The organism is Antarctobacter sp., from assembly GCF_048262615.1.
In the GTDB taxonomy this organism is placed as follows: domain Bacteria; phylum Pseudomonadota; class Alphaproteobacteria; order Rhodobacterales; family Rhodobacteraceae; genus Antarctobacter.
On the sequence record NZ_JBLXFB010000021.1, the window covers coordinates 1 to 57,671 of the forward strand.

Sequence of the window (57,671 nt, forward strand, 5' to 3'; positions counted from 1 at the left end):
ATCTCCTTCTCGTCGAAGATCAGCAGACTGCAAATCATAGCTTATGTCAGTGTCCGAATTTCGGGAGGTAGCTCAGAAAGCTGATTTCATGAACGGGTTGCACCATATTCGAATTGTTTCGCCGGTATACCCCAAGCCACGCATGCCGGAGTCGGGGCGTTTTATCGCCAACCTTGCCGAAGCCTGGAGCGCGAGAGGTCTCTCGATTGACGTCGTGGCCCCGACGTCACTGTCCGAACGCCTGAAGACGCGGCGGCGGGCACCGGAAAACATCGACATTCCCGGAGTAGCCGTTCGCTATGTTCCAACGCTGGGGACACCATTCGCGCGCCGCCTGCCGAAGAGGCTGAAGGCTTGGCTTGCCGCACGGGATGCCGCGAAAATTGCGAAAACCTTGCGCACAGGGGTCAGGCCGGAAGTCATCTACGCGCAATTCGCCGCCGCAGGTGCGATTGCACGAAACGCGGGCAAGGCGCTTGATCTTCCGTATGTCGTGGATCTGGGAGAGTCCCATCCGCTGATCGGCGACAAGGACCGCGCCCAGAGAAGCAATCTGCGTGAGATTGACGATGCCGAGGTTGCCCGAAATCGCGAAGTTGTCCGCGACGCGGCCGGGATTGTCTGCGTTTCCCCACGCCTGCGTGACGAGGCAATAGAACTCGGAGCAGATCCGGCGCGCGTATCGCTCATTCCCAACTTTCCGAACTGGGATCGTTTCCGACCGCTCGACAAGGCCGAATGCCGGCGCCAGCTGGGGCTGGACCCCGATGCGTTCATCGTCATCTACGTGGGGCATTTCATGGGGCGCAAAGGCGCGCCGCGCCTGAACCAAGCGCTGCACAAGATGACGAACCCGGTGCAGGCGGCCTTTATGGGGTCGGGGGCGCTTGTTCCCGATTTTCCGGGCATCATTCACATGGGCAGTGTCACACACGACCTGATGCCGGTCTGGATGAACGCGGCGGACGTGATGGCGCTGCCGACCCTTGCCGAGGGCTGTTGCAACGTGATCGCCGAAGCTCTGGCCTGCGCCCTGCCGATTGTGACGTCCGACATCGAGGACATTCGGTGGCAAGTGCCTGACCGGGGCGTCGTTCTGGTCGATCCGATGAACACCGACGCCATCGCGGCCGCGCTGGACGCATTGGCGGCGGACCCGGACCGTGTGTCCGCCATGCGCGCCGACTTGATGCCATTGGCTGAACAGGACCGCGAAAAGAACCGGGCCACTGAAATCCTGAACTGGATGCAAGGCCTGCTGGGCAACGCCGAACAAGCGGCGGAATGATGTCCTTTGATATTGATTGGCAAACAAGTGAAGAGCGGTCCCAAATGAGTTCCAGCGAGAGCCATCGAAAGGACGCGAAGCGGGAAACCGGCGTCATTCATGTCCAGCCGCGCCTTCCGGTCTACAGGATCGACTTCTTTGACCGTCTTGCCCAGCGGTTCGGCGACGGTCTGAAAGTCTATTTCAGTCCCGGAACACAATGGACACTGACCAAGCCGGTCGAACGGGACTGGGCGCATCCCATCGGGGACATGAAAGCCTTGCCGGGAAATCTGCTCTGGCAGGAAGGCGGCGCTTTTGTACCGCTTCGGCGTGGCGATGTGGTCGTCCTTTCGGGCAACCCCCGCCAATTGAGTGTGCTCACATTGTTGATCCGGGCAAAACTGCGCGGGGCCAAGACGATTTGGTGGGGCCATTACTGGAGTTCGACCAGCCGCCGCTGGCGTCAGGCGTTGCGCAGCGGCCCGATGGCGTTGGTGGACGCGATCCTGTTCTACACAGAGGACGAAGTGGCCCGCTACCGGGCCAGTGCCTCGGGCAGGCGGGACCGCCGCCCGGTGGCCGGACTCAACAACGGGTTGGATCTGTCCACCATCACATCGCTGCGGGAGCCATATGTGGCGGCGCGGCGCGGACGGACGCTGCTTTTCATTGGGCGGCTGATGGTGAAATCTCATCTGGCGCAGGGACTGGAGGCGTTGGCGACGCTCGGCGACGACGCGCCGGTTCTGCACGTTATTGGCGACGGACAGGATGGCGAGGGTCTGCGGCAACGCGCGAAAGAGCTGAACCTTGGGCACAAGGTCATCTGGCACGGCAAGATGACGGATGAGGCCGAGATTGCCCGGATCGCCAACCAATGCGCCGCGTTCCTCTATCCCGGAGAGGTGGGGTTGAGCTTGATTCACGGCATGGCCTACGGGCTTCCGGCCATCCTGCATGACGACAACCGGTATCACATGCCCGAAATCGCGGCCTTCCGCGACGGAGAAACGGGCGTCAGCTTTGCCAGAGGCGACACGGCCTCGCTGGCGGGCGCAATCACCAGCGCCATGGCCGATCCGGACCAGTTGGACCGATGGTCCGAAAATGCGACGAACACCGTTGGGCCGACATTTTCGCCGAAGACATGGCGCGCCGCTTCATCGAGCTGGTCGAGGTGTTGGAGGGCAAGAAATGACCGCTCCGGCGATTACGCGGGCGGATGCCCTGCAACCTGTTCTGGTCGCGTCACATCCCCGGTCCGGAACCCATTTGGCGATGGATTTCCTGCGCCGCCAATTTCCCAGTCTGGCGAATTGGCGGTACTGGGGCCTGCCGCTGGACCACCTCTATCTGAATCTCGAACGCCTCGGCGCGCAGGATCGGCGGTTTTCAGAAGACCTTGCGCGGCGGATTGTAAATCGCCCCCGGCGCGCGCTGCTGAAAACGCATTTTCAGGCGGATTTCGGATCCAGCTGGCAACCCGAGGAATCGGCCCCGCCAAACGGACCGTGGCGGGATTTGGCGGACCATGCGCAAACCATCTATATCGTCCGCCACCCGATGAATGTGATGACTTCTTACCACCAGTTCCTGTCGGGGATCGATCCGTCGCGCTACGCGACGGGGTTCATGCAGTTTCTCGAAAGCGATCACTGGGACGCCAGCACCGACCGGCTGGGCTGGTGGGAGCGGCACGTTGTGGACTGGACCGCGCGTCCCGGTACTCTGGTCATCCGGTACGAGGACGTCGTCAAGCGCCCCGAGGCAACGATGCGCAACCTCGCAGAGGTTCTTGGCGAGCGCCCGGCAAACCGCATGCCGCCGATGCCGCCAAAGGTGTCTTCGATCACCCGAACCCGCTTTTCGAGACTGCTCAACCTGTCGCCCCAAAGCACCGCAATTGTCGCTGAGCGAAGCCGCTTTCCGGCGCTGGACTGGCGCAAAGAACTTGGCGCCGAGGAGCGCGCCAAACTCGCCGAACGGCTGCGACCGCTCCTGACCCGTTTTGATTATTCGCTGGAACCACCGGCGTGAGCATCTCAGGCGCGCGCATGACCAGATCGGGTCTTTGCATTCTTGCCCCGGACATGTCGCCACGGTCCGGTGGCGTTTACGAGGCGATTTCCGGACAGGCCCGAGCGCTGCGGTCCGCGGGGCGCAGCCCTCAGGTTCTCAGCCTGATCGCCCCCGGCCAGGAACCGGGCGAAGAGACGTCGGAACTATCCATCCGGACGATCCGGGGCAACGGTCCGCTTGCCTACTCCCGTGTGCCGGGGTTGGCTGCCGCGCTGGATGAATCCGGCGCTGGCATCCTGCACGTTCATGGTTTGTGGCTGCCCGCGATCTCGACCGGTGCCCGCCATTGGCAGCGTCGGACGGGGGGCGCTCTGGTGATTTCGCCTCATGGCATGCTGGACCCTTGGGCGCTGCGCAACAGCCGGTGGAAAAAACGTCTGGCGTTGACCCTGTACGAAGGCAAAACCCTTGCCGGGGCCAATTGTCTTCACGCGCTGAATCTGTCCGAGGTTCAGTCGATGCGTGCGCTCGGTCTTCGGAATCCGATCGCCGTTGTCCCGAACGGCGTTGACCTGCCGCCTGCGTCTCCGGCCGGTCCGCCGCGTGATGCCGATGGTCGCCGGATCATGCTCTTTCTGGGTCGCCTGCATCCCAAGAAAGGTCTTGCCGAGACGATCCGGGGCTGGGCCGCGCTCTGTGCGCAGCGGCCGGACCTGCGCGACGATTGGCGTCTGGTGATCGCGGGATGGGACGACGGGGGGCACGGAGCAGACCTCAAAACCCTCGTGCAGGAGCTTGGCCTTGGCGGCGACGTGGCGTTTCCGGGGGCGGTCTACGGCGCGGCAAAGCAGACGCTCTTGGCACGGGCCAGCGCGTTTATCCTTGCCTCGCGGTCCGAAGGCTTGCCGATGGCCGTTCTGGAGGCATGGTCTCATGCGCAACCTGTTTTCATGACATCGGAATGCAATTTGCCGGAAGGATTCGATGCGGGGGCCGCGATCCGGATCACCACGGACCCGGCTGCGATTGCCGCCACCCTTGTCGCGCATCTGTCACGTGCGGATCTGGATCAGGTCGGGCGTGCCGGTCGGGAACTGGTCGAAGAGCGGTTCACATGGGATAGCATTGGTCGGCAACTCGATGCGGTTTATGCGTGGTTGGCGGGTGACAGCGGCGCGCGTCCTGATTGGGTCACTGTCGCGTGACCGCCCGCCCGCCGCATAGATCCGCGAATTGAAAGGTCTGCCTGTGACCCTGACTGTCGTTATCCTGACCAAGGACGAAGAGATCCACATCGGCCGGGCCATCGGATCGGTGGCGTCGGTGGCGGACCGGATTGTGGTGGTGGACAGCGGGTCGTCGGATGAAACCACATCCATTGCGCGTGAACTGGGCGCACGGGTGTTGGTCCATCCCTTTGTCACTCAGGCGAAACAGTTCAACTGGGCGCTGGAACAACTTCCGTCCGATACCGACTGGGTGTTTCGACTTGATGCCGATGAGATCGTGTCCCCGGAACTGGCATCCTCGTTGGCGACAGTGCTGCCTCAGCTTGGCGAAGAGGTGGCCGGTGTCGAGGTGCTCCGGCGGATGGCCTTTCTCGGTCGACCGATCCGCTGGGGTGGGGTTTTTCCACTTCCGATCGTTCGCGTTCTGCGCCACGGCAGGGGGCGATCTGAAGATCGGTGGATGGATGAACATATCGTTGTTGACGGCACGCTAAGCCGCATCGAAGGAGAGCTTCTGGACGACAACCTGAAGCCTCTGGGCTGGTGGATCGAAAAGCACAACGCCTATGCCAGCCGCGAAGTCGTAGAGATACTGGATGCGGAATTCGGGTTTCTTGAACGCGATTTACGCGGCGGCCAGCACGGCCACAACACGGGGGTCAAACGGTGGCTCAAGGAAGGTCTGTACGGACGTCTGCCATCCGGGATCAGATCCTTTGCGTATTTCCTTTACCGATACCTGTTCCGCTTCGGGTTTCTCGACGGGCGTGAAGGCACGGCCTTCCATGTCCTACAGGGCTTTTGGTATCGCTTTCTGGTGGACGCCAAACTGCTCGAAGTGCGAAAACGGATGCAACGGGATGGTCTGGACCCATTGACCGCTGTTGACCAGGTGCTGGACATCCGGCTGGTGAAAGACGGGCCGGACCGGACATGATGCGGCAGCCCCGGTCAGGGACCGGGGCTGCCTTGCCGCGCTCAGATTTCCGCGCGCCATGAAACGTCGATTGCCGTATTGGCCAACGGTTGCCCGGACAGCTCCTGAACTTCGAGAGCAATCTGTGTGGCCGTGATGCTCGTTACCCTTGCAACGCTTGTTGTATTGCCGACGATCTGAGCGAAGGCAGAATTTGGCGTGTCCAGCAGGCCATGCGGTATCGCAAGCACGCCCGAGGCATCGGTTGTGCCACTGAACGTGCCACGGCGAGCGATGCCCTGCCGTGGGTCTCGACCGATTGCGCCGACTGCATTGGTCCGAAGCTCAAAAATGGCCATGACCTCATCGGCGGTCAGCACGCGGTCATACAACATGATCTCGTCAACCGTATTCTGAACCGAAAGCGCGCCGCCGTTGACAGCCCATTGATCGTAGCCGCCGCTTGTCAGACCAGACGGCATCGGCTGAACGACGCTGTGGACGATCTTGCCGCTGGGCGCGCGCAACTGGAACTCGGTGTTGGCCGAGTCGTAGCTCAGGATGAACCAGAACGGGCTACGGATGGGATTGTCACCGGTCGGACCAAGGTCGTCAGACGTGGCCGCGCCCCCGCTGTCGCGCGTGCGGACCCGCAGAAAGCCGGGGCGCGCGCTCAGTTCAAGGAAGGATGGCCCAGAGTTCTTGACGATATAATGGTAGACTGAATCCGCGGTGGATGGCGTCTGAATCATGACCGCCAGTGTCCAGTCTCCGGTCCAGTCGAATGACGTGTCGTAGACGCGCAGACCGCCGCCCGCCCCATTGCCGGTAACGCCGTCGCCGAAACGTGTGTTGCCGGAAGCCTTGCTGCCGCCCCCGACAATCGACGCGCGCGCGCCCGAAATCGGGCAATGAAAACTGTTGTTGCCTTCGTCGACCAACGAAAAGGCGCGCACCAGCCCGTTGGACGTGAACCCGGTGAACGGGATCGAATAGTCATCGAATGAAGAGCGCCCAAGCGGTATGATCCGTCCGCCGTTCTGGATGATACCGCCGACCACGTTGTTATCGTTGTTGGTGATATCTCCGGAGACATAGATCGTGCCGCTGTCCAGAACGATGTTCCCGTTGGTGTTTTTCTCCAGCCAGCCCTGACCGTCCACTTGGTAGGTCAGACGTTTTCCCTCGTCATCGCCATCGACATGAATGCCAATGCCACAGGCGCCGATCTCGGCGGCCCGCAAATCAATCCGGCTGTGGATTTGCTGGCCACCTCCCAGACGAACCCCGGTGTCGCAGTTCGTGATATTGCGGATGCCGAACAGATTGGCCTGCATGAACGGAGAGACATCGCCAATCGGGGTCGGACACTCGGTCTCAAGCCCCATGTTGCAGTCGAATGCGTTCAGGTTGTGGGTTTCCACATAGGCAAAGGCCCCACCCTCACCGGTAAAGTAATAGGCCTTGTCGGCCCCTTCCACGTAGAGATTCCGCAATTGGCTGGACCGGAGATCATAGCCGTAAAACGCGGTGAAAGTGCGGAAATTCGCGTCTGTTGACTCGGCAATGATGGCGAACCCGTCCAGCGTGGTGTTGACGCAGTTGTCGCCGTCCTGTCCCATCTGGATTGCGCGATACGTGCCTTCATACTTGATCGTAACCGGATGGTTGGCGGTGCCCCCTCCGCGCTGGCCGCCGGCACCCGATCGCCCCTGAAGCGTGGTGCTGCGGGGAATGACAAGGGTGTCGGTGATCCGCCATGTGCCGACAGGAAGTACGACGATACCGCCGCCGCTTCGCGAAGCGGCGTTAAGGGCCGCCTGAATTGCGGCGTGGTCATCGGCAATTCCGTCCCCGATGGCACCAAAGGCCCGGACATCACAGGCACCCAGCGACGGGACCACACGCAAGTTTATTCCACCGGCGGTGACAATGTCCGGGTCGCTCACATTCGACCCGACGACGCTGTAGGTGTGCCCGCCTTCGGCCACCATGATCGTGTCGCCGGCCGCGACCGGGATACGGCCTGACTTCTTGGTGTAGCTCAGGCCAAAGTCAGCGCGCAGTTGCGAAATCGACCGGAACGTCGCGCCGTCGCCGAGTGCGAAGTAGGATTTCACAATGACATTGTCTTGCTGGAACAGCACCTGCCCCTGTTCAGCTTCGATGGTGATCCGGTAGTCTCCGTCGATCAGGAAACAGAGGCCGAATTCGCCGTTTTCATCGGCGGTCATGGGGTTGGTCTGCTGGACGGTCAGACCCCTGTCGGTAAAGACAGGGGCAAGCCGGTCTGTCCCCGCCGCGTAGATATAACGCTTGGCGCGCGGTACGGGCGTGTTGGTCGCGTCCATCGCCTGTCCGGCAATATCCAGTTTCAAGAGTCCCATTGCATTCCCTCGTTTCAGATTGCCATTGACGGCTGTCATCCTCGGGAGTGCTGGCCTCTGCTGCCGCCTCAGCATTGCGGCGGGTGCACCCGCTGGCGAAGGGCGAAAGGCCGGGTCTCCCGAATGCAATTGGTTATTCACTTGCAGCCCTAACAGTCCGTCTCCGGACCGCCCGCACGTTCGGCAACAGCCGACACAGGCGCGGGGGCTTTGGGCGTGGCCTCTGCCCTGTGTGGCGCTTTCTTGTGGTGGCAGAAACGCGGTGATGTCGGCCTGAACATCGGCGAAATCCGGTGATTTGCACGGTCCATTGGCAGATGATGGCGGACGGGCCAGAGGCGGGGTGCTTTCAAGTTGCGCGCCTCCGGCAAGTTGGGATATGCGACAGCCGATGCCTAACCCGGCCACCCCCTTGGCCGTTACAGCAAAGAATGGTTGTTTGATGAAGAAAGCTCTAATTACCGGCGTGACCGGCCAGGACGGCTCCTATCTGGCGGAACTGCTTCTCGAAAAAGGTTATGAAGTGCATGGCATCAAGCGCCGTGCCTCGCTTTTCAATACTGAACGGGTTGACCACATTTACCACGATCCGCACACCAGCGGGAAGAACTTCACGCTGCATTACGGCGACCTGACCGACACCTCGAACCTGACCCGCATCCTGTCCGAAGTGCGCCCCGATGAGGTCTATAACCTCGGTGCGCAAAGCCATGTCGCCGTGTCGTTTGAGGCCCCTGAATACACCGCCGATGTGGACGCCACCGGCACCCTGCGCCTGCTGGAATCGATCCGCTTTCTAGGTATGGAAAAGTCCACGCGTTTCTATCAGGCCTCGACGTCGGAACTCTACGGTCTGGTGCAGGAAATCCCGCAGACTGAAAAGACCCCGTTCCACCCGCGCAGCCCCTATGCCGTCGCCAAGATGTACGCCTACTGGATCACGGTAAACTACCGTGAGGCCTATGGGATGTACGCCTGCAACGGCATTCTGTTCAACCATGAGAGCCCGCGCCGGGGTGAGACCTTTGTCACCCGTAAGATCACCCGCGGCATGTCCAATATTGCGCTGGGCCTGCAAGGGTGCCTCTATATGGGCAACATCGACGCGCTGCGCGACTGGGGCCACGCCAAGGATTATGTCCGGATGCAATGGATGATGCTGCAACAGGACGTGGCCGAGGATTTCGTGATCGCCACTGGCGTTCAGTATTCCGTGCGCGAATTCATCCAGTGGACCGCCAAGGAACTGGGGATCGAACTGGAATTCTCGGGCGAGGGCGTGAACGAGATTGCCACCGTGGCCGCCGTCACCGGCGACAGCGCCCCGGCGGTCAAACCCGGCGACGTGATCCTGCGCATCGACCCGCGCTATTTCCGCCCGGCCGAGGTGGAAACCCTGCTCGGCGACCCGGCCAAGGCCAAGGAAGTGCTGGGCTGGGTGCCCGAGATCACCGCGCAGGAAATGTGCGCAGAGATGGTCGCATCCGATCTCAAGGCCGCCCGCCGCCATGCCCTGTTGAAAGAACACGGTTACGATATTCCCGTCGCGCTGGAAAACGGCTAAGGTCCGTTCCGCGCGGCCGCCATTCGAAGTCAGGAGGCACATTATGCCCAAGATCTACGTAGCAGGCCACCGCGGTATGGTGGGGGGCGCGATCACCCGCCAGCTTCAGCAGCGTCAGGCTGCGGGTGAGGACATTACCCTAGTCACCCGCACCCACGCCGAACTGGAACTGACCAATCAGGTGGCGGTCAAAGAGTTCATGATGTCCGAAAAGCCGGACATCGTGATCCTGGCGGCGGCCAAGGTTGGCGGTATTCTCGCCAACAACAGCTATCCGGCAGAGTTCATCTACGACAACCTGATGGTGCAATGTAACGTGATTCACTCTGCCTGGGAGGCGGGGGTGGAACGGCTGTTGCAGCTTGGGTCGTCCTGCATCTACCCCAAGGCGGTGCCGCAACCGATGCGCGAGGCGGCGCTGCTGACCGGCCCGCTGGAACCCACGAATGAGCCTTATGCGGTTGCCAAGATCGCCGGGATCAAGATCTGTGAAAGCTACAACCGCCAGTACGGGGTCGATTACCGTTCCGTCATGCCGACCAACCTGTATGGCCCCGGCGACAACTTTCACCCGGAAAACAGCCATGTGATGCCGGCCCTGATCCGCCGCTTTCACGAAGCGGCACAAGACGGCAAGGATGAGGTGGTGATCTGGGGCAGCGGCAAGCCGCGGCGTGAGTTCCTGCACGTCGATGACATGGCCGCCGCGTCGCTGTTCGTGATGGATCTGGACAAGGCGAAATATGACGCCAACACCCAGCCACAACTGAGCCATATCAACGTTGGTTCCGGTGTGGATGTGTCCATTCTGGAATTGGCGCAAATGGTGGCCGAGGTGACCGGCTACAAGGGCAAGATCGAACTCGACCGGACCAAGCCCGACGGCACCATGCGCAAGCTGATGGATGTCAGCCGTCTGGCCGACATGGGGTGGAAGGCGTCGATCGACCTCGAAAACGGCGTGCGTGAGACGTACCAGTGGTTCCTCGACAATCAGGACAGCTTTCGCCGCTGACCTTGACTCCGGCCCACAATTGACAGTGAAACGCGTCGCGCCATGGGCACGGCGCGTTTTTCTTTGTGAGGTTCTAAACTCAGTCGACCGGCAGGCCAGAGGGCACCCTGTCAGGCCGACCCAGAGGGCGTGCCGTTACACTTTGCCCGGTCAGCGCGTGCAGAAAGGCGACAAGGTCCGCGACCTCTGCGTCCGACAGGGGCAGGGGGCGCACGTCCAGCGCCCGCGCCTGTCGCGCCATTTCACGGCTGTCCTGTCGGATCAGGAAATCGCCCTCTGCCAGCCACGGCACATCCGGCAGCGCGGCCTCGGCCACTTTCCACAGGTCCGCGCTGGCTCCGGGATCAAGGTGATGCCGGATGATCCCTTCGAGCGAAGCAAAGGCCCCGTTGTGCCCGTAGGGGGCGGTCAAGGCGACGTTGCGCAGCGAGGGGGTGCGAAAGCGGTACGCGTCATCGATCAGGTCCGTCTCGCCCATCCGGCCCACGTCGCGCGGCATCGGGTCAAACGCCCGCGTCCGACCGGGGCCAAAGGCGGGCAGCCCCAGCGCGTGAAACCCTTGGTCCGTGAACAGGGGGCCGGCGTGACAGGTGCCGCACATCGCTTCGCCAAAGAACAAGTGCCGTCCGCGTTCGGCGTCGTCTGGCAGGGGGGCGCCGTCGCGTTGCCACGCGTCATAGGGGCTGTCGATGCTGATCCATTCCGCCGCCATGAAGGCCCCCAGAGCGTTGCCGATCTCGACAATCGTTACCTCTGCCGGGGTGTCGATATGCGCAAACGCCTCGACAAACAGCGCGCCGTATTCCGGAATGGTGCGCACGCGTTTGGCGAGGATCGGCCAGCCAAGGTCGATCCGGTCGTGGACCGCGCCGGTGACGTCGTTCTCACCCACGTTGCCAGCCATCTCGAACTGGGCGGTCAGCGGGAACAGTGCCTGCGCGGCGAGAATGCTGTTCAACCCCTGCGGCAGCCATTCCTCGGCGGGGCTGTCAAAGCCGTTGCCGAACTGGTCCGAAACCTCCAACCGACCGTCGTGAAAGAGGACGCGCACGGATTTGTGGCCAAGGTTCCACAGGGCGGGGGCGTTGCGGGGGATGCGCTTGCGGATCGCTTCGGGGCCGGTGCCGGGGGTGCGCTCCCGTCCAAGGCCGCGGCCGCCCTCGCCGATGCCAAGGCTGAGGCCGTCGCCGCTGGCGAGGCTGTGGTGGTGGCAGGTGCCGCAGGAAATGTTGCGATTGCCGCTGAGGATGGGGTCATAGAACAAAAGCTGGCCCAAGCGGGCTTGCGCCGGGTCGGTGGGCAGGAAATCATCCAGCGTGATGGGCTCGGCCTGTGCTGGGCCGGTGAGGAGGAGGCAGAGTAGATGCAAAAGACAAGCGGCGCGCATGGGATCATTCTGGCAGGGTTGCTGGCGCTCTCAAACCCTGTTTTTGCCGCCGATCTGGAGGAGGCGCGGGATTTGATGGAAGCGGGGGAGTTTCCCGCCGCAATGGATCAGTTCCGGGTGCTGGCGCGGTCGGGCAATGCGGACGCGGAGGAATTGATCGGGGTGATGTATGCCTTGGGGCTGGGCGTGGAAAAGGACCCGGAGCGGGCGTTCGAGTGGTATCTGAGGGCCTCGATGAAGGGCCATCCGGGGGCGCAATCGGGGCTGGGGTGGTATTATGAACTGGGCCTTGGCCTGCCCGCGCCGGACCTTGTTCGGGCCTATCTTTGGTATGCTCTCTCGGCCATCGGGGGGGATGTGGACGCCCCTGATTCCTTGGAGGAATTGACCCCGAGGATGGGCCGGGACGCGCGGAAAAGGGCGGAGGTTCTGGTCGAGGATTATCGGGTCTGGATGTATCCGTTTCGGTGAGGGAAAAATGGCGTGTCCACGCGTGGACAGGTATGCGGGTGTGAAAAATCAAGGGGTTACAGAGACGGTTTTAGGATTGGTTAAGCTTTGAGGTTTGCGGAGGAGGCGCGGTCGGGCCGGGAATTCAATGCCCGTCCTGCAAGGAAAGAGGGGTTGCGCGGCCCCTCTGGAACGTCCGCTCCGCAGACAGAACCACCGACCAGACCAGGTGCGCCAAGGTCTGCTTAGGTGACGGACGCGCAACTCAAAAGTCGTCTAAATTGCGGTTGCTACAGTCACGACTGCGGGAATTGGTACGTCCCAATCAGGTCCGGACCCGTGTTTTTCGAGTACCTTTGATACAACGGCTGCTCGTATCGCTGCCGCATTCTCTGGGGGTTGCGGGCGCAACAGGGCACCGCCCCTAGCCGTCCCCTCAAGAAAGAAATCATAGGGCGCGCCGGGGTCTTGTACGTGCCACCTCGATGCGACTGTGAATTGACGGCAATCTGAAAATCCAGCGTTCTCCAACACGGGAAAGGCGATCGTGGGATCAGCATAGTCATTTGCTCCGGGGCCCGGTGGCAAGGCAATGTCTGGAGACCCGTGTTGACCAATGGCGCCAAAAACATATCCAAGGGCAGTATCGACTTCCGGCCCGCACCAAACTGAAAACGCCAGGCGGCCACCAGTACGAAGAACTCGGCGGGCCTCTGCCACAACTTTCGGGGGGTCCGGAACATGCGGCATCCCGAACCCGATTGTCACAGCGTCAAAGGTCTGATCCTCAAAGTCGAGCGACATGGCGTCGCCTTCGACAAACCGGACCTCTGGCACGGCTGCTCGGGCGATCTTGAGCATGGCAGGTGAGAAATCCAGCCCCGTCACCCGAGCGCCAGCTTTGAGAAGACCAGCAGCCACGTTGCCCTGACCGCAGCACAGGTCGAGCACGGCGATATCAGGTCCGGCCCCGACCGCCGCCACCAAGGAGGGGACAACCATGTCTGAGGCTTTGGCAAACACTTCGGCATAGGATTGTGCCACATCGGATTTCGCCCACTCGCGTTTTTCGAGCGCGGCAAAAGTATCCGGTTCCTGAAACTCTGACATCCTCCGCCCCGCAATGTGCGCCCGTCCATGAACAAGCGTACGAGACACAATGTCAACGAAATCAAGCTGAGCAGACATTCGCGGACCTGTCGGAAATTGGTATCCTTGGCTTCAGACCCGCCCTTCTCAACCTGTGCCAAGCGATCTGCCATCCACACCGCCAAACGCAAAAGGCCGAGGGCGTCACGCCCCCGGCCTTTCATCTTGGCGTTGTCGCGCTCAGTTCAGGTCGGCGTCATAGGCGGCGTTCAGGTCGGCCTCTGCGGCCTCCACGGCCTCGATCAGCGCATCGAGGATCTTGTCCCCGCCGTCGACGTTTTCGCGGAACCAGTCCTGCACCGGCTTGGCGGCCTCGGCGAAGGCTGCTTTTTCCTCGGGGGAGGGGACGTAGATGTCTCCGCCGCCTTCGACGAAATCGGCATAGGCCTGAATCGCGCCCCGCTTGGGCGCGGCAAAGGTGGCCTGTTGCAGCGCGTAGAAGCCATCAACCACCACGCGTTTCATGGCGGGGTCGAGCCCCATGAACTTTTCGTTGCTCATCCACCACAGCGCGCCCATGTAGGCGTGGCCGTCCAGCGTGACGTATTGCAGGCCCGCATCGGGGAATTTCATGCCCATGATGTCGGTGATGCCGTTTTTCGACCCATCCACAACGCCGGTCTGGAACGAGGTGAACAGTTCCGGCCACGGGATCGGGGTGGGCGCGGCGCCCAGTGCCTTGACCAGTTCCTGCGGCAGATCGGCAACCACGGTGCGGATCTTCAGCCCTTCCATGTCGGCGGGCGAGGTGATGCGGCGCTTGGTATTGGCAAAGTTACGCCAGCCGCCGGTGTTGCCGATGGTCATCAGGCGCACGGTGTTGTCGCTGTCCTCCAGCGCCATGTCCCGCATGGTGCGGACGAAATCGCCGGTCAGCACCTTTTCCGCGATGCGGTCATTGGCCATCAGGTAAGGCAGGTCCAGCACCTGAACATAGGGAAAGATGCCCGCCGCCCCGCCGGAGGTGGAGATGTAGACGTCGATGGAGCCCTCTGCCACGCCCTCGATGCATTCCGCGCCGGTCGAGCAGAGCTGGGTGCCCATGTAGATCTCGACCTCGATGGCACCGTTTGAGGCGGCCTCGACGTAGTCCTTGAACACGATCAGGCCGGCGTAGTCCTCATCTGCCTCGTTCGAGTTGGCGGTGGCGACGATCTTGATCGGATCGCCATGGGCGGCGGCAAGGGCTGCGCCGCCGGTCAGGGTTGTGGCGGCGAAGGTCGCCGCGGTGAAGAGATGTTTCAGCATGAGTACCTCCCGTTGGGTGCTGTCGTTTCTGGTTACTTGGGTAGCGGTGCCGGACTGATGCAGGCCATGAAACCGGTGTCCGGCGGGCATTTGATGAAATCCGCCAGATAGGGGACGGTCATCGAGATCTGGGGGACGTAGGTGATCAGGAAGATCACGAAGATTTCGACCGCGAGGAAGGGCAGGATCGCCCGTGCGATGGTTTCGACCTTTTCGCGGCTGACCGTCGAGGCCACGAACAGCACCAGCCCCATGGGCGGCGTGGCCAGCCCGACGGTGAGGTTGACGCTCATGATGATGGCGAAGTGGACGGGGTGGACGCCCAGTTCGACGAAGATCGGGCCAAGGATCGGGCCGAGGATGATGATGGCGGGGCCCGCGTCCAGAAACATGCCGACGATGAACAGCAGGATGTTGATGAGGAACAGCAGCACCAGCGGGTTTTCCGACAGTCCAAGGATGATGTCGGTCAGGATCTGCGGTGCGTGCGAGAGGGAGACCACGGTTTTGAAGGCCACCGCCGCGCCGACCAGCAGCAGGACGGCGGAGGTGGACAGGGCCGAGCGGGCAAGGACCTGATAGAGGTCGCGCAGGGTCATGGAGCGCAGGACGAGAAAGCTGATGATCAGCGCATAGGCGACGGCGACGGCGCTGGCCTCTGTCGGGGTCATGACGCCGACAAGGATGCCGCCGAGGATGATGATGGGGGTTTGCAGCGGGGCGGCGGCCTTTTTGCAGATGATGCGGAAGTCGTGGTCGACCTGTTTGCGCCAGTACATCATCAGCGCGTGGGCGATCACCAGCATGAGTGCGAAGACGATCCAGAGGTTCAGGCTGTGGATCTTGTCGCCGTTCTCATCGAGGCGGGCGAGGCCGAGGGGGACGGCGAGGCCAGAGTAGACCGCCATCAGCAGGCCGCCGACGTTAATGCGGACAAGCACGAAGCTGACCCAGTATTCGGCGACGCTCATGGTTTGGTTGCGGTGGACGATGCGTTCCGCCTTGGGCAGGTCATAGCGGTCGGCCATCAGGCGGACCATGACCATCAGGCCGACCCCCACAAGGATGCCCGGCACGATGCCCGCAAGGAACAGGGCGGCGACGCTTTCGCCCATGACATAGGCGTAGATGATCATGATGCCCGAGGGCGGGATGATCGGGCCGATGACGGAACTGGCGGCGGTGATGGCGGCGGCGAAGCGGCGGGTATAGCCGTTTTTCTCCATCGCCGGGATCAGGGTGGACCCCAGCGCAGATGTGTCGGCCACGGCAGAGCCGGACAGGCCCGCGAAGAGGATCGAGGACAGGATGTTGACGTGGGCAAGGCCGCCGCGCAGGTGGCCCATGATGGCCTGTGAGAACTCGACAAGGCGGATGGTGATGCCGCCGCGGTTCATGACCTCACCGGCCAGCATGAAGAAGGGCAGCGCCATCAGCGGAAAACTGTCCATGCCGTTGTAGAGGTTGCGGTAGAGGACGGAGAGTTGGCGCGATTGGTCGTCCATGACCAGCAGGCCAAAGGGCGCGGCGAGCAGGGCAAAGACCACCGGCAGGCCGATCATGATGAGGACAAGGAAGACGGGCAGGAACCAGATCAGCATGTCAGTCCGCCCCCGCCATGTCGTCCGTGTTCAGGCGGGTCAGGCGATCACCGCCACCCATGAGGGTGATGAACTGGCGCAGGATGAGTTCCACGTTGACGAGGATCAGCAGGTTTATCCCGACCCAGAGCGCGGCGTATTGATACTGGTTGGCGAACTTGGCCTTGCACTTGCCGATCTCGATCCCGAAGGGCCAGCGCAGCGAGGAAGAGCAGCCGCGGCCAGAGAGGCTGTCGACGTGGTTGTTCAGGCCCTTGTCCCAGGCGATCAGCAGCACCCAGAGCGAAATCGCCAGCAGGACCAGCGTCAGCAGGCTGGCCAGCAGCCGGGGCAGGGCGCGTTCCAGCATGTCGATGGCGACAAAGCCGCCTTGCCGGTAGGCCAGCGGGGCCATCAGGCCAACCAGCCAGAGCATTCCGAAGCGCGCGCCTTCCTCTGTCCAGTTGGGGGCGTCGTTCAGCGCGTAGCGCCAGAAGATCTGGCCAAGGATGAGGCAGACCATGATCGCCAGCGCAAGCACCGCAATCACCCGGCCCACGGACAGGATGCCCGTGTTCAGCCGCTCCAGCGGCCAAAGCAGTATCAGCAGCACCGGCATGGCGCTCCTCCCATAAACGGGGCGTGAGGCGCCCCTTGTCGTTCGGGCCGGGATCTTGGCGCCCCGGTCCCCTGATGTGTCTAGCCCTTGAGGCTGACGAACCGGCCGCCCTGAAACAACAGCGGCAGGCCGGGCCGGAAGGCCGCGCCAAGCACGCGGCCCACGATGATCACATGGTCGCCCGCGTCATGCACCGCCTCTTGGCGGCAATCGAACCGGGCAAGGCAATCGGCCATCTGCGGCACGCCGTTGTCGTCCGCCGCCCAGTCGAACCCGTCAAAGGCATGGGCGTCGCGGGTGAACCCGTTGCAGATGTGTTTTTGGTGGCCATCAAGGACGTGGATGGCGTAGTGGCGCGCGTCCCGGAACGTGGGAAAGCGGCGCGAGGATTTCTGTGGCGACCACAGCACCAGCGGCGGGTCCAGCGACACGCTGGCAAAGCTGGAGGCGGTGATCCCGACCGGCCCGCGCGGGCCGGAGGCGGTGACGACGGTGACGCCGGTGGCAAAACTGCCAAGTGCTGCGCGAAAGGCGCGGGAATCCTCGCTGGGGTCAAAGGCCTGCATCGCGTGGCTCCAGTCGCCGTCCATCACGGAACCTCATGTCCCTGCGCGGCGGTATAAAGCTCGAACCACAGCGCGCGCGTCATGTCGACCTTGAAGGCGGTGGAAAAGCGTTTGATCCGCTCAATTGTGTTGGTGCCCATGACGGGCAGGATACCGGCGGGATGCGCCAGCAGCCAAGCGATGGCCACGGCGGCGCGGTCCACACCCTGATCGGCGGCGACGCGGTCCATGACCTTGGTCAGCGCGGTGTTGGAACTCATCAATGCGCCGCCGCCCAGCGGCGACCATGCCATCGGCGCGATGCCGCGTTCCTGAAGATAGGCCAGATCGCCGTTGGTGAACCCCTCAAGCGCGCTGAGGCTGAGTTCGATCTGGTTGGTGACCAGCGGCGTCTTGGTGGCCGATTGCAGCAGCGTCCAATCGTGCTGCTTGAAGTTCGACACGCCCACGGCGCGGACCTTGCCGGAGGCCACGACCGCGTCCAGCGCGGCCCCGGTTTCGCGGTGGTCCATCATCGGATCGGGGCGGTGGATCAGCAGCAGGTCGATCTGCTCGATCTTCATCAGGCGCAGCGAATGATCGACCGAGGCCATGATATGCGCGCGGCTGGTGTCATAGTATTTCACCGGCGCGTCGGCGTAGCGGCCCACCGGGGCGACGATGTCACATTTGGTGACGATCTCGACCTGTTGCCGCAGGTCCGGCGTCATCGCCGCGCCAAGGAGTTCCTCGGCCTCATAGCCGCCGTAGATGTCGGCCTGATCCAGCGTGGTGATGCCCTGTTCAAGGCAGGCGTCGATCTTGGCGCGGACATGGACGGGAGAAGTGTCGGAATCGTCGCCCAGACGCCACATTCCATAGACGATGCGGCTAAAGCTTAGCCCCTGTTGCAGGTCTACGCGTTGCATCATTTCCGCTCTCCCACGCCAAGCGGCGTTGCCGGTGTTTCGTTCGGGACGCGGCCATATTCATGCGGCAGCGAACACGTTTTCAGCTCTGGCATGACCAGTTTGCCGAAATATTTGCATTCATCAATGTGGGGGTAGCCCGAGAAGATAAAGGCTCGAATGCCCATCTTGCGGTACTCTTCGATCTTGGACAGCACCTGATCGGCAGAGCCGACCAGCGCCGCACCACAGCCCGACCGCGCCCGGCCCACGCCGGTCCAGAGGCCGGGTTCGACGTAGCCGAATTTATCCGCCAGTTCGCGGGCGCGGGACTGGTGCGAGACGCCCAAAGAGCCGCTGTCATGGGCGCGGTTGCGGATCAACTGGCCGTATTCGTCGTTCAGTTTGGATACGAGGCTGTCGGCGTAGTCGCGGGCCTCTGCCTCTGTGTCGCGGACGATCATATGGACGCGCAACCCGTAGTCCAGCGTGCGTCCATAGCGTTGTGCCACGGCGTTCACGTCCGTCATGCGCTGGGCAAGCTGTTCCTTGGGTTCCGGCCACATCAGGTAGACGTCGCAATGCTCACCGCAGAGGTCCAGCGCGGCGGGGGAATAGCCGCCGAAGTACAGCAGCGGGCCGCCGGTCTGATAGGGTTTCGCCGGGTCGGTGGTCAGGCCTTTGAAGGTGTAAATCTCACCGTCGAAGTTGATTTCGTCCTGCGTCCACGCCTGTTTGAGGATCTGCACCACCTCGCGCGAGCGTTGGTAGCGATAGCCGCTGTCGGCGGTTTCGCCGGGGAAGTCCGACGAGATGACGTTGAGCGTCAGCCGCCCCTTCATCATGTGATCCAGCGTCGCCACGGTGCGGGCCAGCATGATCGGATGCATCTCACCGCAGCGGATGGCGGCCAGCATGTTGATGGTGCTGGTCAGCGGCGCCATGCCCGCCACGAATGACAGTGTGTCCTGCCCGACCTGGTAGGAGGACGGCGCTAGGATGTTGCGAAAGCCCTGGCTTTCCGCCTCCAGCACGATGTCGCGGCAGTGCTCAAAGGAGGACCGCAGCGCGCCGTCGGGCACGCCAAGATACCGGTAGTCGTCGGAGCAGAGCGCCGAGAACCAGCTGACCTCGGAGGCGTCGAGATCGGATGAGGTGACGGGCACGACGGTCATGTCGGGGTCTCCCAAAGCTGCGCCGGATTCGGCGGCGATTTCTTCTTGCGTAGCATTCGAGAATTAATGCATCAATAGTGTATTAATTTGCGGTGCCCTAAAAATGGGCAGCCGGTGGAGGAGACAGGCTTGACGCGGGGACGGACCTCGGCGGCGCTGCCCAAGCACGCCCAGATCAGCGAAATGCTGATCCGAGACATCGCAGCCGGACGGCTGGCGGATGGCGCGCGGCTGCCGCCGGAACGTGAGATGGCGGAACAGTTGGGTATCGCGGTGGGGACGCTGCGCAAGGCCCTGGAAACGCTGTCGAATGAGGGGTTGTTGGATCGCGTTCAGGGGTCTGGAAACTACGTGCGCGCGCGGGGCGGCGTGGCCTCGATCTATTCGATGCTGCGGCTGGAGTTGAAGGCCGGGGGCGGGTTGCCGACGGCAGAGTTTCTGGCGGTGGATCGCCTGCCGAAACCGCCGGGGGTGCCTGCGTTCGGACCTTCGGATGAGGGCTGGCGCTTTCGCCGGTTGCGATTCCTTGGCGGGGTTCCGGCGGCGCTGGAAGAGATCTGGCTGGACGGGGCGCAGGCGGCGGAGATCGCGGCACAAGACGTGTCGGAGTCGCTGTACCTGTTCTATCGTGAGCGGCTGGGTCTGGTGATCCTCGCGGCAGAGGACCGGGTCAGTTTCGCCCCGGTGCCGGACTGGGGCGATGCCCGGTTCCCCCCTGTCGCGGGGGCGACCGCGGGCTATGTCGAGCGGATCGCGCGCGACAGCGCGGGCGCGCCGGTCGAATTTTCTCGGACGTGGTTTGACGCGGAGACCGTCATTTACATCAACAGGATCGGCAAGGCATGAACATGGTGCGTTACGGTGTGATCGGCTGCGGGATGATGGGCCGTGAGCATATCCAGAACATCAATCTGCTGCCGCATGGCCGGGTGACGGCGGTGTTTGACCCGATGCGCGATCTGGCTGTCAGCGCGGCGGATCTGGCGGGCGGGGCGCAGGTTTGTGACACGCTGGAGGATCTGCTGGCGGTGCCGGATCTGGATGCGCTGGTGATTGTCAGTCCGAACGATTGCCATGTGCCGCAATTGCGCCAGATCGCGGCGACGCGCCCGCTGCCGATCCTGTGCGAAAAGCCGCTGTTCACCGCACCCGAGGATGAGGCGTTTCTGCGCGACTTTGCGGCCAGCTATGGCGCGCCGGTCTGGGTGGCGATGGAATACCGCTATATGCCGCCCATCGCGCTTTTGCGCGATGAGGCGCAGGAGGCGACGGGCGGGATTTCCATGCTGACGATCCGTGAGCATCGCTTTCCCTTCCTGCCCAAGGTCGGCGCGTGGAACCGGTTCAATGCCCGCAGCGGCGGCACGCTGGTCGAGAAATGCTGTCACTTCTTTGACCTGATGCGGCTGATCCTGCGGGATGAGCCGGTGCGCGTCATGGCCAGCGCCGGGCAGGCGGTGAACCACAAGGACGAAACCTATGACGGGCACGCGCCGGACATCTGGGACAACGGCTATGTGATCCTCAATTTCGCGGGGGGCGCGCGGGCGATGCTGGAACTGTGCATGTTCGCCGAAGGATCGCGCTATCAGGAAGAGATCAGCGCCATGGGCCCGGCGGGCAAGATCGAGGCGCGGGTGCCGGGGCCGGGGCGGTTCTGGCCCGCGCATCTGGGCGCGGCCCCGGTGCCGCAGGTGATCGTGTCGCCGCGCGTGCCCAAGGGACCGCGTGTCATCGACGTGCCGGTGGACGCGGCGCTGCTGGCGGCGGGCGATCACAACGGATCGACCTATTACCAGCACGAACGGTTCAACGCGGTGGTGCGCGGCGAGGGCCGCCCCGAGGTCTCGCTGGCGGACGGCATCGCGGCGGTGCGGATCGGGCTGGCGGCACAAGAAAGCGCCGCAACCGGGCAGGCGGTCACGCTGTGACCCTGTTGCGGGCGGCGGAATCGCCGCCGTCTTGATCAGGGACGTTTCGCTGGCCTGACGGACCTGCATAGTGCACGCGAAACGCAGAGCAGGTCATGGTGGACGCCGAGGGCGCGGCCCGAGAACGGGCGTTTCGCACCGAGGTGCTGGCCGGACTGCACGCGAGCGACCGGGGAATCCCGCACCCGCCGGATTCGATTGCCGAGGCGGTCGCCTTTGTCGAACGCCAAAGGCCAAGGGTGGCGGCGGCCCCGACTTATTATGGCATTGCGACATCCGACCGGGGTGATACACAAGTAACCCATGTGAGTTGACGCGCGAGAAGGATTTTCTTGACGGAAGACCGGGTTTCCCACAGGTCAAAACATTACGCGCGTTAAAAATACCGGAAAACTCCGGACTGTGCTGCCGGGAAGTGCCTCCGTGGTGTGCAAGATGGCTGACGGAGAGGAACAATGGACGATCGCAAGATCCGGAACATGGAGGAATTCGCAGAGGTCAGCGGGATTTCACGCCCGACCCTGTCGAAGTACTTCAACGACCCCGACAGTGTGCGCAAATCCACGCGCTCACGGATCGAGGGGGCGCTGGAGCAGTACGACTACCGGCCCAACATCTTTGCCATCAACCAGAACCGCAAGCTGACAAAGAACATCGGCATTGTCGTGCCGTATCTGGCCGACCCTTTCTTTGCCGAAATTGCCCGCAATCTGGAGATGCTGGTCATCGGTTCCGGCTTTCGTCCCATCCTGCTCAGTTCGCACGGGACGACCGATCAGGAGAATGACAACCTTGAAAGCCTGCGCGCGATCAAGCCAGCCGGGGCGCTGTTGGCGCCGTTGGGGCGAAGTTCGGACAAAAGCGCGGTCGAAAGCTTTTGCAAGGCGGTGCCTTCTGTTCTTTTTGACAGCAATCTCAGTGGTTTGGGTGAGGCGTTTGTCGGTCATGACAACGATCAGGCCACGGGTCTGATCTGCGATTACCTGTGCCGGACGGGCCAGCCGCCGGCGTTTTTCGAAATGCGCACGCCCACCAACCCGAACGCCTATCGCCGCCGCAGGGCCTATTGCAACGCGATGGAGCAAATGGGCCATCCGGTGCATCTGTTGCAGGTTGACGGCGACGGCTGGGATTTCGAGAAAATCGGGCTGGAGGGCGGCATGCGGTTGATCGACGGCGGAGATCTGCCGTCAGATACGATCCTGTGCAGCAATGACCGTCTGGCAATCGGGTTTCTGGCGGCGGCCTATCAAAAGGGGCTGCGAGTCGGCCTTGGTCCGGGGTCGGCCCTGCGCATCGCCGGACACGACGATCACCCGTTTTCGCGCTATACATGCCCGCCTCTGACCACGGTTTCGCAAAGTTACGATGCAATCGCAGAACGCAGCGTCGAGCGCCTGTTCAGCCTGATCGAAAGCGGTGAGCGTGCTGAAAAGCGTGATGAAATTTTCCTGGAGGGCCGTTTGATCATGCGTCAATCCGCCTGATTTTGCTGCGTCGCGGCAATTTAAAATTTTACTCCCGTAAAGATTTTGTTGACTCGTTGCTCTCCCTCGGTCACGATGAGTGCGTGAATACTGAGATCCAAGGGAGGAAATTGGATGACTTTGAAAGGCGCATTTTTTGCGGCTTCCGCGCTCGTGTCGGTGTCTGCCACCGCGCTGACTGCCGAGGTGCTGACCATCGCAACCGTGAACAACGGCGACATGATCCGCATGCAGGGCCTCACGGCTGACTTCACCGCGAAAACCGGTCACGAAGTAAACTGGGTCACGCTGGAAGAAAACGTTCTTCGCCAGCGCGTCACCACCGACGTCACCACCAAGGGTGGGTCCTTCGACATCATGACGATCGGCATGTATGAGACCCCGATCTGGGGCGCAAACGGCTGGCTGGTTCCGCTGGACGATCTGTCGGAAGAGTACGACGTCGACGACCTGCTGCCCGCCATGCGCAACGGTCTGAGCCATGACGGCACGCTGTACGCGGCCCCGTTCTACGGCGAAAGCTCGATGATCATGTACCGCACCGACCTGATGGAAGCCGCCGGTCTGGAAATGCCCGACGCGCCGACATGGGAATTCATCCGCGAAGCGGCCGTCGCCATGACCGACCGTGACGCCGAGATCAACGGCATCTGCCTGCGTGGCAAGGCTGGCTGGGGTGAAGGCGGCGCGCTGATCACCGTGACGGCAAACTCGTTCGGCGCTCGCTGGTTCGACGAAAACTGGACCCCCCAGTTCGATCAGCCCGAGTGGGAAGAGGCGCTTACCTTCTACGTGAACCTGATGAACGATGCGGGCCCTCCGGGATACGCGACCAACGGGTTCAACGAAAACCTGTCGCTGTTCCAGCAGGGCAAATGCGGCATGTGGATCGACGCCACCGTTGCGGCGTCCTTCGTGACCAACCCAAACGACTCGACCGTGGCTGACAAGGTCGGCTTTGCTCTGGCACCAAACCACGAAGGCGTCGAAAAGCGCGCCAACTGGCTCTGGGCATGGGCGCTGGCGATCCCGGCGGGCACACAAAAGGCTGACGCGGCCAAAGAGTTCATCGAATGGGCCACCTCGAAGGACTATATCGAGCTGGTTGCCGCCAACGAAGGCTGGGCCAACGTTCCTCCGGGCGCGCGGACCTCGCTGTATGAGAACCCCGAGTACCAGAAGGTTCCCTTCGCTCAGAAGACGCTGGACTCGATCCTCGCCGCTGACCCGAACAACCCGACGGTTGACCCGGTTCCCTATGTCGGTGTCCAGTTCGTCGCCATCCCCGAATTCGCCGGTATCGCGACCGACGTGAGCCAGGAATTCTCGGCGGTCTATGCCGGTCAGCAGACCGTGGCAGAAGCGCTGGAAAAGGCGCAGGCCCTGACGGTCGACGCAATGGAAGCCGCAGGTTACTGAGGCATCCTCCCTGTCCGGAGGGCGGGGGCAACCGCCCTCCGGATTCAGCACCACACCCACTCACCCAATGACATGAATAGAAATGGCGACCCCGCGTCGCCAAGGGAGGAGGCGCGCCATGGCGACCCTGCATTCGCGATCCGCAGCCCGTCTGATGATGGCCCCCGCGGTTTTTCTGCTTCTGGTCTGGATGCTCGTCCCGCTGAGCATGACCCTGTGGTTCTCATTCCGTAAGTATCTGCCGCTGCGCGGCGGGGATCTGGGATGGGCCGGTTTTGACAACTACGTCCGTTTCGTAACCTCGAGCGCGTTTTGGCCCAGCGTTATGACCACCCTGATTATCGTGGGTGGGGTTCTGATCATCACTGTCGTTTTCGGTGTGCTTCTGGCCATGCTGCTGGATCAGCCGATGTGGGGACAGGGGATCGTCCGTATCCTTGTGATTGCACCGTTCTTCGTGATGCCGACCGTGTCGGCGCTGGTCTGGAAGAACATGTTCATGGACCCGGTGAACGGATTGTTCGCCCACCTGTGGAAGTTTTTCGGGGCAGAGCCGGTTTCGTGGCTTAGTCAGGCGTCGCTGGAATCGATCATCATGATCGTCAGCTGGCAATGGCTGCCCTTTGCGACGCTGATCCTGCTGACCGCGATCCAGTCGCTGGACAGCGAACAGTTGGAAGCCGCAGAGATGGACGGCGCGCCGCCGCTCTCTCGCTTCTTCTCCATCATCCTGCCGCACCTTGGCCGCGCCATCACCATTGTGGTCCTGATCCAGACGATTTTCCTGCTGTCCATCTTTGCAGAGATCTTTGTCACCACAGGCGGTGCATTCGGAACCAAGACGCTGACCTACCTGATCTTCCAGCGTGTGCTGGAAAGCCAGAACATCGGTCTGGGGTCTGCTGGTGGTGTTTACGCAATCATTCTCGCCAATATCGTTGCGCTCTTCCTGATGCGCATCGTCGGCAAGAACCTGGACGCCTGAGGAGGGAACATCATGGCACGCGCTGTTACGTCACAACGCAAAGCACTCAATACCGCCTTCGCGTGGGGTGTTGGTCTGCTGATCTTCTTCCCGATCCTCTGGACGATCCTGACCAGCTTCAAGACAGAGGCGCAGGCAATCGCAGATCCACCGGTCTTCCTGTTTTTCGACTGGACGTTGGAAAACTATACGGTGGTGCAGGAACGCTCTGACTATATGCGGTTCCTGTGGAACTCGGTCATCATCGCGGGCGGGTCGACCATACTGGGGGTGATCATCGCGGTCCCCGCCGCCTGGTCGATGGCCTTTGTGCCCTCCGCCCGGACCAAGGACATCCTGCTGTGGATGCTCTCGACCAAGATGCTGCCCGCGGTTGGCGTTCTGTATCCAATCTACCTGATGTTCATCAAACTGGGTTGGCTGGATACGCGGATCGGTCTGGTCATCGTCCTGATGCTGATCAACCTGCCGATCATTGTCTGGATGCTCTACACCTACTTCAAGGAAATCCCCGGTGAGATCCTCGAAGCGGCACGGATGGACGGCGCATCGCTCAAAGAGGAAATCCTCTACGTTCTGACGCCGATGGCAGTGCCGGGCATCGCCTCGACCCTGTTGCTCAATGTCATCCTTGCCTGGAACGAAGCGTTCTGGACGCTCAACCTGACCGCAGCCAAGGCGGCACCGCTGACGGCCTTTATCGCCAGCTATTCCAGCCCCGAGGGCCTGTTCTACGCAAAACTCTCGGCGGCCTCTGTCATGGCCATCGCGCCGATCCTGATCATGGGCTGGTTCAGCCAGAAACAACTTGTCCGGGGCTTGACCTTCGGCGCAGTGAAATAAGGGGGGGACCCATGGGACGTATTCAACTCAAGCAGGTCAAGAAATCCTTTGGCGACGTGACGGTCATCCCGCCGCTGGATCTTGAAATCAACGATGGCGAGTTCGTGGTGTTTGTCGGCCCGTCGGGCTGCGGCAAGTCCACACTGTTGCGGCTGATCGCCGGGCTGGAGGACATGACCGCCGGCACGATCGAGATCGACGGTCAGGACGCCACATCGCTGCCCCCGGCCAAGCGCAAGCTGGCGATGGTGTTCCAGTCCTATGCGCTGTACCCGCATATGACGGTGCGCAAGAACATCGCCTTCCCGATGCGGATGGCGGGGATGGATCAGGCCGAGCAGGACAAGCGGATCGCCTCGGCGGCGAAGGCGCTGAACCTGACCGACTATCTTGACCGTCGTCCGGGGCAACTGTCCGGCGGTCAGCGTCAGCGGGTCGCCATCGGTCGCGCCATCGTGCGGGAGCCAGAGGCCTTCCTGTTCGACGAACCGCTGTCCAACCTTGATGCCGCGCTGCGTGTGGGCATGCGGATGGAAATCAGCGAGTTGCACAAGAAGCTGGCGACCACGATGATCTATGTGACCCACGATCAGGTCGAGGCCATGACCATGGCCGACAAGATCGTGGTGCTGCATGCCGGCGTGATCGAACAGGTGGGTAGCCCGCTGGAGCTGTACCGTGCGCCGCGCAACAAGTTTGTGGCCGGCTTCATCGGTTCGCCCAAGATGAACCTCGTCGAGGGTGTCGAAGCGGCCAAACACAATGCCGATACCATCGGCATCCGCCCCGAGCATATCGAGGTGTCGTCCACCGACGGCCTGTGGAAGGGGCAGGTCGGCGTGGCCGAGCATCTGGGATCGGACACCTTTATCCACGTGCACGGCGTTCCGGGTTGCGATCCGATGACGGTGCGGGTTGGCGGTGAAATCCCGGTGGGTCACGGTGACACGGTCTATCTGACGCCGAACCTGGATCATCTGCATCGCTTCGATGCAGAGGGGTTGCGCATCGCATGATGCGGCTTGACGGAAAATCCGCCCTGATCACCGGGGCCGCCCGTGGCATCGGCAAGGGCTTTGCCGAAGCCTATGCGCGCGAAGGTGCCACGGTGGCGATCGGCGACATCAACATGGAGGCGGCGGAGGCCGCCGCCTCTGACATCGGCGCGGGCGCCTATGCGGTGCATCTGGACGTAACCCGGCAGGACAGCATCGACGCAGCTATTGCATCGGTGGTGGACCGGGCGGGCAAGCTGGACATCCTGATCAACAACGCGGCGGTCTTTGACGCCGCGCATACGGTGGACATCACCCGCGACAGCTATGACCGGCTGTATGCGATCAATGTCGCGGGGACATTGTTCACCATGCAGGCGGCGGCAAAGCAGATGATTGCGCAGGGCCACGGCGGCAAGATCATCAACATGGCGTCACAGGCCGGGCGGCGCGGCGAGTCGCTGGTGCTTGTTTACTGCTCGACCAAGGCAGCGGTGATCTCGATGACGCAATCCGCCGGGCTGAACCTGATCCAGCACGGCATCAACGTGAACGCCATCGCGCCCGGCGTGGTGGATGGTGAACACTGGGTTCATGTGGATGCGATGTTCGCCAAGCTTGAAGGCAAGGCACCGGGCCAGAAAAAGCGCGAGGTCGAGGCCAGCGTGCCCGCAGGCCGTTACGCGACGCCCGCGGATCTGGCGGGCATGGCCGTGTTCCTCGCCTCGTCCGAGGCCGATTACATCGTGTCGCAGACCTACAACGTCGATGGCGGGCAATGGATGAGCTGACAGCCTCCGCTGCGCGCCAAGAAACGAGACCGGGGGCAATCCCCCGACAACCACGTGAGGTTCCCATGGCGATCAAGCTTTGCTCCGCCAATCTGTCCGACCTGCCGGAAGGCGTGGCCGTTCCCACCTATGACCGCAGCGCGCTGACGCCGGGGATCGTGCATATCGGTCTTGGGAATTTTCATCGCGGGCATCAGGCATGGTATCTGCACCGGCTGATGCAGCAGGGGCTGGCGCAGGACTGGGCCATCGTCGGCGCGGGTGTGCGTCCCTACGATGAGGCGCAGCGCCTGAAGATGGCCGAACAGGACTATCTGACCACGCTGATCGAGCTGGACCCGGCGGGCAGTTCCGCCGAGGTTGTCGGCTCGATGATCGACTATGTGCCGATCGTCGAGGGCAATGGCCCGTTGATCCAGCGCATGACCGATCCGGCGATCCGCATCGTTGCGCTGACCGTGACAGAGGGGGGATACTACATCGACCCCGTCACCAAAGGGTTCGACGCCAAGCACCCCGATATCCAGCACGACGCCGCCAACCCGTCGATGCCACGCACCGCCTTTGGGGCGATGATTGCCGCGCTGCGGCTGCGCCGCGACGCGGGCACCGGGCCGTTCACCGGCCAAAGCTGCGACAATCTGCAAGGCAATGGCGCGGTGCTGCGGCAGACCGTTGTGTCGCTGGCGCGGCTGTCCGATCCGGCGCTGGCGGACTGGATCGACGCCAATTGTACCTTTCCCGATGCCATGGTCGACTGCATCGTGCCCGCCACCGGGCCGAACGAACTGGCGCTGGTGCGCCAGCTTGGCCTCGACGATGCGGTGCCGGTCACACATGAGAACTTTCGTCAATGGGTGATCGAGGACAATTTTTGCGCCGGGCGGCCGGATTGGGACAAGGCGGGGGCAACCTTTTCCGACGACGTCCACGCCTACGAGACCATGAAAATCCGTATCCTGAACGGCGGGCATCAGGTTGTCGCCAACCCCGGTGAGGTTCTGGGGGTCGAGACGATAGCAGGCTGCATGGCGCATCCGCTGATCGGGGCGCTGTTCCACAAGCTGGCCAGCACCGAGATCGTGCCCCACGTTGACGCGGTGCCGGGCATGGCCCCGCTGGATTATGTCGACCTGATCCACCGCCGCTTTTCCAATCCCCGGATTGTCGACACCACCCGGCGCGTGGCCTTTGACGGCTCGTCCCGACATCCGGGCTTTTTGCTGCCGACCCTGCGCGAGGCGCTGGCGGCGGGGCAACCGTATGAGGGGCTCGCACTGGTCGAGGCGCTCTGGGCGCGGATGTATGCGGGCACGCGGGAGAACGGCTCTGAGATCGCGCCGAACGATCCGTTCTGGAGCGAAATGCAGGCGGTGGCGATTGTGGCAAGAGAGACGCCGCAGGTCTGGCTGGAGCAGCGTCAGATTTATGGCGACCTCGCCGACCATGCGGGTTTCGCCGCAAGCTTTGCCAAGGCGCTGCACACGATCTGGAGCGACGGGACAGAGGCGGCCATCCGCGCCTATCTGGCGTGACGCGCGGCAATCCCGGCGGTCGCCTGACAGGGTTTCCGGGACGCTGTTGGCCGGTGGGTCAATAAAATCAACAGGTTCCACAGGTGTACTTATGTATGTCCCGTGCCTTGCCCCCGGCAGTCCGCTGCCGGGGGCAAGGCGTTTCAGGGGTGGGTTTTGTGCGTTTGGAACAGATGCACCGGCCCGACCTTTCAGGTTTCAGACAAATTCTATGCAAGCACGATGCGGGTTTTAGGCTTCTGTTCATTCGGAACGGTGAGGTTGGCGGCGCACCTGAAGCGGTGGCGCGGTCCGAAACCAAGGTCTGCATCCGTCAGAACGACGTCAGCAAAGCCGCATGCGGCAAATGAAACCGGCGCAAAACGCGCTTACGAACAGCAAGGGCAAGAATATGTCTAGCATCCTGACGAACAACGGCGCCATGGTGGCGCTGCAAACCCTCAAATCCATCAATGCCAGCCTCTCGGATACCCAGTCGGAAATCTCGACCGGCAAACGTGTCGCCACCGCCAAGGACAACTCCGCCGTCTGGGCCATCTCGAAGGTGATGGAAGCCGACGTAAAGGGGTTCAAGGGCATCTCCGACAGCCTCAATCTGGGCCAATCGACCGTTTCCGTGGCGCGCCAGGCCGCAGAAACCACAACCGATCTTCTGACCGAGATCAAATCCCGCATCGTTGCGGCGCAGGAAGAAAACGTCGACCGCGCCAAGATTCAGGATGACATCAACGCGCTGCGCGACCAGATTTCTGCGGTTGTCGGCGCGGCGCAGTTCAACGGTCTCAACCTGCTGTCGAACACCGAGACAACCGCCGGGACCGGCCGGGTCAACATTCTGGCCTCGCTGGATCGGTCGGGAACGGGGGTGACCGCGTCGGACATCACTGTCAACAAACAGGATCTGGGCACATCGGCCGCATCGATCGATGTGGCATCAGCCTCGGCCACGGCGGTCGGCACCGACGCCGCCTCGGGTGCGGCCAACACGGCGGCGGTGGCCCTGACCGGCGCCGCGACCCAGCCGACCACCCTTGCCGTCATCGGCCAGACGGCTGGTGCGGGCACCGCAACCGTCGCCGCAGGCACCGGCTTTTCGATTGAAATCACCGCCGGTGCTGCTGGCCTTGCGACCTTCAACACCACCGCTACGGCTGGCGCGCAGGAAATCACCTACGTCGCCCGTGACGGCGATACGGAGGCCGATGTCACCCGCGGGCTGGTCGCGGCCTTTAACAAGTATGTCGCGGACAATTCAGACATCACCGAGGGTCTGGGCATCGCGGCCGCCGTGAACGGCACCAACGCCAACCAGCTTGATTTCACCGGCGCCAACAACACCGGCGACAACTTCTCTGTGCAGGTGCGCAGCTATGCCGTGACCGACACCACAATCGGCGGCCGCCTCGAAGAGTTGGCCAATATCGATGTGACCACGCAGGCGGGTGCGGATTCCGCGCTGATCGAGGTGGAAGGCCTGATCGATATCGCCATTGACGCCGCGGCGGCCTTTGGCTCGGCCCAGGGCCGGATCGAAACACAGTCCGACTTTGTGTCGCAGCTGACGGACGCTCTGAAATCCGGCATCGGCGCATTGGTCGACGCGGATATGGAAGAGGCTTCGGCCCGTTTGCAGGCGTTGCAGGTCCAGCAACAGCTGGGTGTTCAGGCCCTGTCGATCGCCAATCAGGCACCGCAGTCGCTGTTGTCGCTGTTCCAGGGCTGATCGAGAGATCCGGTCCCGTGGCCCAACCGGGCGGCGGGTGATGAACGGGGCGGTGCGCATGCGCCGCCCCTTTCGTTTGCGCCCCGGCTTTGGCGCCTCTTCCCACGGCACCCGCTGATGTGATTAAATTTTGGGCATATGCGTCAGGTGTTGGCGTTCTTTGTGGCGGTGCGCCTTGCCCGCCCCATTCCAAGCTGAGACAAACCGGCATGAGCGACCGGATCACCATTGTTGTCGTCGAGGAAGACCGCGAACGCGCCATCGCGATCGTGGATGCCTTGCAGGCATCCGGCCCCTACGAGGTGCATGTCATCGGCAATGCTTCCAGCCTTGCGCGCCGCATTGCCGCGCTGTCGCCAGACGTGGTGCTGATCGACATCGATAATCCGACCCGCGACATGCTTGAGGAATTGACGCTGGCCTCCGGCCCGATGGAGCGTCCGGTGGCGATGTTCGTCTCCGGCGCGGCGGGCAACCTCGCCCGCGAGGCGGTCGAAGCGGGACTGTCGGCCTATGTGGTCGACGGAATGAAACCGGAACGGCTGAAACCGGTGCTGGACGCGGCCATTGCCCGGTTCCAGATGGTGCGCAAGATGCGCCGCGAACTGGCAGAGACGCGCCGCGCCTTGGAAGAACGCAAGGTCATCGACCGCGCCAAGGGCCTGCTGATGAAGGCGCGCGGCATCGAGGAAGAAGCGGCCTATGCCCTGTTGCGCAAGGCGGCGATGGATCAGGGACGCCGCGTGGCCGAGGTGGCGGAGGCGCTGGTCACGGCCTCGGGGCTGCTGTCATGAAGGCAGTGACCTTGCCAATTGCCTACGTGCCACTGGTGGACGCGGCGCCGTTGGTGGTGGCGCACGAGATGGGATTTGCCCGTGAAGAAGGGGTCGAGTTTGACCTGATTTCCGCCCCGTCCTGGTCGTCGGTGCGCGACATGCTGGCCTTTGGCAGGGTCGATGCGGCGCATCTGCTGTCGCCGGTGCCAGTGGCCATGGCGATGGGGCTGGGCGGCGTGACACAGCCGATTTCGGCGGTGTCTGTGCTGTCGGTGAATGGCAATATGATCGGCGTCAGCCGCGCGCTGGAACAGCGCTTGCGGCAATCGGGCTATGGATTCGATTTCCACGATGCCGCCGCCGCCGCCCGTGCGCTGGCCGCCGCCGCCGACCGTCCGCTGGTCTTTGGCGTGCCGTTTCCGTTTTCGATGCATGTGGAATTGCTGCACTACTGGCTGGAGGCGTCGGATATGGCGCGGGTCGGGTTCGAGGTGCGCACCGTGCCGCCGCAACTGATGGCCGAGGCGCTGGCCAAGGGCGATGTGGATGCCGTTTGCGTTGGTGAGCCATGGGGCTCGGTGGCGGTGGAAAGTGCCGCCGGGGCCTTGTTGCTGCCGGGCAAGGCGATCTGGTCGCTGGCACCGGAAAAGGTGCTGGCCGTGCGCACCGACTGGGCGGAGACGGAACCGCACCTGCTGGGCAAGCTCATGCGGGCGGTGTGGCGGGCGGGGCGGTGGCTGGATTCGCCCGAAAGCCGGACATCGGCGGCCGAAATTCTGGCGCATAAGGCCTATCTGGATTTGCCTTCCGAACTGATCGACCGCGCGCTGACCGGCCGGTTCACGATCTCTGGCCATGCCGAACAGCGCGACGTGCCGGGTTTTGTCGGCTTTCACGACGGGGCGGCAAACTTTCCGTGGCGCAGTCAAGCCAAATGGATCGCCAGCCGCCTTGCTCTGCGTTTCGGGTTGGACGAGGGCGAGGCGCGCGCCAGAGCCGGGCAGGTTTTCCGGTCGGATATTTATCGGAACCTGATGGTGTCGACCAATGCCGATCTTCCGGGCGCATCAGAGAAACTGGAAGGCGCGATTCGGGAAACCACGGCGGTTGCATCGCAAAAAGGGCAGATTCTGCTGCCGCCGGATGCGTTCTTTGATGGCCGCATATTTGACCCCGAGGCCAGTTGACGCCTAAGAATGCGGCAGTGCAGCGTAGTCTTTCTCCGGAATCCGGGAATTTTGCGGCAGCGCAGCAAAATCACTTGATCGCAGGGACGCTTTCGCAAATCCTGAGATCACCGGAGCACAACGACGTGCCCCGCGCGACATACCTCCCACAGATCGGGATCATCCGAGCAACGCCGCTCACTCTCTGCCTGCAACAGGCGGAGCGTGCTTGCGGCTATTTGTCTTGCCCGGAGTTTCGCGATGAAACCGGGTGCCCCAAAATAAGGAACCGACCGAATGAAGTCTTTCCTCCTCTCCCTCGCGGCGACCACTGCCTTGGTCACCCCTGCCTTTGCCGAAATGCTGGAACTTGAAAAGGATGAGCTGACCTTCGGCTTTATCAAGCTGACCGACATGGCCCCACTCGCCGTGGCCTATGAGAACGGTTATTTTCTGGACGAGGGTCTGTTTGTCACGCTGGAGGCGCAGGCCAACTGGAAGGTGCTGCTGGACGGCGTGATCGGCGGGCAGTTGGACGGCGCGCACATGCTGGCCGGTCAACCGCTGGCGGCGACCATCGGCTACGGCACCGAGGCGCATATCATCACGCCTTTCTCGATGGATCTGAACGGCAACGGCATCACCGTCTCGAACGAGGTCTGGGAGATGATGAAGCCCAACATCCCGCAGGAAGACGGCAAGCCGGTGCATCCGATCAGCGCAAGCGCGCTGGCCCCGGTGGTCGAGACGTTCAAATCCGACGGCAAGCCGTTCAACATGGGCATGGTCTTTCCGGTCTCGACCCACAACTATGAATTGCGGTACTGGCTGGCCGCTGGCGGGTTGCACCCCGGTTTCTATTCACCCGAGAACATCACCGGCCAGATCAACGCCGAGGTGCTGCTGTCGGTGACGCCGCCGCCGCAGATGCCCGCCACGTTGGAGGCCGGGACGATCAACGGCTACAGCGTGGGGGAGCCGTGGAACCAGCAGGCGGTTCTCAAGGGCATCGGCGTGCCGGTGATCACCGACTATGAACTGTGGAAAAACAACCCGGAAAAGGTGTTCGGCATCTCTGCCGACTTCGCCGAGGCCAACCCCAACACCACCATCGCGGTGACCAAGGCGCTGATCCGCGCGGCCATCTGGCTGGACGAGAACGACAACGCCAACCGCGCCGAGGCGGTCGAGATCCTGAGCCGCGCGGAATACGTCGGAGCCGACTATGACGTGATCGCCAACTCGATGACCGGCACGTTCGAATACGAAAAGGGCGACAAGCGCGAAGTGCCCGACTTCAACGTCTTTTTCCGCTACAACGCGACCTATCCGTTTTACTCGGACGCGGTCTGGTACCTGACGCAGATGCGCCGCTGGGGCCAGATCGCAGAGCCGAAGTCGGATGACTGGTTCGATGAGGTCGCGCGCTCGGTCTATCGCCCGGACATCTATCTGGAGGCCGCGCGCATGCTGGTCGACGAAGGTCTGGCCAATGAGGCGGATTTCCCCTGGGACAGCGATGGCTACAAGGCGCCGACCCCGGCGGCCGATATCATCGACGGCATCGAATACGATGGCCGTGCGCCCAACGCCTACCTTGAAAGCCTGCCGATTGGCCTGAAGGGCGCGCAGACGGTGGTCGGCGCCGAGGTCAAGGGCTGACACCGGCCAATCTCGCCGAGGCCCCGGATCAGGTCCGGGGCGCGTTTCACCCAGTACATCGCGCTCCGGGCGCAGACCCGGAGCCTCCTCCCTCAGATCGAGGACTGCACGACATGACGACCCTAGATCCCGAATTCACCGCTGCCGAGGCCAAGGAGGCCCGCCGCGCCCGCCTGTTCACCCGCATCAACACCGCCGACAAATGGTTGCAGGCTTTTGGCCTGAACTGGATCACGCCGATCCTGCGGGTGGCCGCGGGGGACAATCCCGCCGCCCAGATGAAGGAAATCTGGCGTTTGCTGGCGGTGCCGCTGATCGCCATCATGGTGTTCCTGCTGCTCTGGGGCACGCTGGCCCCCAAGGTGCAGACATCGCTGGGCGCGGTGCCCGGCCCGGCGCAGGTCTGGGAAGAGGCGCTGAACCTGCACGACGACGCGCTCGCCAAGGCCGCCAAGCAGGCCAAGTTCGAGGCGATGGTCGACAAGCGCAACCAGAAGTTCATCGACGCCGGTGAGCCGGACAAGGTCAAATCCGTCGCCTACACCGGCGCGCCCAGCTATTACCAGCAGATCTGGACCTCGATCAAAACCGTCTTCTTCGGCTTTTTGCTGGCGACGATCGTGGCGGTGCCGCTGGGCATCATGGCCGGTCTGTCGGCCACCGCAAATGCCGCGATCAACCCGCTGGTGCAGATCTTCAAACCGGTGTCGCCGCTGGCCTGGCTGCCCATCGTCACGATGATCGTGTCGGCCATGTACACCAGCAATGACGGGCTGTTCGCCAAGTCGTTCCTGATCTCGGCCATCACCGTGACGCTGTGTTCGCTCTGGCCGACGCTGATCAACACGGCGCTGGGCGTGGCCTCCATCGACAAGGATCTGATCAACGTCTCGAAGGTGCTCAAGATGAACACCTACACCAAGATCACCAAGCTGGTGCTGCCCTCGGCGCTGCCGCTGATCTTTACCGGGCTGCGGTTGTCGCTGGGTGTGGGCTGGATGGTGCTGATTGCGGCGGAAATGCTGGCGCAGAACCCCGGTCTGGGCAAATTCGTCTGGGATGAGTTCCAGAACGGCTCCAGCCAGTCGCTGGCCAAGATCATGGTCGCTGTCCTGACCATCGGCATCATCGGCTTCCTGCTGGATCGCGTGATGTTCGCTCTACAGTCCCTTTTCACCTTCTCGAACAATCGGTGAGCGACATGGCTGTAATCGAATTCAAGAACGTCTCGAAAAGCTTTGGCACCGGCACCCATGCCAGCCATGTGCTGAAAAATATCGACCTGCGCGTCGAAGAGGGGGAGTTTCTGGTGCTGCTGGGCTTTTCCGGCACCGGAAAGACCACGCTGATCAACCTGATGGCCGGGCTGGAACAGCCCACCAAGGGCAGCGTGGCGTTTCGCGGCCAGCCGATCACCGGACCGGGGCGTGAACGCGGAGTAATCTTTCAGAACTACTCGCTGATGCCGTGGCTGACGGTTGAGGGCAATGTGCGTCTGGCGGTGGACACGGTGTTCCCGAAGATGCCCAAGGCGGAAAAAGCCGAAAAGGTCGCGCAGTATGTGCAGATGGTGGGCCTGTCCCACGCTGCCACGCGCCGTCCTTCGGAACTGTCCGGCGGGATGCGCCAGCGGGTGAACGTGGCGCGGGCGCTGGCGATGTCGCCCGAGGTGCTGTTGCTGGATGAACCGCTGAGCGCGCTGGATGCGCTGACGCGCGGCAACCTTGCCGAAGAGATCGAGCATATCTGGGAGGCGGACAAGAAGACCTGCGTGCTGATCACCAACGATGTGGACGAGGCGATCCTGCTGGCCGACCGCATCATCGCGCTGAACCCGGACGGCACGCTGGGCGAAGAGTTCAAGGTGGGGATCGAGCGCCCGCGCGACCGCACGGCGATGAACCACGACGACCAGTTCAAGGCGCTGCGGGCCGCTGTCACCAATTACCTGATGGACGTGGGCATCAAGGCGCGGGCCGAAGGCAGCAAGATCCTGCCCGACGTGACCCCCATCCACGGCCTGCCGAAGGTCATCACGGACGCGCAAGAGGGGCTGATCGACGAACGCTTTCTCGACTTCAGCCAGTTGCACAAGGTCTATGCGACGCCCAAGGGCCCGCTGACCGTGGTCGAGGATTTCAACCTGAAGATGGACCGGGGAGAGTTCATCTCGCTGATCGGACATTCGGGCTGTGGCAAGTCCACGGTGCTGACCATGGCCGCCGGTCTGAACGCGATCTCCAAGGGCGCGATCAAGCTGGACGGCCGCCATGTCGAGGGGGCTGACCCCGAACGCGCGGTGGTGTTCCAGTCGCCCTCGCTGTTCCCATGGCTGACGGCGCGCGAAAACTGCGCCATCGGCGTCGACAAGGTTTACCCCCGCGCCAGCCGGGCCGAGCGGCAGGACGTGGTGGATTACTATCTGGAACGCGTCGGTCTGGCGGATTCGATGGACAAACCCGCCGTCGATCTGTCGAACGGCATGAAACAGCGCGTCGGCATCGCGCGGGCCTTTGCCCTGTCGCCCAAGCTGCTGCTGCTGGATGAGCCGTTCGGGATGCTGGACAGCCTGACCCGTTGGGAATTGCAGGAAGTGCTGATGGAGGTCTGGTCGCGGACCAAGGTCACCGCCGTCTGCGTCACTCACGACGTCGATGAGGCGATCCTGCTGGCCGACCGGGTGGTGATGATGACCAACGGACCGCAGGCCACGATCGGCAAGATCGTCAACGTCGACCTGCCCCGCCCGCGCACCCGCAAGGCGCTGCTCGAACACCCCGATTACTACCACTACCGCGAGCAGGTGCTGAGCTTTCTTGAGGAATATGAACACGGTGCCAAGCCCAAGACGGCCACCGCTGCCGTGAAATCTGACGACAAGGAGGCCGCATGATGGACGTGGTCATCGACACACCCACCCGCACATTCATTCAGGTCACAGAGGTCTGGGTGCCCGAGGGCGGCGTGCTGAAGCTGGTCGAGGGCAGCTATGGCGACTTGACCGCCTTTGAGGACACCTCACGCGGGACCGAATTCGCCAAAGGCGAGGGCCTGCCGGGCAAGGCATGGGCCGAGGAACGCCCCGTGGTGCTCAAGGGCTTTGACGGTTCCTACTTCAAGCGGACCGAGGCGGCGGCAGAGGCGGGGCTGACCAGCGCCGTGGCGATCCCGATCTTTGCCGAGGACGTGCTGAAGGCGGTTCTGGTGGTGCTTTGCGGCGACGACGCCGACCGCACCGGCGCAATCGAGGTCTGGGAAGAAAAGGACGGGCTGCTGACGCTGGACGACGGCTATTACGGCGCGGCCAAGCATTTCGAATGGGTCAGCCAGCATACCAGTTTCCCAAAGGGGCAGGGCCTGCCCGGGGGCGTCTGGGTCTCTGGTCATCCGATGCTGATGCGCGACCTTGGGTCCGGGTATCGGTTTGTCCGCGCGGAAAGCGCGGGCAAGGCGGGGCTGACCACAGGTCTGGGGCTGCCGGTGCCGGTGCCGCAGGACAAGACCTATGTCATGACGCTGTTGTCGGCGCGCGGCACGCCCATCGCCCGCCGGTTTGAGCTGTGGGATGCGCGCAAAGCCCGTGCCGGCGGCAATGCGGCGCTGCTGGTGGACGGTATCTGCGCCCGCGAAGGGGCGCTTTGGGATCCGGACAACGCGGGCAACGAACGCCGCGTGACCGGTTTTCAGGGGGCCATCGGGCGGGTGATCGGCACCGGTCTGCCGGTGGTGCAGTCCGGCCAGTCCGGCCTGATCGCCGGGTACAACACCATGGTTGCTTTGCCGATCCATCAGGGCGGCGAGCTGGCGCATATCGTCGCCTGGTACATTTGAGAGGTCACATGACATGAAACAGAAACTTGTCGTCATCGGGGCCGGAATGGCCTCTGGCCGGGTGCTGGAGCATCTGACCGACGCAGAGCCGGACAATTGGGACATCACCCTGTTCAACGCCGAGCCGCGCGGAAACTACAACCGCATCATGCTGTCGCCGGTCCTGTCTGGCGAAAAGACCTACGAGGAAATCGTCACCCATGACGCGGACTGGTACGCCGCGCGCGGCGTCACCTGCCGCTTTGGCGAGGCGACAACCGCCATTGACCGGACCCGCAAGGTGGTGTCGGGGGCCGGGGGCGAGGTGCCTTATGACAAGCTGGTGATTGCCACCGGATCGGCCCCGTTCATCATCCCGGTGCCGGGCAAGGATCTGCCCGGTGTCATCACTTACCGCGATCTTGACGACACCAACGCGATGGTCGAGGCGGCGGGCAACGGCGGCAACGCCGTGGTGATCGGCGGGGGTCTTCTGGGCCTTGAGGCGGCGGCCGGGCTGGCTCTGCGCGGCATGAACGTGACCGTTCTGCACCTGATGGGGCACCTGATGGAACGCCAACTGGACGAGGCGGCGGGCTATCTGCTGCGCAAGGATCTGGAAAAGCGCGGCATCACCATCAAGACGCAGGCCTCGACCAAGGCGATCATCGGCAAGGATCGGGTAGAAGCGGTGCTGCTGGAGGGGGGTGAGACATTGCCCGCCGATCTGGTTGTCATGGCCGTGGGCATCCGGCCCGAAACCCGGTTGGCCAATGACGCGGGGCTTAGCGTCGCGCGCGGGATCGAGGTCGACGCTCAGATGGCGACCTCTGACCCGGATGTCTTTGCGGTTGGTGAATGCGTCGAATTCGATGGCACTCTGTTTGGCCTCGTCGCGCCGCTGTACGATCAGGCCAAGGTACTGGCGCAGACCCTGATGGACGAGCCTGCGGCCTTTGTCGTCAAGGACATTGCGACCAAGCTGAAAGTCACCGGTTGTGATCTGTTCAGCGCGGGCGATTTCGCCGAAGGCGAGGGGCGCGAGGACGTGGTGTTCCGCGACCCGGCGCGCGGTGTCTACAAGCGTCTGATGCTGGAGGACGACCGCCTGATCGGCGCGGTGATGTATGGCGACACCGCCGATGGCAACTGGTTCTTCGGGTTGATCAAGGACGGCACCGATATCTCGGACATGCGCGAGACGCTGATATTCGGACCGTCCTATCAGGGAGGTGGCCAAACGGACCCTCTCTCAGCCGTTGCAGCCTTGCCGCCTGAGGCGGAAATCTGCGGGTGCAACGGCATTTGCAAAGGACAGATCGTCGAGGCCATCGCCGGGGGCGCAACCGACCTCGGCGCGATCAAGGCACAGACCAAGGCCAGCGCCTCCTGCGGGACCTGTACCGGGCTGGTTGAGCAGGTGTTGCAGGTTACGCTGGGCGATGACTTTCAGATGCCGACGGTGCAGCCGATCTGCGCCTGCTGCGACCTGTCGCATGAGGACGTGCGCCGCCTGATCAAATCCCAAGAGCTGAAATCGCAGGAGGCGGTCTGGCAGGAACTGGGCTGGAAGACCCGCAACGGGTGCCATGTCTGCCGCCCGGCGGTGAACTTTTACCTGCTGGCGGATTGGCCGGTGGAATACCTTGATGATCCGCAGTCGCGGTTCGTCAACGAACGCAAGCACGCCAACATCCAGAAGGACGGCACCTTCAGCGTGGTGCCGCGTATGTGGGGCGGGATCACCACCGCCAATGAGTTACGCGCCATTGCCGATGCTGCGGACAAATACAACGTCCCGACCGTAAAGGTGACGGGGGGCCAGCGGATCGACCTGCTGGGCGTCAAGGGTGCGGATTTGCCTTTCATCTGGGACGATCTGAACAAGGCCGGGATGGTCAGCGGGCACGCCTATTCCAAGGGTTTGCGCACGGTCAAAACCTGTGTCGGCACCGATCACTGCCGCTTTGGCACGCAGGATTCCACCGGTTTGGGGATCAAGCTGGAAAAGCTGCTGTGGGGGTCGTGGACACCGCACAAGGTCAAGCTGGCGGTCTCCGGCTGTCCGCGCAACTGCGCCGAGGCGACCTGCAAGGACGTGGGCATCATCTGTGTCGACAGTGGCTATCAGGTCAGCGTCGCGGGGGCCGCCGGCATGGACCTGAAGGAAACCGAAGGGCTGGCCGTCGCCGCGACGGAACAAGAGGCGATCGACCTGACCGTGGCCTTTGTCCAGCTCTACCGCGAGAACGCCAAGTATCTGGACCGGGCGTATAAATGGGTCGCCAAGGTTGGTCTGGACTGGGTCAAGGAGCGGGTGGTTGACGACCTTGAGGAACGCAAGCGTCTGATCGCCGCGTTTGAGCTGTCGCAGCAAATCTACCGCAAAGACCCGTGGGCCGAGCACGCACAACAGGCAGAGCGCTATCAGCCGCTCGCCGATCTGACACTGGAGGCGGCGGAATGAGCTGGATTGACATTGGCGCGATTGATGAGGTGCCACTGCGCGGCGCACGCGTGTTGAAAACCAACGTCGGCTGTATTGCGGTCTTTCGCACCGCCGAGGATGAGGTCTTTGCCGTCTCCGACACCTGCCCGCACAAGGGCGGGCCGCTGTCGGACGGGATCGTGCACGGGCAGTCGGTGACATGCCCGCTGCACAACTGGGTCTTTGATCTGAACACCGGTCAGGCGCAGGGCGCGGATGAGGGGCGCATCGCCACCTATCCGGTGCGCGTCGACGCCGGGCGCATCCAGATCGACGGCTCTGTGCTGCGCCAGCGGAGCGTCGCGTGATGGACGGGGCCGGGTGTGGGGCCGTCCGCTCGACCTGCCCCTATTGCGGTGTGGGCTGTGGTGTTCTGCTGACGCCGGACGGTGCGGGCGGGCTGGACGTGCGCGGCGATCCCGACCACCCGGCAAACCGCGGGCGGCTGTGTTCCAAAGGCTCGGCGCTGGGCGAAACCGTGGGTCTGGGTCATCGGCTGCTGGCCCCGCGGATCGGCGGGCAGGAGGTCGATTGGGACACGGCGCTGGACACGGTGGCAGAGCGGTTCTCAGAGACCATCGCACAGCACGGCCCCGACAGCGTGGCCTTCTACGTCTCTGGCCAGTTGCTGACCGAGGATTATTATGTCGCCAACAAGCTGATGAAAGGGTTCATCGGCTCGGCCAATATCGACACCAACTCGCGGCTTTGCATGGCCTCGACCGTGGCCGGGCACAAGCGCGCCTTTGGCACGGACACGGTTCCCGGCACCTACGAGGATATCGAAGAGGCGGACCTTGTGGTGCTGGTGGGATCGAACCTCGCGTGGTGCCATCCGGTTCTGTATCAGCGTGTACTGGCGGCGCGAAACGCGCACGGCACCAGGATCGTGGTGATAGACCCGCGCCGCACGGCAAGCTGTGATGGCGCCGATATGCATCTGGCCTTGCAGCCGGGATCTGATGTGGCGCTGTTCAACCGCTTGCTGGTCGAGATCGACAGGGCTGGCGCACTGGATCACAGCTATCTGACACACACGCAGGGTCTGGAGGCCGCGCTGGAACAGGCAGCGCTGGATGACGAGACCGTCACCGGGCTGGATACCGCACAGATCGCCGAGTTCTGCCGCCTGTGGATCGGCACCGAAAAGGTCGTCACGATCTTCAGCCAAGGCGTGAACCAGTCCAGCAGCGGCAGCGACAAGGTCAACGCGATCCTGAACTGTCACCTTGCCACCGGCAGGATCGGCAAGCCTGGTTCCGGCCCGCTGTCGGTTACCGGCCAGCCCAACGCTATGGGCGGGCGCGAGGTGGGTGGGCTGGCCAATATGCTGGCGTGCCATCTGGATCTGGAAAACGCCGATCACCGCGCCGCGGTGCGCGATTTCTGGGCGGCCCCCTTTGTGCCGGACCGTCCGGGCCTCAAGGCGGTGGACATGTTTCGCGCCGTGGGCGACGGGCGGATCAAGGCGCTGTGGATCATCCACACCAACCCGGCCGTGTCGATGCCCGATGCGGATGCGGTGCGCGACGCCATCGCGGCCTGCCCCTTTACGGTGGTCAGCGACATCACCGCCGCCACGGATACTGCGCGGCTGGCCGATGTGCTGCTGCCCGCCAGCGCATGGGCGGAAAAGGACGGCACCGTCACCAATTCCGACCGCACCATCAGCCGCCAGCGCGCGGCGTTGCCCGCCCCCGGTGACGCCCGCCCCGATTGGGAGATCCTGGCAGAGGTCGGTTGCCGCATGGGGTGGCGAGAGGCCTTCGACTATCAGTCGCCGGTTGAAATCTTTCGCGAATACGCCGCGCTGTCGGGTATCGCCGGACGGTTCGGGCGGGATTTCGACATCTCCGGCCTGCAAGACCTTGGGGCAGAGGGCTATGCCGCGCTGGCCCCCACCCGCTGGCCGGTGTCGGCATCCCGTCAGGGCGGGCGCTTTTTCGCGGAGGGTGGCTTTTATCACGCCGATGGCAAAGCGCGTATCCTGCCCGTTTCTTGGCGCGCCCCGGCAGCCCGGACCGCGCCGCGCTATCCCTTTGTGCTGAACACTGGACGCACCCGTGACCAGTGGCACACGATGACCCGCACCGCCCTGTCGCCGCGTCTGGCCGCCCATCTGGCAGAGCCGTTTCTGGAGATTCACCCGCAGGATGCCAGCGGCCTTGGCATCGGGTCTGCCGATCTGGTGAAGGTCGACAGCCCTCAGGGCAGCGCCATCCTGCGCGCCAAGATCACCGATGTCGTCCAGAGGGGACAGGTATTTGCCCCGATGCACTGGACCGGAGAGACCGCACCTTCGGCCCGGATCGACGCGCTGGTCGCGCCGGTCACCGATCCGATCTCGGGTCAGCCGGAAAGCAAGGCCAGCGTGGTGCGTGTCACCCGCCTACAGGCCGCGTGGTACGGGTTTGCCGTGTCGGCCCGGTCGATCACGCCGACCTCGGACTACTGGGCGCTCAGCACCACCCGTGCCGGATGCCGCGCAGAGCTTGCGGGGCTTGAAACGCCGTCCGACTGGCAGACGGCGGCGCGCGCCCTTTTTGACCTGCCGGAGGCAGAGCTGTCTTCGGTACACGGACCGGGGCAGGGCGTTGCACGGTTGGCGTTTCGCGAAAACGGACGGCTGGTTGCGGCGCTCTTTGTGTCGCCCACACCTGTCGCGGTGATGCGCGACTATCTGGCCACCATGCCGGATGCCCCTGACCAGAGCCTGCTGTCGGGTCGGTCGCCTGCGGATGTGCCTGACGCGGGGCCGATCCTGTGTTCGTGTTTCGGGGTGGGTGTGAACACCATCCTCACCGCGATCGAGGCGCGGGGTCTGATGTCGGTCGAGGCCATCGGCGAAGCATTGCAGGCGGGCACCAACTGCGGATCGTGCCGCCCGGAACTGGCGGACCTGCTGACCATGGTGCAGGCGCGGGAGGCCGCGGAATGAGCCTGTCGGACCATGTGCGCACGCTGGGGCGCGGGCCGGGCAGGTCGCGGTCGCTGACCGAGGATGAGGCCGCCGACGCCATGGCGCAGATGCTGGCAGGGGCCGCGCCAGAGGCGGTTGGCGCGCTGCTGATGTTGCTGCGGATGAAGGGTGAGACGGCGGAGGAAATCGCCGGGTTCGCCCGCGCGGCACAGGCCCCGTTGGCGGACTGGCCGCAGGCCGATCTGGACTGGCCCTGCTATGCGGCGGGCCGCACGCGCGGCCTGCCGTGGTTCCTGCTGGCGGCAAAGCTGGTCGCGGACAGCGGCGCGCGTGTGCTGTTGCACGGCTGGAACGGGCCGGACCCGGCCATCCGGCAGGGGCTGACGGCGCTGGGTATCCCGATGGTTGAAACGCCCGAGGCTGCGGCCCGCGCTTTGGACGCACAGGGTATCGCCTATCTGCCGCTGGAGGCGGCGCATCCCGCACTGTTCCGCCTGCTGGACCTGCGGCGCACTCTGGGCCTGCGGTCCTGCGTGAACACGGTTTGCCGGATGCTCAATCCGGGCCGCGCCAGCGCCAGCGTGCAGGGGGTCTTTCACCCGTCCTACCGCCTGTTGCAGGCGGATGCGGCACAGCTATTGGACTGGCGCAACCTGAGTGTGATCAAAGGCGGCGGCGGTGAGTTCGAACGGCATCCCGGCATGGAGATCGCGGGCTTTGGCCTGCGGGACGGCGTGCCATGGCAGGGCAGCTATCCGGCCCGCGTACAGGATCACCGGCGGCTGTCCGATCTGGACCTGCCGACTGAGGCGCTGACCGCGCTATGGCAGGACGACAATGGCCCCGAGTTTGCCCGCCAGATCGTGCTGGGCACCGCCGCGCTGGCCTTTGACACATTGGGCTCAGCGCCCGACCTGACCGCGCTCTGGCGCGCCCGTTCCGTTCTGCATTCGGCCTAGGAGACCGCCATGAAAAGCTTTCCGATGTTCATTCGTACCTCGGGCCGCCGCGTCGTGATCGTGGGCGGGGGCGAGCAGGCCGCGCAGAAAACCCGGCTGATCCTCAAGACCGACGCAGAGATCGTTCTGGTGGCGCCCGATCTGGACGCCGAATTGCAGGCGCTGGTGGCAGAGGGGCGGGCGCGTCATGTCCCGCGCCTGACGGCGGAAGTGTTTGATGGCGCGGCGATGGGGTTTATCGCCACCGGCTGTCCCGGTCTGGACGCGGCGGTGCACGGGTTGGCGCAGGCGGTGCGCTGTCCGGTGAACGTGGTGGACCGCCCCGACCTGTGTGACCTGACCACCCCGGCGCTGGTGGACCGCGACCCGGTTGTGATCGCCATCGGCAGCGAAGGCACCGCGCCGGTGCTGACCCGTGAGATCAAGACTCGGCTGGAGGAAAGCCTGCCGCCGAATTTGGGCGGATTGGCCTCGCTGGCGGGGCGTCTGCGTCCAGTGGTTGAGGCGCGTGTGCCGCGCGACCAGCGCCGCCCGTTCTGGGCGTGGGTGTTCAAGGGCGGGCCGCGCGGCACATGGACGCGCGGCCGCGAACGCGAGGCGGCGCAAGCGATCAAGGCAGCCATCGCGGCGGGTGGGGCACCGCAGGCCGAGGCCAAAGGGCATGTTTCTTTGGTGGGGGCGGGGCCGGGTGCGCGCGACCTGCTGACCCTGCGGGCGGTCGAGCGCATGCAAGAGGCCGACGTGATCTTTTATGACCGGTTGGTGGATGCCGACGTGCTGGAACTGGCGCGGCGCGATGCCGAGCGGATTTACGTGGGCAAGGTGGTTGGCGCGCATGCATGGCCGCAGGACCGCATCAACGCGGTGATCGTGGCCGAGGCGCGCAGGGGCCGCCGCGTGGTGCGATTGAAATCCGGTGATCCCGGTGTCTTTGGCCGCGCCGGTGAGGAACTGACCGCGATCCGCGCGGCAGGGATCGAGGTCGACGTGGTGCCGGGCATCACCGCCGCCTCTGCCGCTGCCGCCGCGATGGGCGAGCCGCTGACCGAACGCGGGGTGTCCGACACGCTGATCCTGACGACAGGCATGGCGCAGGCGGGCGCGGCGCTGCCGGACAGCACGCGGCTGGCCTCTCCGGGGACGACATCGGTGTTCTACATGTCGGTGCGGCAGGCGGGACGAATCCGCGACGATCTGTTGGCGCGCGGGCTGCCACCTCAGACCCGCATCCGCGTCGGTGTCGACGTGTCCAAGCCGACCCAGCAACTGCTGGAGTGCCCGGTGGCCGCCTTGGAAGAGACCCTGAGCGCGGCGGAATGTGATGGCTGTGCGGTGATCCTTGTGACATGGCCCGCGCATGGCGTGGCCTGTCAGGCGGACAGGGCAGTGGCCGGGGTCCGCGTGGCCTGAGGCCAGACATGGATTGAAACGCAAAGAGGAGCGCAGGGCGCTCCTCCGATCGTTTTACAGGGGCAAAAGGTTACTTTTTCAGGTTGGTCCAGATCTGGTCATAGACCTCTTGCGTGGCCTGATCACAGACCTGAATGAACACGCCTTCCCCGGCAGTTGCGGGCGGGTTGGATTCCGGCTGTGTTGCCAGCGCGGGATCAAGGAACGGCGTCACCCCGTCCACACCCGACACATAACGCGCATAGTTGGTGACGGCGGCGATGTTTTCCGGCTCCAGCAGGAAATCCATGAATTTCAGCGCGTTGTCACGGTTCGGCGCGTCCTTGAGCAGCACGACATTGTCCATCCAGACGATATAGCCCTGCGTCGGAAAGGCGTATTCGGTGTTGGCCCCTTCCTCACGCGCCTTGGCGGCGAAGCCGTCATAGATCTGGCCGACGGCGGCGTCGCCCGACACCAGCACCTCTTTCGCGGTGTCCGAGTTGAACGAGGCCCAGTGCGTCTTGGCCTCTTGCAGCATGGCGTTCAGCGCCTTGAGCTGGTCGCGGTCGGTCGAACACTGGGGAATGCCCATGTGCAGCGCCGCCATGGCCATTACCTCACCCTGACTGTCCAGCATGTTGATCTTGCCCGACAGTTCCGCAGGCGGGTTGAACAGGATGTCGGTGGTGTTGATGTCGCCGTCATACACGTCGCGGTTCACCGCGAATGAGGTCGATCCCCACTGGTACGGGATCGAATGCGCGCGGCCCGGATCAAAGGACGGGTCGGCCCATTGCGGCAGGATGTTGCCCTTGTTGGCCAGTTCGCCGTCCTTGATGGTGTCCAGCAGGCCCTCACCGGCCATGATCTGCACCATGTAGTCGCCCGGAACGGCCACGTCATAGGTGCCGATGGCCCCCGCCTTGAGCGAGGCCAGCAGCGCCTCGTTGCTGTCGTAGGTGTCCATGACCACCTCGACGTCGTACTGTTCGCTGAACTTGTCCAGCACCTCCTGCGGGATGTATTCGAACCAGTGATAGACCACCAGTTTGCCCTCGGCCGCCGCCATGCCAGCGGTCAGCGCCAGCGCCGCCACGGTTGTCGTCATCAGTTTTTTCATTGTCGTTCCCCTCTGTTGGTTCATTTTGTCTTGTCCTTGCAGCTGATCAGCCATGACAGGGTGACCATGACCACGGATATGCCCAGTAGCATGGTGGAAATGGCCATGATGTTGGGCTTGATGCCCTGTTTGACCGCGCCAAAGATCGCGGTGGGCAGGGTTTCGACCCCGGCCCCTTTGACGAAGTTGGTGATGATGAAATCATCCAGCGACACGATAAAGGCCAGAATGAAGCCTGACACGATCCCCGGTGCCATCAGCGGCAGCAGGATGCGGGTGAACGCCTGCCTGCGGGTGGCGTAAAGGTCCATCGCGGCCTGTTCATAGGTCGCTTCGATCCCCTGCATCCGGGCCGCGATGGGCAGATAGGCAAAGGGGATGCAAAAGGCGATATGCGCCAAGAGGATGGTCAGCAGCCCCCGGTCAAAGCCGATGGCGTTGAAAAAGATCAGCGTCGCCACGGCGGTCACGATTTCCGGCACCATGAGCGGCAAAGAGATCAGGCCAAAGGACAGCAGGCGCAGCCTGAACGTGCCCCCGCGCAGGATGGCCGTGGCGGACAGGGTGGCGATGGCGGTGGCCACGGTTGCGGCGATCAGCGCAATGACAAAGCTGTTGCGCGCCGCCAGCTTGAACTTGCCGCTTTCCGGGCCCGTGAAGACATCCGCATACCAGCGCAGGCTGACGCCTTCCCAGTTGGTGATCGAGGGCGAGGAATTGAAGCTGTAGACCGTCACCACCACCAGCGGCGCATAGAGGATCACAAGGCACAGGATCGCGATGGCGCGAAAGCCGGGGTAGACGCGGAGGTCGTATTTGCGCGCAGCCATGTCAGCCCTCCGCCTTGCGCTGTTGACGGGCAAGGGCCAGCAGGATGATCAACACCAGCGTCAGCAGGATCATCGAGGCCGCCGCGCCAAAGGGCCAGTTGCCGGCATTGCCCTTGAACTGTTCCTCAATCAGCGATCCGATCATGAAATTCTTGGCGCCGCCTAGCAGGTCGGGGGCAAGGAACGACCCCATGGAGGGCACAAACACAAGGATACAGCCCGCCACGATCCCCGGTTTCACCGAGGGCAGCAGAATCCGGCGTAGCACCGTCCAGCGCGGGGCATAAAGGTCCGATGCCGCCTCGGAGAGGGTAAAGTTATAGCGTTCCACGGCGGCATAGATCGGCAGCACCATGAACGGCAGATAGGAATAGAACAGCCCCAGTTGCACCGCGACATTGGTGTTCACGATAGACAGCGGCTCAGAGATGATCCCGATGCCCATCAGCGCCTCGTTCAAGGGGCCTTGGTCCCGCAGCAGGAACTTCATCGACACGGTGCGGATCAACAGGTTGACCCAATAGGGGATGGTGACGAGGAACAGCCAGAACGTGCGCTGGGCGGCGGGCCGTGTGGCGATGAAATAGGCGGTGGGAAAGCCGATCACGAGGCTGAGGATCGTCGCCGCCCCGGCCTGCCAGATCGAGCGCCAGAAGATCAGAATATAGGTCCATTCGATCTTGGCCGGGTCATCGCCGAACAACCCGCGATCGAAAAAGAACTGGTCGTAGGCGGCAAGGCTGAACTCCCAGATCACGCCGCCGCGGAATTCCTTGGTCAGGAAGGAATAGATCAGCATCATGGTGACCGGGGCGAGGACGAGAATGCCCAGCGTTACCCATGCGGGCAGCAACAGCCATGTCCGCGCTTCGGCATAGGTATCGCTGGTAGGGGATCCGCCGGTGGCGGCACCGCCTGCCATCAGTCCATCAGGAGGCGCGCGGCCCCCTGCTCCATATTGACGAAGACCTCTGTCCCCGGCTCAAAGGTACGCCGGTCGCCCCGGCTGGAATTCGGGGCGCGGACACGAAACTCCGGGCCGTCGGCGAGGTCCAGAATGGTCGAGATGTCGGTACCGGAAAAGATGTTCTCGCGCACGCGGCCCTTCAGGCTGTCACCCTGTGTGGGGTCGGCGGACAGGGTCAGACGTTCGGGGCGCAGCGACATGTGGACCTTTGCGCCCGGCCCGATGCCCTCGACCGCGTCGCAGGTCAGACGGTTCCCGCCGCCCAGATGGCAGGCGGCCTGACCATCGGTGACGGTATCGACCGTGACCTCCAGCAGGTTGGTCTCGCCAATGAAATCCGCGACAAACATGTTGCGGGGGCGGTCATAGATCTCACGCGCATCGCCCAGTTGCTGCACCTCCCCGGCGGACATGACAGCGATCCGGTCGGACATGGTCAGCGCCTCTTCCTGATCATGGGTGACAAAGATAAAGGTGATGCCGGTGTCGCGTTGCAGGTGCTTTAGCTCGATCTGCATCGCCTTGCGCAGCTTGAGGTCCAGCGCGCTTAGCGGTTCGTCCAGCAGCAGCACCTTGGGGCGCGGCGCCAGCGCGCGGGCCAGCGCCACCCGCTGCTGTTGACCACCGGACAGTTGCGACGGTTTGCGCGCCGCGAATTGCGACAGTTGCACCATCTCCAGCACTTCGCCCGCGCGGGCGCGGGCCTCGGACTTGCTGTTGCCCAGCATCTCAAGGCCGAAACCGACGTTGTCCAGCACGGTCATATGGGGAAACAGGGCGTAGTTCTGGAACACCGTGTTGATCGGGCGCTTGTGCGGCGGCAGGCTTACGATGTCGTCGCCGAACAGGTGGATCGCACCCTCGGTCACGTCCTCAAACCCGGCGATCATCCGCAACAGCGTGGTCTTGCCACAGCCCGAGGGGCCCAGCAGGGTAAAGAACTCATTGTCCCGGATGGAGAGCGAAACGCGCTTGAGCGCGGTGAAATCGCCGTATCTTTTGACCGCGTTTCGCACGTCGATCGCATTGGGTGTTCCTGTGGCCACGCGCGCCCCGTCCTTGTCCGTATCCTTGGCAGGAGCATAGAAAGACCGCCCGAGGGTCAGAAGCAACGACTGCCTCAGCGGTCGTTAGCCTTTGCCTAAGACCTGTCGATCAACGGTTTTTCCTGCCGTCCCGCGCATGGTTGCACAAAAATGGATCGTGAGCGCGTGATTATTGGGCGGTTCCGAAACACGGTGCCGGGTCAGCCAAGCGTGTCGAGCAGAGAGTCGAGCATCGCGTCGCAGGCGTCCAACTGGGATCGCAGCAGGTATTCGTCCGGTTTGTGGCCTTGGGCCTCCATGTCGCCCGGCCCGCAGACAACGGTGGGGATGCCAAGCGCGTCAAAGAAACCGGCCTCTGTTCCAAAGGCGACCTTGGTCAGCGTCTGGGTACGGGCAAGGCGCTGGACAAGGCGCGTGACCTCGGCGTCGGCGGGGGTGTCCAGACCGGGGTAGGCGGTGACTTGCTCCAGCGTGATCGGCGCGCCGTGGGTGGTGGCGATGTCGTCGGCAAGGGTTTGGATACGCGCCATCAGGCTGTCTGGGGCGTCGGCGGCAAGGTGGCGAAACTCGAACAGCACGTCGGCCCGGTCGGGCACGATGTTCAGCGCGGTGCCGCCTGACAGTTTGCCCACATGCACGGTGCTGTAGGGGATGGCATAGCTGTTGTCGCGCGCGCCGTTCTGCGTCAGATCGTTTTGCAGCGCCCGCAACCCGGCCACCAGATCCGTCGCAAGGTGCAGCGCGTTGGTGAACCGTGGCGCAAGCGCGGAATGCCCGGCCTCGCCGTGACAGATGGCGCGGATCGCGCTTTTGCCCTTGTGACCCACGGCGACCTGCATCGAGGTCGGCTCTCCCACAATACAGGCGCGGGGCAGGCCGATGGCGGGGGGCAAAGCGTCGATCATCTTGGCGATGCCGACGCAGCCGATTTCCTCATCGTAGGAAATGGCCAGTTTCAGCGGTTCGCGCAGGGTGCGTTTTGACGCCTTGTCGGCGCAGGCCAACATCGCCGCCAGAAACCCCTTCATGTCGGTAGTGCCGCGTCCGTACAGGCGGTCGCCTTCGACGGTCAGGCGGAAGGGGTCGCGGGTCCAGGTCTGGCCCTCGACCGGAACCACATCTGTATGGGCTGACAGCAGGACGCCCGTGCCCGTCGGCCCGATGCTGGCGAACAACCCGGCCTTGTCCTCGACCGGGTCGGGGACGCGGGTGACGGCAAAGCCTCGGGTTTTCAGGAAGTCCTCGACATAGGCGATCAGCGGCAGGTTCGACCGGGCGCTGACCGTGTCGAACCCGATGAGCCGGTCGAGAATCTCAAGGCTTGTCGTCATGGCACCAGCGTTTTCAGCGTTTCCAGCACGGCATCAGGGTCGGTCTGCGGGTTCACGATACACAGGCGGAACACCATCTCGCCGCGCCAGCGGGTCGGCAGGCACAGCAGCGCACCGGATCGGCGATGCCCCTCGGCCCATGTTATCATGGCGTTCTCGGACATGTCCCTTGGGCGGAACAGGATTACCGTCAGTTGTGGGCCAAGAAGCAGGTCCAGCCCTTGGGTGTCCGCGATCCCCTGTGCAATCTCCTCTGCCACCTCGCGGGTGGCGGCGATGGCCTGCGTGTAGGCGCGGGTGCCATGTGTCGCCAGCGCGTACCACAAGGGCAGGCCGCGCGCCCGGCGGGTCAGGTGCAGCGCATAGTCCGATGGGTTCCAGTGGGTCTTGTCCACGGTGTCCAGATAGACCGCCTGCTGCCCATGCGCCGCCGCACCGTGACCGGCATCGCGATAGATCAGCGCGCAGCTGTCATAGGGCGCAAACAACCATTTGTGCGGGTCGACGATCAGACTGTCGGCCTTTTCTATGCCGTCGAACGCGGGCCGCATGACCGGATCGGCCAGCGCCGCGCCGCCATAGGCCCCGTCGACATGTAGCCAGAGCCCATGCGTCAGCGCCAAATCGGCCAGACCGGCGATATCATCCACCGCGCCGCAGTTTGTCGCGCCGCCGTTGGCGACGATGGCAAAGACGTGGTCGTCCAAGTGGGCCTTTGCGGCCTCCCCGGACATGCGCCCCGAGGCATCCGCAGGCACAAGGATCACTTCAACATCCATGATCCGCGCGACGGCGGCGATGGAACTGTGCGCCTCGGACGAACAGAGGACGGCGCGGCGGTCGCGACGTCCATGGGTGCGACGGTGCCATTCGCGCGCCGCGTGCAGGGCCGACAGGTTGCCCAAGGTGCCGCCCGCCACAAACACGCCGCCCGCGCTGTCCCCCCAGCTGGCAAGATCGGCGATCCAGCGCAGCGCCTGATTTTCCGCATGAATCGCGCCCGCGCCGCCGTCCCAGTTGCCCGCAAAGATGCCTGCCGCGCCAAGGGCCGCGTCGAAACTCAGCGCCGCGCGGCTGGGGGCGGATGCGACAAAGGACAGGCTGGTGGGATGCCCGAAAGGCCGGGTCGAGGGCACGATGGTGTTGGTGAACAGGCCAAAGGCGGCGTCACCGCCGATGCCGTCCGCGGTAATCGACCCGCCAAGGATCGGCTCCAGCGCGGCAAAACCCTGCGCGCCGTGTTTCGGGTCCGGGCCGTCGGCGATGCGACGGGCGGTCCACTCAAGGATCATGTCCGTCGCGGCGGGGTCAAAGGGAAACGGGTCTTTCATTCTGCCGCCAGCTCCGCGATTTCGCGGCGGAAGGGCAGCGCGTCGCCGATGTCTTCGCCGTCCAACTCACGCGCATAGCGGTGGCCCGCGTAGGTCGCCCAGGCGATGGGGCCGGGGGCCTCGGCGTCGCCGATGATCTTGACCGATTTGATACCCGCGTCGGCCCAATCACCCTGTCGCGCCATCAGGTCGGTATAAAGCGCGTTGTTTTCCAGTTTTGACGTGGCCACCACAACCGCGTCACAGCCAATCTCTGTCCGGCGATCCGTGTAGGTGCAATTCGTCACGACATGCCCCTTGCCGATGGCGGTGACGCCCCGGTTCAACACGATCTCAACCCCCATTTCGGCCAGCCGCCGGTGGATCGTGTGCTGCTCCAGCGTGTTCACCGTCCAGTCGGACAGATAGGCAGAGGGCGTGACGATAGTCACCTCACAGCCCTCCTGCCGCAACAGTTCAGCCAGAACGCCGCCCATGTAATAGTGATCGTCGTCATAGATCACCACATGGCCAGAGGGGCGCTGCCCGTCCATGATGTCGTCAGGCGTGTAGATCGGAGTGGCGGCATCCATCGGGAAGGGCACCACATGCTGACGGCCCACCCCGTCGCGCCGCCACTTTGCTCCTGTGGCGATACAGACGTTCTCAAACCCGAATTCGAGGATGCTGTCGGCGTCCAGTGCACTGTCGAAATAGGTCTGAACGTTGGGTTTCTGGCCGATCTGGTATGCGCGGTAGTCCGCAACGCGTCCCCATGCGGACAGGCCCGGCAACAGGCGTTCGCGCGCAACGCGCCCGCCGACCGCTGTACCCGCCTCGGCCAGAGCGATGTCATAGCCGCGTTCCGCCAAGGCGCGCGTCGCCTCCAACCCTGCGGGTCCAGCGCCGACCACCAGAACCGACTGGCTTTCGCCCTTTGCGTTCATCCGTTCCGGATGCCAACCCTTGCGCCATTCCTCCATGAATGTAGGGTTCTGCGTGCAGCGGCTGATCGACATGGTCATGTCGCCGGTGATGCAGATGTTGCATCCGATGCATTCGCGGATGTCCTCGATCCGGCCCTCTTCGATCTTTTTCGGCAGGAACGGATCGGCAATCGACGGCCGCGCACAACCGATGGCGTCCAGCGTGCCGCTGCGGATCATCCGTGCCATTACGTCCGGTGAGGTGAAGCGGCCCACGCCGACCACCGGCTTGTCCGACAGTTCGCGGATGCCGCGCACCAGCGCCTCTTGCGCGCCTTCCTCTTTGAAGCGGGACGGGCCGGAACAGTCCTCCCACGTTCCGTGCGCCAGATCCCAAAGATCCGGCAGATCCTTGTTCATCTCGACGAACTCACGCACCTCGGCGTTGGAAAAGCCAAGGTCGCCGATGGTCTCATCCAGGGACACCCGCAGGGTGATCCCCATCGTATCACCCACCGCATCGCGCATGTCGGCGATCACTTCACGGGCAAAGCGTGAGCGGTTTTCCAGCGATCCGCCGTATTCATCGTTCCGCATGTTTGTGGCGCGCGACAGGAAATGCTGGAAGATGCCAAAGCCATGCGCGCCATACAGACAAATCAGGTCAAACCCGCCGATCTTGGCCCGCTTCGCCGCGTTCACGAACCAGCGGCGCAGGTCCTTGATCTCATCCCTGGACAGGGCGCGGGCCTGCATCGGGTCGTTGGTAAAGGTGCGGATGGGGCCGGGGGACACCGCGCGCGGCACCTCCTTGGTGTAGAGGTTCGGCCCGTTGATGCCGGAATAGGCCAGTTGAATGCCCGCCAGCGCGCCATGTTCCTTCATCTTGTCGGCCATCTTGGCCAGCATGGGGATGTCCTTGTCCTCCCACAGGCGCAACTCGATAAACGGCGTGATTTCAGAGGTATGATGCATCTCACACTGTTCGGTAAACACCACACCCCAACCGCCCTCCGACTTGACCCCGCGCATGGCCGCCGCCGCCGACGGATCGCGATAACCGCCGCCGTTGCAGTGCGGCACCTGATAGAAACGGTTCTTCGCGGTGACGGGGCCGATGGTCAGCGGCTCGAACAGGATATCGTAACGGGGATCGCGCAAGGTCTGCTCCATGATGTTTGGGCGGAGGATACCCATGCCGGGGCCGCCCGAAAGTCCGCCCTGCGAAAGCGTGGCTTAGGCAGGCGCTAAGGTCAGACCATCGGCTCGCCACCGATGCGGGCCAGCTTTCCGCTGCGGACAAGATCGGCGCCATATTCGATAAAGGCGCGCACCGCATTTGACCGGTCGGCATCCTGCGCGGTCAGGAACCCCATGCGCAGGGACCGCACGTTGCCGGTGATCGGCACGCAGCGCACCGGATTGCCGTCCGGGGAAATGTCGCTCAGGGGCCGCACATTGGCAATGGAATAGCCAAAGTCATTGGCGACAAGGCTGCGCATCACCGCCATGTCGCGGGTGCGTTCGGCGATGACGGGCTTGCCGCCCGCCTTGTCGAAGAAGGACAAGAAGTAGTCGGCGCTGAGCGGCAGGTCCAAGAGGACCATCGGATGATCTTTCAATTCCTCGATGGTGACCGCGTCCCGATGCGCCAGCGGGTGCCCGGTGCCCATCAGCGCAATGGGCGGCAGGCGCACGAGGCCGGTGAATTGCAGGTCGGCGGGCAGGTCCAGATCATAGGTCAGGGCGATGTCGATCTCTGACCGGCGCAGCGCGCTGAACAATTCCACCTGATTGAGTTCGGCCTGCCGCAGGCGCACCTCCGGGAATTGCGCCTCAAACCCGCGCCGGAGACCGGGCAGCACCAGTTGCGCAAACGTCAGCAGGCAGCCGATGGCCAGCGGACCGCGCACCTTGCCGGCAATATCCCCGGCGATATCGGTCAGGGCCGAGGCTTCGCGAAGGACCAGCCGCGCCTGTTCCATCATCTGCCGCCCGCCTTGGGTCAGCGACAACCCCTGCGCATGCTGGCGCACAAACAGCGGCAGGCCGAATTCCTGCTCCAGCTGGGTGATCGCGGCAGAGATCGACGGCGATGAGACATTGATCCGCTCCGACGCGCGGGCAATGCTGCCCGCCTCGCCGACGGCAACGAAATATTCCAATTGCCGGAGGGTGTACCTCAGCATTCTGTGTCCTTGAACGATTGGGTCGCTCAAGCTTTGTCCCTGATGCTCGGGGCGCGCAAGGGGCAGACCCTATTCGTCACCCGGAACCCCGTAGGATGGCGCCTCACGCGGGTCCAGCGCGCGCTGAATATAGGCGTCCAGTTGCGGCTTGTAGATATCCCACGCGGTGGCGACGGCCTCGATCGGGCACTCCTCGGTCCAGTCGATGCGCAGGTCGGCGACCGGCCAGCTGACCTTGTCCACCATCAACATGCCCGCCGAATGCACCGGCCCGGCCTCACCGCCCGCCGCCAGCCCGGCGCGCATGGCGGCAATCAGACGGTCGCCCAGATGGCCCTGCGCGCCCTCGAATGCCGCCACAATGGCCGCGGGCACCCCGTCATTGGCCAGCATGTTGCCGCCAGAGGCCACGTCCTTCCCCTGTGCCTGTGTCCAGATCCCCAAGGAGTTCGGCCCCGAATGGATTGCCGTTTGTCCCTGCGTGTCGACCGCCAGCACCTGCCGGTATTCGATGAATTTGCCCCGACGCTGTACCTCGGCCACCGCCTCTGCGGCGCGCATCCCGCCCTGCATCAGGTCCAGCGCCAGCGGACCCAGCGTCGGGTCGGTGACATTCTGTGAGGCCACGGCCCCAACCCCCGCCCGCGCATAGGCGCAGCGCGCCGCCACGGCGGGGGAGGAGGATGAAATCGCCAGCCCAAACATGCCGGTGTCCGCGCAGCGCGCGACAAGCGAAAAGGTCATGGCGCTTCCTCGTGTTTCTTCTCTGTGAAAATACCCAAAACTTTGCTCTCAATCCGGGATCACGGCGGTGGCGTCGATCTCGACCAGCCACTCGGGCCGTGCCAGCGCCTGCACCACCAGCCCTGTCGAGACCGGATGCACGCCTTTGATATATTCACCCATGGTCCGGTAGACCGCCTCGCGGTGGCGCACGTCGGTGATGTAGACCACCACCTTGACCAGATGCTCCATCGTGCCGCCCGCCTCTTCGATCAACTGGCGGATGTTCTGCATGACCTTGTGGGTCTGTTCGGCCGGATCGTGACTGTCGAGGTTCCGGGCGGTGTCCAGATCCTGCGGGCATTGTCCGCGCATCCAGACCGTGCTGCCGCCCCGCGTCACGACCGCCTGACAGAGGTCGTTGTCAAGGTTCTGTTCCGGGTAGGTGTCGCTGGTGTTGAAGGTTCGGATGCGGGTGTGGGCCATGTCAGTCTCCGGCAGCGTCCCGATCAGCGGCCTTGGAGGCGTCGATCCGGGACATGAGGTATTGCGCAAAATCGTAGTTGGGGCGTTCGAGGTGGCTCAGGTGGCCCGGTTGGGCAAGGTCGGAACACAGGCCGCGATAAACCTTTTCGGTACAGCCGCGGTCCTCGACATTGACATCGTCCAGCAGGGTCTTGAGCGCGGTAAAGTTGTCCTGCGCGTCGGCATCATCGGCGTAATCGTCCGACATGCCGCCGCCAAAGCGGATATGCACCTGTCCCGGCCCCTTGGGATGCAGCGACAGATACCAGAAATATCCCGGCGTCAGGGTGATCATCAGGCTGGGGTAGATCGCCAGCAGGAATGTCGTGCGCCGTTCATCGCCCTTCAGCCGGTCATTCGA

49 protein-coding genes and 1 pseudogene (1 of these 50 running past the window's edge) are annotated in these 57,671 nt (G+C 63.4%); 30 read left to right on the plus strand and 20 right to left on the minus strand.

Annotation, left to right across the window (positions count from 1 at the left end; all coding sequences use genetic code 11):
* Positions 1 to 142: 142 nt before the first annotated feature.
* The 5 genes and pseudogenes from ACN0S5_RS18515 (at position 143) to ACN0S5_RS18535 (ending at position 5,455) form a co-directional block, all read left to right on the plus strand.
* On the plus strand, positions 143 to 1,288 hold the full coding sequence (locus tag ACN0S5_RS18515) for a glycosyltransferase (RefSeq protein WP_417210221.1): 1,146 nt from the start codon (positions 143 to 145) through the stop codon (positions 1,286 to 1,288).
* Between the two features lie 467 nt (positions 1,289 to 1,755).
* A pseudogene (locus tag ACN0S5_RS18520) lies at positions 1,756 to 2,337 on the plus strand (glycosyltransferase); the annotation flags it as partial.
* A gap of 127 nt (positions 2,338 to 2,464) precedes the next feature.
* Positions 2,465 to 3,307 (plus strand): sulfotransferase domain-containing protein, encoded by an 843-nt coding sequence (locus ACN0S5_RS18525; protein ID WP_417210222.1) that lies wholly within the window; start codon positions 2,465 to 2,467, stop codon positions 3,305 to 3,307.
* A 17-nt stretch (positions 3,308 to 3,324) separates the two neighbouring features.
* Positions 3,325 to 4,494 (plus strand): glycosyltransferase, encoded by a 1,170-nt coding sequence (locus tag ACN0S5_RS18530; RefSeq protein ID WP_417210223.1) that lies wholly within the window; start codon positions 3,325 to 3,327, stop codon positions 4,492 to 4,494.
* Positions 4,495 to 4,537: 43 nt separating this feature from the next.
* Positions 4,538 to 5,455, plus strand: a complete 918-nt coding sequence (locus ACN0S5_RS18535; RefSeq protein WP_417210225.1) for a glycosyltransferase family 2 protein — start codon at positions 4,538 to 4,540, stop codon at positions 5,453 to 5,455.
* A 41-nt stretch (positions 5,456 to 5,496) separates the two neighbouring features.
* Here the strand turns inward: ACN0S5_RS18535 and ACN0S5_RS18540 are convergent, their stop codons facing one another.
* Entirely contained in the window at positions 5,497 to 7,821 is a 2,325-nt protein-coding gene (locus ACN0S5_RS18540) for a glycosyl hydrolase family 28-related protein (RefSeq protein WP_417210226.1), read from the minus strand.
* 442 nt (positions 7,822 to 8,263) lie between these two features.
* Between ACN0S5_RS18540 and gmd the strand changes: the two genes are divergently transcribed.
* Together gmd and fcl are read left to right on the plus strand one after the other, a co-directional pair.
* The gene (gene gmd / locus ACN0S5_RS18545; RefSeq protein WP_417210227.1) at positions 8,264 to 9,385 is read left to right on the plus strand and encodes a GDP-mannose 4,6-dehydratase; all 1,122 of its coding nucleotides are present in this window, start codon (positions 8,264 to 8,266) and stop codon (positions 9,383 to 9,385) included.
* 43 nt (positions 9,386 to 9,428) lie between these two features.
* A complete protein-coding gene (gene fcl, locus ACN0S5_RS18550) occupies positions 9,429 to 10,400 on the plus strand; it encodes a GDP-L-fucose synthase (RefSeq protein ID WP_417210228.1) in 972 nt (323 codons plus the stop codon).
* 79 nt (positions 10,401 to 10,479) lie between these two features.
* Here fcl and ACN0S5_RS18555 read toward each other — a convergent pair whose 3' ends face one another.
* A complete protein-coding gene (locus ACN0S5_RS18555; protein ID WP_417210229.1) occupies positions 10,480 to 11,787 on the minus strand; it encodes a cytochrome-c peroxidase in 1,308 nt (435 codons plus the stop codon).
* Between ACN0S5_RS18555 and ACN0S5_RS18560 the strand changes: the two genes are divergently transcribed.
* Positions 11,764 to 12,258: a tetratricopeptide repeat protein gene (locus tag ACN0S5_RS18560; protein ID WP_417210230.1), complete on the plus strand. Its 495-nt coding sequence runs from the start codon at positions 11,764 to 11,766 to the stop codon at positions 12,256 to 12,258. The two genes, ACN0S5_RS18555 and ACN0S5_RS18560, sit on opposite strands and share 24 nt — an antisense overlap.
* A gap of 255 nt (positions 12,259 to 12,513) precedes the next feature.
* On the opposite strand, the gene ACN0S5_RS18565 is transcribed toward ACN0S5_RS18560, so the two are convergent.
* From ACN0S5_RS18565 to ACN0S5_RS18595, 7 genes are all read right to left on the minus strand, one after another.
* Positions 12,514 to 13,347, minus strand: coding sequence for a class I SAM-dependent methyltransferase (locus ACN0S5_RS18565; RefSeq protein WP_417210232.1), 834 nt, complete (start codon positions 13,345 to 13,347; stop codon positions 12,514 to 12,516).
* 219 nt (positions 13,348 to 13,566) lie between these two features.
* Positions 13,567 to 14,634, minus strand: a complete 1,068-nt coding sequence (gene dctP, locus ACN0S5_RS18570) for a TRAP transporter substrate-binding protein DctP (protein WP_417210233.1) — start codon at positions 14,632 to 14,634, stop codon at positions 13,567 to 13,569.
* A 32-nt stretch (positions 14,635 to 14,666) separates the two neighbouring features.
* The gene (locus tag ACN0S5_RS18575; protein ID WP_417210234.1) at positions 14,667 to 16,235 is read right to left on the minus strand and encodes a TRAP transporter large permease; all 1,569 of its coding nucleotides are present in this window, start codon (positions 16,233 to 16,235) and stop codon (positions 14,667 to 14,669) included.
* 1 nt (position 16,236) lies between these two features.
* A complete protein-coding gene (locus ACN0S5_RS18580) occupies positions 16,237 to 16,833 on the minus strand; it encodes a TRAP transporter small permease (protein ID WP_417210236.1) in 597 nt (198 codons plus the stop codon).
* Positions 16,834 to 16,913: 80 nt separating this feature from the next.
* Positions 16,914 to 17,423, minus strand: a complete 510-nt coding sequence (locus ACN0S5_RS18585; RefSeq protein WP_417210238.1) for a flavin reductase family protein — start codon at positions 17,421 to 17,423, stop codon at positions 16,914 to 16,916.
* On the minus strand, positions 17,423 to 18,307 hold the full coding sequence (locus tag ACN0S5_RS18590) for an aldo/keto reductase (RefSeq protein WP_417210304.1): 885 nt from the start codon (positions 18,305 to 18,307) through the stop codon (positions 17,423 to 17,425). Before ACN0S5_RS18590 ends, ACN0S5_RS18585 begins: the two co-directional genes overlap by 1 nt.
* Positions 18,307 to 19,461 carry an LLM class flavin-dependent oxidoreductase gene (locus ACN0S5_RS18595; RefSeq protein ID WP_417210239.1) on the minus strand — a complete coding sequence of 385 codons (1,155 nt, stop codon included), beginning with the start codon at positions 19,459 to 19,461 and terminating at the stop codon, positions 18,307 to 18,309. Before ACN0S5_RS18595 ends, ACN0S5_RS18590 begins: the two co-directional genes overlap by 1 nt.
* Positions 19,462 to 19,590: 129 nt before the next feature.
* Between ACN0S5_RS18595 and ACN0S5_RS18600 the strand changes: the two genes are divergently transcribed.
* The 22 genes from ACN0S5_RS18600 to cysG all read left to right on the plus strand — a co-directional run bounded on the left by ACN0S5_RS18600 (position 19,591) and on the right by cysG (position 46,361).
* Positions 19,591 to 20,307: a GntR family transcriptional regulator gene (locus ACN0S5_RS18600; RefSeq protein ID WP_417210241.1), complete on the plus strand. Its 717-nt coding sequence runs from the start codon at positions 19,591 to 19,593 to the stop codon at positions 20,305 to 20,307.
* Complete coding sequence (locus tag ACN0S5_RS18605; RefSeq protein WP_417210242.1) at positions 20,304 to 21,392, plus strand: Gfo/Idh/MocA family protein; 1,089 nt, start codon at positions 20,304 to 20,306, stop codon at positions 21,390 to 21,392. The genes ACN0S5_RS18600 and ACN0S5_RS18605 overlap by 4 nt, the downstream gene beginning before the upstream one ends.
* Before the next feature lie 95 nt (positions 21,393 to 21,487).
* Positions 21,488 to 21,706, plus strand: coding sequence for a hypothetical protein (locus ACN0S5_RS18610; protein WP_417210244.1), 219 nt, complete (start codon positions 21,488 to 21,490; stop codon positions 21,704 to 21,706).
* 141 nt (positions 21,707 to 21,847) lie between these two features.
* Positions 21,848 to 22,879, plus strand: a complete 1,032-nt coding sequence (locus tag ACN0S5_RS18615; RefSeq protein ID WP_417210246.1) for a LacI family DNA-binding transcriptional regulator — start codon at positions 21,848 to 21,850, stop codon at positions 22,877 to 22,879.
* A gap of 114 nt (positions 22,880 to 22,993) precedes the next feature.
* Positions 22,994 to 24,298 (plus strand): ABC transporter substrate-binding protein, encoded by a 1,305-nt coding sequence (locus ACN0S5_RS18620; protein WP_417210248.1) that lies wholly within the window; start codon positions 22,994 to 22,996, stop codon positions 24,296 to 24,298.
* Between the two features lie 118 nt (positions 24,299 to 24,416).
* On the plus strand, positions 24,417 to 25,283 hold the full coding sequence (locus ACN0S5_RS18625) for a carbohydrate ABC transporter permease (protein WP_417210250.1): 867 nt from the start codon (positions 24,417 to 24,419) through the stop codon (positions 25,281 to 25,283).
* Positions 25,284 to 25,295: 12 nt separating this feature from the next.
* Positions 25,296 to 26,126, plus strand: a complete 831-nt coding sequence (locus tag ACN0S5_RS18630; protein ID WP_417210252.1) for a carbohydrate ABC transporter permease — start codon at positions 25,296 to 25,298, stop codon at positions 26,124 to 26,126.
* Between the two features lie 11 nt (positions 26,127 to 26,137).
* Positions 26,138 to 27,142, plus strand: a complete 1,005-nt coding sequence (locus ACN0S5_RS18635) for an ABC transporter ATP-binding protein (protein WP_417210254.1) — start codon at positions 26,138 to 26,140, stop codon at positions 27,140 to 27,142.
* Positions 27,142 to 27,912 (plus strand): L-iditol 2-dehydrogenase, encoded by a 771-nt coding sequence (locus ACN0S5_RS18640; protein WP_417210305.1) that lies wholly within the window; start codon positions 27,142 to 27,144, stop codon positions 27,910 to 27,912. Before ACN0S5_RS18635 ends, ACN0S5_RS18640 begins: the two co-directional genes overlap by 1 nt.
* 65 nt (positions 27,913 to 27,977) lie before the next feature.
* Entirely contained in the window at positions 27,978 to 29,447 is a 1,470-nt protein-coding gene (locus ACN0S5_RS18645) for a mannitol dehydrogenase family protein (protein WP_417210255.1), read from the plus strand.
* Between the two features lie 391 nt (positions 29,448 to 29,838).
* Entirely contained in the window at positions 29,839 to 31,170 is a 1,332-nt protein-coding gene (locus ACN0S5_RS18650; RefSeq protein WP_417210257.1) for a flagellin, read from the plus strand.
* Between the two features lie 209 nt (positions 31,171 to 31,379).
* On the plus strand, positions 31,380 to 31,964 hold the full coding sequence (locus ACN0S5_RS18655) for an ANTAR domain-containing response regulator (RefSeq protein ID WP_417210258.1): 585 nt from the start codon (positions 31,380 to 31,382) through the stop codon (positions 31,962 to 31,964).
* Positions 31,961 to 33,133, plus strand: coding sequence for an ABC transporter substrate-binding protein (locus ACN0S5_RS18660; protein ID WP_417210259.1), 1,173 nt, complete (start codon positions 31,961 to 31,963; stop codon positions 33,131 to 33,133). The genes ACN0S5_RS18655 and ACN0S5_RS18660 overlap by 4 nt, the downstream gene beginning before the upstream one ends.
* Positions 33,134 to 33,409: 276 nt before the next feature.
* Complete coding sequence (locus ACN0S5_RS18665) at positions 33,410 to 34,774, plus strand: CmpA/NrtA family ABC transporter substrate-binding protein (RefSeq protein WP_417210260.1); 1,365 nt, start codon at positions 33,410 to 33,412, stop codon at positions 34,772 to 34,774.
* Positions 34,775 to 34,887: 113 nt separating this feature from the next.
* On the plus strand, positions 34,888 to 35,970 hold the full coding sequence (locus ACN0S5_RS18670; RefSeq protein ID WP_417210262.1) for an ABC transporter permease: 1,083 nt from the start codon (positions 34,888 to 34,890) through the stop codon (positions 35,968 to 35,970).
* 5 nt (positions 35,971 to 35,975) lie between these two features.
* Positions 35,976 to 37,667: an ABC transporter ATP-binding protein gene (locus tag ACN0S5_RS18675; protein WP_417210263.1), complete on the plus strand. Its 1,692-nt coding sequence runs from the start codon at positions 35,976 to 35,978 to the stop codon at positions 37,665 to 37,667.
* Entirely contained in the window at positions 37,664 to 38,605 is a 942-nt protein-coding gene (locus tag ACN0S5_RS18680) for a GAF domain-containing protein (protein WP_417210265.1), read from the plus strand. Before ACN0S5_RS18675 ends, ACN0S5_RS18680 begins: the two co-directional genes overlap by 4 nt.
* 13 nt (positions 38,606 to 38,618) lie before the next feature.
* A complete protein-coding gene (gene nirB, locus ACN0S5_RS18685; protein WP_417210266.1) occupies positions 38,619 to 41,051 on the plus strand; it encodes a nitrite reductase large subunit NirB in 2,433 nt (810 codons plus the stop codon).
* Complete coding sequence (nirD, locus tag ACN0S5_RS18690; protein ID WP_417210267.1) at positions 41,048 to 41,380, plus strand: nitrite reductase small subunit NirD; 333 nt, start codon at positions 41,048 to 41,050, stop codon at positions 41,378 to 41,380. Before nirB ends, nirD begins: the two co-directional genes overlap by 4 nt.
* Positions 41,380 to 44,010, plus strand: coding sequence for a molybdopterin-dependent oxidoreductase (locus ACN0S5_RS18695; RefSeq protein WP_417210307.1), 2,631 nt, complete (start codon positions 41,380 to 41,382; stop codon positions 44,008 to 44,010). The genes nirD and ACN0S5_RS18695 overlap by 1 nt, the downstream gene beginning before the upstream one ends.
* The gene (locus ACN0S5_RS18700) at positions 44,007 to 44,951 is read left to right on the plus strand and encodes a glycosyl transferase family protein (RefSeq protein WP_417210268.1); all 945 of its coding nucleotides are present in this window, start codon (positions 44,007 to 44,009) and stop codon (positions 44,949 to 44,951) included. Before ACN0S5_RS18695 ends, ACN0S5_RS18700 begins: the two co-directional genes overlap by 4 nt.
* Positions 44,952 to 44,960: 9 nt before the next feature.
* Positions 44,961 to 46,361 carry a siroheme synthase CysG gene (gene cysG / locus ACN0S5_RS18705; protein ID WP_417210270.1) on the plus strand — a complete coding sequence of 467 codons (1,401 nt, stop codon included), beginning with the start codon at positions 44,961 to 44,963 and terminating at the stop codon, positions 46,359 to 46,361.
* Between the two features lie 70 nt (positions 46,362 to 46,431).
* Here cysG and ACN0S5_RS18710 read toward each other — a convergent pair whose 3' ends face one another.
* From ACN0S5_RS18710 to ACN0S5_RS18760, 11 genes are all read right to left on the minus strand, one after another.
* Positions 46,432 to 47,463 (minus strand): extracellular solute-binding protein, encoded by a 1,032-nt coding sequence (locus ACN0S5_RS18710; protein ID WP_417210271.1) that lies wholly within the window; start codon positions 47,461 to 47,463, stop codon positions 46,432 to 46,434.
* Positions 47,464 to 47,483: 20 nt separating this feature from the next.
* The gene (locus ACN0S5_RS18715) at positions 47,484 to 48,293 is read right to left on the minus strand and encodes an ABC transporter permease (RefSeq protein WP_417210273.1); all 810 of its coding nucleotides are present in this window, start codon (positions 48,291 to 48,293) and stop codon (positions 47,484 to 47,486) included.
* Between the two features lies 1 nt (position 48,294).
* Positions 48,295 to 49,215, minus strand: a complete 921-nt coding sequence (locus tag ACN0S5_RS18720; protein WP_417210274.1) for an ABC transporter permease — start codon at positions 49,213 to 49,215, stop codon at positions 48,295 to 48,297.
* Positions 49,215 to 50,306, minus strand: a complete 1,092-nt coding sequence (locus ACN0S5_RS18725) for an ABC transporter ATP-binding protein (RefSeq protein WP_417210275.1) — start codon at positions 50,304 to 50,306, stop codon at positions 49,215 to 49,217. The genes ACN0S5_RS18720 and ACN0S5_RS18725 overlap by 1 nt, the downstream gene beginning before the upstream one ends.
* A 200-nt stretch (positions 50,307 to 50,506) precedes the next feature.
* Positions 50,507 to 51,637 carry an acetylornithine deacetylase gene (argE, locus tag ACN0S5_RS18730; protein WP_417210276.1) on the minus strand — a complete coding sequence of 377 codons (1,131 nt, stop codon included), beginning with the start codon at positions 51,635 to 51,637 and terminating at the stop codon, positions 50,507 to 50,509.
* Entirely contained in the window at positions 51,634 to 52,968 is a 1,335-nt protein-coding gene (locus tag ACN0S5_RS18735; protein WP_417210278.1) for a pyridoxal phosphate-dependent decarboxylase family protein, read from the minus strand. Before ACN0S5_RS18735 ends, argE begins: the two co-directional genes overlap by 4 nt.
* Complete coding sequence (locus ACN0S5_RS18740; protein WP_417210308.1) at positions 52,965 to 55,034, minus strand: FAD-dependent oxidoreductase; 2,070 nt, start codon at positions 55,032 to 55,034, stop codon at positions 52,965 to 52,967. The genes ACN0S5_RS18735 and ACN0S5_RS18740 overlap by 4 nt, the downstream gene beginning before the upstream one ends.
* A 92-nt stretch (positions 55,035 to 55,126) precedes the next feature.
* Positions 55,127 to 56,062, minus strand: a complete 936-nt coding sequence (locus ACN0S5_RS18745) for a LysR family transcriptional regulator (protein ID WP_417210279.1) — start codon at positions 56,060 to 56,062, stop codon at positions 55,127 to 55,129.
* Positions 56,063 to 56,131: 69 nt separating this feature from the next.
* A complete protein-coding gene (locus ACN0S5_RS18750; RefSeq protein ID WP_417210280.1) occupies positions 56,132 to 56,806 on the minus strand; it encodes a DUF1028 domain-containing protein in 675 nt (224 codons plus the stop codon).
* A gap of 48 nt (positions 56,807 to 56,854) precedes the next feature.
* The gene (locus ACN0S5_RS18755) at positions 56,855 to 57,271 is read right to left on the minus strand and encodes a RidA family protein (protein WP_417210281.1); all 417 of its coding nucleotides are present in this window, start codon (positions 57,269 to 57,271) and stop codon (positions 56,855 to 56,857) included.
* Between the two features lies 1 nt (position 57,272).
* Positions 57,273 to 57,671: the 3' portion of an aromatic ring-hydroxylating oxygenase subunit alpha gene (locus ACN0S5_RS18760; protein WP_417210282.1), read on the minus strand. Its footprint extends 765 nt past the window's final position; 399 of the gene's 1,164 nt are visible here — the last part of the coding sequence; its start codon lies beyond the right edge, outside the window — the gene reads right to left on this strand; it ends in the stop codon at positions 57,273 to 57,275.

Excerpts from the sequence above, each read along its gene's own strand:
- ACN0S5_RS18515 (WP_417210221.1), top strand. The coding sequence starts at position 143 with ATGCCGGAGTCGGGGCGTTTTATCGCCAACCTTGCCGAAGCCTGGAGC.
- ACN0S5_RS18525 (WP_417210222.1), top strand. The coding sequence starts at position 2,465 with ATGACCGCTCCGGCGATTACGCGGGCGGATGCCCTGCAACCTGTTCTG.
- ACN0S5_RS18530 (WP_417210223.1), top strand. The coding sequence starts at position 3,325 with ATGACCAGATCGGGTCTTTGCATTCTTGCCCCGGACATGTCGCCACGG.
- ACN0S5_RS18540 (WP_417210226.1), bottom strand. The coding sequence starts at position 7,821 with ATGGGACTCTTGAAACTGGATATTGCCGGACAGGCGATGGACGCGACC.
- gmd (WP_417210227.1), top strand. The coding sequence starts at position 8,264 with ATGAAGAAAGCTCTAATTACCGGCGTGACCGGCCAGGACGGCTCCTAT.
- fcl (WP_417210228.1), top strand. The coding sequence starts at position 9,429 with ATGCCCAAGATCTACGTAGCAGGCCACCGCGGTATGGTGGGGGGCGCG.
- ACN0S5_RS18560 (WP_417210230.1), top strand. The coding sequence starts at position 11,764 with ATGCAAAAGACAAGCGGCGCGCATGGGATCATTCTGGCAGGGTTGCTG.
- ACN0S5_RS18555 (WP_417210229.1), bottom strand. The coding sequence starts at position 11,787 with ATGCGCGCCGCTTGTCTTTTGCATCTACTCTGCCTCCTCCTCACCGGC.
- ACN0S5_RS18565 (WP_417210232.1), bottom strand. The coding sequence starts at position 13,347 with ATGTCAGAGTTTCAGGAACCGGATACTTTTGCCGCGCTCGAAAAACGC.
- dctP (WP_417210233.1), bottom strand. The coding sequence starts at position 14,634 with ATGCTGAAACATCTCTTCACCGCGGCGACCTTCGCCGCCACAACCCTG.
- ACN0S5_RS18575 (WP_417210234.1), bottom strand. The coding sequence starts at position 16,235 with ATGCTGATCTGGTTCCTGCCCGTCTTCCTTGTCCTCATCATGATCGGC.
- ACN0S5_RS18580 (WP_417210236.1), bottom strand. The coding sequence starts at position 16,833 with ATGCCGGTGCTGCTGATACTGCTTTGGCCGCTGGAGCGGCTGAACACG.
- ACN0S5_RS18585 (WP_417210238.1), bottom strand. The coding sequence starts at position 17,423 with ATGGACGGCGACTGGAGCCACGCGATGCAGGCCTTTGACCCCAGCGAG.
- ACN0S5_RS18590 (WP_417210304.1), bottom strand. The coding sequence starts at position 18,307 with ATGCAACGCGTAGACCTGCAACAGGGGCTAAGCTTTAGCCGCATCGTC.
- ACN0S5_RS18595 (WP_417210239.1), bottom strand. The coding sequence starts at position 19,461 with ATGACCGTCGTGCCCGTCACCTCATCCGATCTCGACGCCTCCGAGGTC.
- ACN0S5_RS18605 (WP_417210242.1), top strand. The coding sequence starts at position 20,304 with ATGAACATGGTGCGTTACGGTGTGATCGGCTGCGGGATGATGGGCCGT.
- ACN0S5_RS18610 (WP_417210244.1), top strand. The coding sequence starts at position 21,488 with ATGGTGGACGCCGAGGGCGCGGCCCGAGAACGGGCGTTTCGCACCGAG.
- ACN0S5_RS18615 (WP_417210246.1), top strand. The coding sequence starts at position 21,848 with ATGGACGATCGCAAGATCCGGAACATGGAGGAATTCGCAGAGGTCAGC.
- ACN0S5_RS18620 (WP_417210248.1), top strand. The coding sequence starts at position 22,994 with ATGACTTTGAAAGGCGCATTTTTTGCGGCTTCCGCGCTCGTGTCGGTG.
- ACN0S5_RS18625 (WP_417210250.1), top strand. The coding sequence starts at position 24,417 with ATGGCGACCCTGCATTCGCGATCCGCAGCCCGTCTGATGATGGCCCCC.
- ACN0S5_RS18630 (WP_417210252.1), top strand. The coding sequence starts at position 25,296 with ATGGCACGCGCTGTTACGTCACAACGCAAAGCACTCAATACCGCCTTC.
- ACN0S5_RS18635 (WP_417210254.1), top strand. The coding sequence starts at position 26,138 with ATGGGACGTATTCAACTCAAGCAGGTCAAGAAATCCTTTGGCGACGTG.
- ACN0S5_RS18640 (WP_417210305.1), top strand. The coding sequence starts at position 27,142 with ATGCGGCTTGACGGAAAATCCGCCCTGATCACCGGGGCCGCCCGTGGC.
- ACN0S5_RS18645 (WP_417210255.1), top strand. The coding sequence starts at position 27,978 with ATGGCGATCAAGCTTTGCTCCGCCAATCTGTCCGACCTGCCGGAAGGC.
- ACN0S5_RS18650 (WP_417210257.1), top strand. The coding sequence starts at position 29,839 with ATGTCTAGCATCCTGACGAACAACGGCGCCATGGTGGCGCTGCAAACC.
- ACN0S5_RS18655 (WP_417210258.1), top strand. The coding sequence starts at position 31,380 with ATGAGCGACCGGATCACCATTGTTGTCGTCGAGGAAGACCGCGAACGC.
- ACN0S5_RS18660 (WP_417210259.1), top strand. The coding sequence starts at position 31,961 with ATGAAGGCAGTGACCTTGCCAATTGCCTACGTGCCACTGGTGGACGCG.
- ACN0S5_RS18665 (WP_417210260.1), top strand. The coding sequence starts at position 33,410 with ATGAAGTCTTTCCTCCTCTCCCTCGCGGCGACCACTGCCTTGGTCACC.
- ACN0S5_RS18670 (WP_417210262.1), top strand. The coding sequence starts at position 34,888 with ATGACGACCCTAGATCCCGAATTCACCGCTGCCGAGGCCAAGGAGGCC.
- ACN0S5_RS18675 (WP_417210263.1), top strand. The coding sequence starts at position 35,976 with ATGGCTGTAATCGAATTCAAGAACGTCTCGAAAAGCTTTGGCACCGGC.
- ACN0S5_RS18680 (WP_417210265.1), top strand. The coding sequence starts at position 37,664 with ATGATGGACGTGGTCATCGACACACCCACCCGCACATTCATTCAGGTC.
- nirB (WP_417210266.1), top strand. The coding sequence starts at position 38,619 with ATGAAACAGAAACTTGTCGTCATCGGGGCCGGAATGGCCTCTGGCCGG.
- nirD (WP_417210267.1), top strand. The coding sequence starts at position 41,048 with ATGAGCTGGATTGACATTGGCGCGATTGATGAGGTGCCACTGCGCGGC.
- ACN0S5_RS18695 (WP_417210307.1), top strand. The coding sequence starts at position 41,380 with ATGGACGGGGCCGGGTGTGGGGCCGTCCGCTCGACCTGCCCCTATTGC.
- ACN0S5_RS18700 (WP_417210268.1), top strand. The coding sequence starts at position 44,007 with ATGAGCCTGTCGGACCATGTGCGCACGCTGGGGCGCGGGCCGGGCAGG.
- cysG (WP_417210270.1), top strand. The coding sequence starts at position 44,961 with ATGAAAAGCTTTCCGATGTTCATTCGTACCTCGGGCCGCCGCGTCGTG.
- ACN0S5_RS18710 (WP_417210271.1), bottom strand. The coding sequence starts at position 47,463 with ATGAAAAAACTGATGACGACAACCGTGGCGGCGCTGGCGCTGACCGCT.
- ACN0S5_RS18715 (WP_417210273.1), bottom strand. The coding sequence starts at position 48,293 with ATGGCTGCGCGCAAATACGACCTCCGCGTCTACCCCGGCTTTCGCGCC.
- ACN0S5_RS18720 (WP_417210274.1), bottom strand. The coding sequence starts at position 49,215 with ATGGCAGGCGGTGCCGCCACCGGCGGATCCCCTACCAGCGATACCTAT.
- argE (WP_417210276.1), bottom strand. The coding sequence starts at position 51,637 with ATGACGACAAGCCTTGAGATTCTCGACCGGCTCATCGGGTTCGACACG.
- ACN0S5_RS18735 (WP_417210278.1), bottom strand. The coding sequence starts at position 52,968 with ATGAAAGACCCGTTTCCCTTTGACCCCGCCGCGACGGACATGATCCTT.
- ACN0S5_RS18745 (WP_417210279.1), bottom strand. The coding sequence starts at position 56,062 with ATGCTGAGGTACACCCTCCGGCAATTGGAATATTTCGTTGCCGTCGGC.
- ACN0S5_RS18750 (WP_417210280.1), bottom strand. The coding sequence starts at position 56,806 with ATGACCTTTTCGCTTGTCGCGCGCTGCGCGGACACCGGCATGTTTGGG.
- ACN0S5_RS18755 (WP_417210281.1), bottom strand. The coding sequence starts at position 57,271 with ATGGCCCACACCCGCATCCGAACCTTCAACACCAGCGACACCTACCCG.